This window comes from Gilliamella sp. Choc4-2 (assembly GCF_001690355.1).
Classification (GTDB): Bacteria; Pseudomonadota; Gammaproteobacteria; order Enterobacterales; family Orbaceae; genus Gilliamella; species Gilliamella apicola_A.
In genome coordinates this window covers 57672-115342 of the sequence record NZ_LZHG01000004.1, presented here as the reverse complement: position 1 = coordinate 115342, position 57671 = coordinate 57672, and the positions used below count along the sequence as shown (strand labels likewise).

Below are 57671 nucleotides of genomic sequence, written 5' to 3'. Positions count from 1 at the left end.
AGGCTTACAATGAAAACGGCCTCGTTCCTAGAGCTATACGTGCATTAAAAAAAGAAATTCCTGAAATTGGCATATTATCTGATGTCGCACTTGATCCTTATACCACTCATGGTCAAGATGGTATCATTGATAACAATGGTTATGTTGAAAATGATATATCTGTTAACGCATTGGTCAAACAAGCTTTGATGCAAGCTCATGCCGGTGTTGATATTATAGCTCCGAGTGATATGATGGATGGACGTATTGGTGCGATTCGCGATGAACTTGAAGCACAAGGATTTTATAATACCCAAATTATGTCTTATTCTGCTAAGTATGCCTCAAGTTTTTATGGTCCATTCCGTGATGCAGTTGGTTCAGCAAAAAATATTGGAAATGGCAATAAAAAAACTTACCAACTTGATCCTGCAAACAGTAACGAAGCTTTACAAGAAATTTATCAAGATATTACTGAAGGCGCTGATATGGTAATGGTTAAACCAGGAATGCCTTATCTAGACATAGTACGTAGGGTAAAAGAGACATTTGCTGTACCAACCTTTGCTTATCAGGTCTCTGGAGAATATGCAATGTTAACATCTGCAATACAAAATGGTTGGTTAGACGAAGAATCGGCAATTATGGAATCACTACTTTGTTTCAAGCGAGCAGGTGCCGACGGAATCTTAACCTATTTTGCAAAACAAGTAGCTCAATGGCTAAATAACTAATAATCAAGATGAGAATATAAATAAAATCGACATACTCACATAAATGTCGTTTTTATTTATTAGCTTTTGATTGATAAACAAATGAGTTAATAAAAATGTTAAGTTAACATTGCCCCTAATTCGCAAAATTAATTCCCTCCAAATACGTATTATTTCCCCTTCATAATAATTTATAAAAAAAATAATCTTCAAATTAAAAAAGGTTAATGCTTATGATAATACAATTGGACGCTAGTAATCTGCTTGATGTGAGATGATTAAAAAAACAAAATTTCCAAACGCGGGTTGTTTGATGTAAACGTTATTAATAATATGCATAAATTAAATATAAAACGTTTCACTATCATAAATAAGCATAAAATATCTAACAGCTGACAATAACGCTAACAAATATAATTAATCACCGCCAAACTCGTCATATTCTCGGCAAAGTATAATCGTATCCTCAATCAGACGCCGAGCTATAGTACCATAATGAGGAATTTTAGGTAACGCTGTGTAATGATACCAATTGGCTTCAATTAATTCGACTGGATCTACTTCAATTTCACCACTATCATAATCTGCCAAATAAGCCATCATTAGAGAATTAGGAAATGGCCAAGGTTGTGAGCCAATATAACGAATATTTTTAATTTTAATTTTTGATTCTTCAAAGACTTCTCGTTCAACAGCGGCTTCCACTGTTTCACCGACCTCGATAAAACCAGCTAAAACGGTGTATAAGTTTTCTTTATTGTGTTTGACATGCTTTGCCAATAAAATTTTATTTTTATGCCGAATCGACACAATAATTGACGGCGATATCTGTGGATAATAACGTTGATGACAGTTATCACACAAACAACACCATTCCGTCTTGCTAAGATGCATTTTTTTACCACAGTAACCGCAAAATTTATGCGATCGATAAAACTCTGATAATTGTATAGCCCTCCCTGCCATATTAAACAATGATTGATCTGCACCATCAAGCAATGGACGTATGGAACACATTTCGTTTTCCATTTCTCGGCAAATCAACCAAGCAGTTTGCCCATTCCATTCGCCTATTGGTTGAGCAAGTTGATCAGCAAAACCAAATTCACTAGCAAATCCAACTGGAACCTCACCATTAGGTAACCATAATCGTCCGTTTTGGCTAACAAACCAATAGCCTTTTTCATTGCCACTTAAATTAAATTGTTGTTGTAAATTCATATTTATTAAAACCCAATAGAAAAAACAAAAGGAGGTTTTTTACTCCTCCTTTTTAATAAAATTATTTCTTTTTCTTCTCATGAAGCCCTTTTTTTTCAAGCTCCCAGTAAATAATACGTTGCTGGGCAATTGTGAATAAGTTACTTACAATATAGTATAAAACTAATCCTGAAGGGAACCATAAAAAGAATACAGTGAAAATTAATGGCATATAAGTCATTAATTTCTGTTGCAACGGATCAGTAACAGGGGTCGGTGACATCTTCTGAATTAAGAACATGGTACCACCCATTAATAAAGGTAAAATATAATAAGGATCTTGTGCTGATAAGTCATGAATCCAAAGAGCAAATGGCGCATGACGTAATTCAACTGTATTCCCTAGCATATAGAATAATGATAAGAAAATTGGCATTTGAATAAGTAGTGGTAAACAACCGCCTAATGGATTCACTTTTTCTTGCTTATAAAGCGCCATGGTTTCCATACTCATTTTTTGTCTATCATCACCATAACGCTCTTTTAAGGCTTGCAAACGAGGTTGCAATATCTTCATTTTAGCCATTGAACGATATTGAGCACGTGTTAAAGGAAATAAAATACCACGAACAATAAATGTGATAACAATAATTGCAAAGCCCCAGTTACCTATAAAACTATGGATAAATTTCAATAAATAAAATAGTGGTTGAGATAAGAACCATAGCCATCCATAATCAACTATCAAATCAAGATGATTAGCCGTTTCTTTTAATTGGCTTTGAATTTCTGGTCCTAACCATAATTTTGCGCCAATAGTTTGTGTACTACCAGCAGGAATAACAGTTGACTCACCTTTAAAACCGATTGTTGCTTGCGAATTTTTAGCGGTCGCTCGAGAATAAAATAAATTATCTTGATTCTGTGCAGGAACCCATGCTGAAGCAAAATAGTGTTGCAACATTGCAATCCAACCAGTTTGGGTATTAACTGATAAAGCTTTATCCTTAATATCATCAAAACTATATTTACTATAATTTGTACTAGAACTTGAATAAGCTGTACCACGGAAGGCGCTCAATCCTAATCCGCCTCCTCCTTCTGTCACTGCATCATGAGGTAATTCAATTGTCTGTTTTAATTGCCCATACATAGACACTTCAACGGGAACTTGTCTTTGATTATTAATTGTATACTGAACATCAATTGCATAACTACCACGATGTAGCACGTAATATTTAGTATAATCTACGCCATTAACTTGATAGGTTAATGGTACCCGTAATTCATCTTGTCCATCAGCTAACACATACTCTGTCTGCTGAGCTTGATATACTGGACGTTTTGCACCTTGAATGGCATTATCTGGACCATCTTTTCCAGTTAATCCACTTTCCGCAATATATACAAAATCAGGTCGAGAAGTCAAAAGTTGGAAAGGCGTACCAGAGTGAAGTATTTGCTCATATTTCAACAATTGAGCAGCCTGTACATCACCCCCATAGGTATTAATGATCAGTGATAATACATCCGATTTTACAGTAATTGTTTTACCAAGAGCCTCACCATTAGGTGTATCATCTTCATTCACTTGTGATAATTGGTTCGCCATTGGCACTTTAGGGGCATGGTCTTCTTCCCACGCTTTCCAAATAAAAAATGATAAAAAAAGTAAAGCAATAACTAAAATATTACGTTGAGATGCCATTAGTGTTTTTCTCTTTTGTTTTTAGTATTAGGAGGAACAGGATCTTCTCCTCCTTCATGTAAAGGGTGACATTTTAATACACGTTTGACCGTTAGCCAACCTCCTTTTATTAACCCAAAGCGTCTTAGTGCAATTATTGAATATTGGGAACAACTCGGAGTAAAACGACATTTTGGACCAAATAAGGGGCTAATAACACGTTGGTAAGCTCGAACAAAAAAAATAAAAATATTAACTATCAATGCATTAAACGCAAAAACATGCTGTTTGATAATCAATATAATTTTATTTAAACTCCGTGTTTGGCGATGATTCGTTGGCATAACTTATCTAATGTTACAACTAGTTGTTGATTTTCTAAGTTTATAACCGGTGCTTTAGCCATCAAAATAAAATCAATACTGGGTAATTGATGTTGTCGATGTCGAAAATATTCTTTTGCCAGGCGTTTGATACGATTACGTTCATGTGCTCGCTTAACCTGTTTTTTAGCTATAGCAAAACCCAAACGGGGATACGTCAAATTATTTTTACGAGCAACCAAGGTAAGAAAAGGAGACCCAGCGCGAATGGGATCTTCAAAGACACGATTAAAATCAAAGGGAGTCAACAATCGCAACTCCCGAGGAAAAGTGAGTTTAATCACTCAACTTTAAATCAGCTAGCAACAGTCAAACGAGCACGGCCTTTAGCACGGCGGCGAGCAAGAACCTGACGACCGTTTTTAGTAGCCATACGAGCGCGAAAACCGTGAGTTCTATTACGTTTTAATACTGATGGTTGAAATGTGCGTTTCATGACGATTTATATCCAAATCTAATTTATCAACAAGTTGCAGAGTATAGACTCCACAGCATTAATTAAAGAGGTCAGAATTATAGAAGCTATTTTATTTTTCGTCAATCAGATTTTATGCATGAAATGATGAGAAAATATTTTAAAACTCAACTATGGCACAATAAAATAAAAAACATAATACATCGCCTATCAAAAGCAAATAAAAGTATCATGTTAGGGCATTAAAATTACAAATCATCAATGACAGATAATGACAATTTTACAAATATTGAAATTATATTCTGAACAAAACGTAGCAACACAATTAATAACCATAAAAAGCTATCATCAAATTAATCACAGAATCCTAACACACGCTTACTCTTTTCCCCACCAATTTCACGTGCTAATTTGGGTACTAAATAACCAGAAACTTGCTCGGATAGTTGTTTCATTATCTGTCTAGCCTTTCGATCATCTATCATAAAATGAGCAGCTCCTTGTACTTTATCCAATAAATGTATGTAATAAGGCAAAATACCAACATTAAACAATTTATTACTCAAATTAGCTAATGTATCAGCACTATCATTAATATTTTTTAATAAAACGCTTTGATTGAGCACGGTAACATTATGTTGTTTTAATAATGAAACAGCCTTAGCAATAGTATCATCAATTTCATTTGGGTGATTAATATGCGTAACAACTAAAATTTGTAATCGACTTTTTGCAAACAATTGGCATAGTTTACATGTAATACGTGATGGTATAACAACAGCTAAACGAGTATGAATACGTAACCGTTTAATGTGGGGAATCTTTTCTAATGCTGTTATTAAAAAAGCGATTTCATCATCTTTTGCCATTAAGGGATCCCCTCCTGAAAGGATAATTTCATTAAGTTCCGAGTGATTGGCAATGTATTCAAGCGCAGCATTAAGATTTTTCTTATTCCCTTGATTTTCATGATAAGGGAAATGCCTTCTAAAACAATAACGACAATTAATCGCACAAGCTGTTTTTGTTATTAGTAAGGCTCGATTATGATATTTGTGTAGTAATCCAGGAATAGCATTATCCTGCTCATGCAAAGGATCATTACTATAGCCGTTAACATAAATCATTTCATGATCATGACAAAGGACTTGCAATAAAAGGGGATCATTATAATCCTTCTTCTTCATTCGCTGTATAAAGGTCATGGGAACACGCAGTGGAAATTGTTTTTTCGCCTGTAACATCGAAATAGTTATTGAACTAGGATCTAGCTCTAAATAAGAGTACAGTTTATTAATATCGGTTACAACATTTGCAAGATCAAAAATCCAGTCATCTTTATTTGGTAGTTCTACTTTTTGCTGTATAATGTGGCTCATTTTTTGTAATCCAGAATGATAATTGGAGCTTTTATGGCATCTTATAGTACTAATGAGTTTAAAGCCGGCCTTAAAATAATGCAAGATGGCGAGCCATGTGTAATTGTTGAAAATGAATTTTATAAACCTGGTAAAGGGCAAGCTATTAACCGTGTGAAAATTAAAAAATTACTTTCAGGTAAAACAGTTGATAAAACTTTTAAATCAGGGGAATCAGTTGAAGCCGCTGATGTTGTCGATATGAATTTAACTTATCTATATACAGACGGCGAATTTTGGCACTTCATGAATAATGAGACGTTTGAACAACTTTCTGCTGATACTAAAGCTGTTGGCGACAATGCTAAATGGTTAGTCGATCAAGCTGAATGTATTTTAACACTTTGGAATGGTCAACCGATTGCAGTTACGCCACCAAACTTTGTTGAGCTCGAAGTGATTGAAACTGATCCAGGTTTAAAAGGTGATACTGCCGGAACAGGTGGTAAACCAGCAACTTTATCAACTGGGGCGGTAGTTCGTGTACCATTATTTATACAAATTGGTGAAATACTTAAAGTTGATACGCGTTCAGGTGAATATGTTTCGCGAGTTAAATAAACATTAGTTAATATAATTATTTCTATACTTGAATGATATAGAAATAAAAAGAGAGGATAATATAACCTCTCTTTTTATTTAAAGATTGAAGATAATCTTTAATTTAAACTCATAAATTAATCAGCTGAGCTTATTATCATCAGAAACAAATAAACAATTAGTTACAAAAATTTTATAACTTCATAATTCTAAATCACTTTGCACCAAAATAATCTAATTGTCGCCATGATTCATAAACCACAACTGCAACTGAATTAGATAAATTCATACTGCGACTGCTCGCTAACATCGGGATACGAATTTTTTTATCTTGCGGTAAAATATCAAGAATTGATGCAGGTAAGCCTCGGGTTTCGGGTCCAAACATCAAAAAATCATTTTCTTTATATTTTACATCGCTATGTGACTTTTGCCCTTTAGTTGTTAAAGCATAAACTTGCGTAACTAAATTAATTTGATTCGAGTTTAAAAAATGATTGAGATTTTTATAACGTTTAACATTGACGAACTCTTGATAATCAAGTCCTGCTCGCCTTAGTTTTTTATCATCCCAGAAAAAACCCATTGGCTCAATAATATGTAGATTAAAACCAGTATTAGCACAAAGGCGAATAATATTACCGGTATTTGCTGGGATCTCAGGTTCAAATAAAACGATATTTAACGCAGCATTTGACACAATTATATCTCTTTAAAAGTTAATATTTATGAATTGGCAATACTATCACAATTCTAAGTCCACCAAGATGACTTTTCTCAGCTTTAACCGTACCATTATCACGAGTGATCGCATTAGATACAATGGCTAGCCCTAAGCCTGTTCCTCCTGTTTCGCGATCTCGAGCCTCACTTGTACGGTAAAAAGGTCGAAAAATTTGCTCTAACTCATTATCAGCAACCCCTACACCATCATCATCAATAGTGATAGTAATGTGTTGTTGCTGAGCAACAAAATTCAACACAATTTCATGATTTGAATAGCGAAAGGCATTACGTATAACATTTTCAAGAGCACTGCATAAAGCGACAGGATAACATAAAATAGTATGATTTGTTGGTGGATTAATAACCAAGAATTTTTTACCAATTTGTTCCGCTTCGAAAGAGGCATTTTCAAGTACTTGTCTAAATAACACATTCATTGTGTTAAATTCACGAATTTCATTATTGTCATATTGTTGTCTTGCTAAAGACAACAAATCGCCAATCATCGCATCAAGTTTTAATGCTTCATTATTAATACGGGAAACTTCATTGCTTTCTCCTTGCTTACGACGCAATAAAGATGCAGCTAATTGTAAGCGAGTTAAGGGTGTACGTAATTCATGAGAAATATCAGAAAATAAATGTTGCTGTAACTCCTGCATCCTTTTAAGCTCTCTTAACATATGATTAAAACTTGCACCTGTAGCTTTATACTCAGTAGATCCTATTTTTTCAAGTTCTGGCCACTCTCGTAAATTTCCTTTTGCAACTTGATCAGCAGCCTGCTTTAAGCCACGAGCAGGTTTTGCAATACTCCAAGACAGCCAAAGTAAAAAAGGCGAGCTTGCTAACATAGTTAAAATTAATAGCAAGAAAGGATGATCAAAAATTAAATTAACAAATTGAGATTGGATATCTGAAGCAGGCTGCAATACGTATAATTGGTAATTAGCACCCGCATAATTAATTAGGAATGGACCTATAACCTCTTGTGAATCATAGATTTTCTTAGCTGGATCATCAACATTATGTGACTTTTCACTAAAGTTCCTAATACGATCTATATTTTTAGTATCAGCGGTAATAATTTGTCCATTTGGTGTAACAATAAATAAAAACTGACCTGGTTTTTGGTGGTTATCCATCAAAACAATAAAACGCATCCACCAACGAAAACTATTTTTCGGTATATTAGTTAGCTCTTTTTCGAGCTGATTAGCAAGCATATTGCCAATCTCTTTCTCTTTATTTGCCAAATAAGTTAAATTTCGAGAATCGAGATTTGGCAATAGCGTAATCAGCATCAAAAAAAAAGCTATAGTAAGAAAGAAAATAGTGAAAATTCTGATAGTTAACCGATCAAAAATCCACATAATTTCCTTCCTTATTTAAAATAATATCCTAATTATGTAAAAGCTCATCACTTTGGTCTACAACAAAAAGGTAGCCTTTAGAGCGTAAAGTTTTAATCCACGGCAAACCATCACTACGTGGAGGAAGCTTTTTACGCAAATTAGATACATGAACATCAATTGAACGAGCTAATGGAATAAACTCTTTACCTAAAACTGTTTCGCTCAAGGTATCTCGAGAAATTATCTTCCCTGCATTTTCAAGTAATTTTAACAATATTTGAAATTCAGTTCCGGTTAATTCAATATACTTATCATCGAAAGAAACAGATTGTTGTTTACGATTAACAGTAAGTTTATCAATAGTATATTGAATAGATTTTTCCCCAAAGCCTCCGACTAAATTATCCCAGCGCTTTCGACGTAAAAGAGCGTTGATTCTGGCAACAAGTTCCCTGTCATTAAATGGTTTTAAAATATAATCATCTGCACCAAGCTCTAGCCCAATAATCTTATCAAATTCATTATCTTTAGCGGTTAAAAAAATAACAGGTACAGTGTATTTATTTCTAAGCTGAGATAACACACTGAGCCCATTCATTTCAGGCATCATAATATCAAGTAAAATAAGATCAATAGTACTGTCAAACTTTTCTAAAGCTTGCACTCCATTGTTTGCTGTTACAACTTCAAATCCTTCTATTTCTAATAATTCACATAATAACGAGGCTATTTCTGGATCATCATCAACTACAAGTAATTTGTTCATTACAACCCTCTTAATCCTATTAATTCATTACATTATTTTATTATTTATCCTATTTTGATGAAACTTAATATTCTCCATTAACTTTATTATATATGTAAACGGTAACAACAATATACAAAATTATTGTCTATTTTGGATTTTAAATACGTTAACATTAGAAAAACCTTGATCAATTAAGTAAAGTGCTTGTAATTTGCTCATCACACCACGATCACAATAAAGTAAATACTGCTTAGATTGATCTAAATCAGCAAACTTCGTTGCTAATTTGTAAAATGGAATTAATTTAATTTCGACATCATTTAATACAAGTGGTTGTTCTTCTTGTTCTTCATAGGAACGAATATCAATAATAATATGTTCAGGATTAATTGATGTAACCGTTTTCAATTGAGTAATAACTGTATTAGCTTGTTTAGCAATTTCACGAATATCAATATTTTCGGCTTCTTCAACGGCCTTATCTAAAATCGAGAAATCAAAATTCTGCTCTTCCGCTTCAATTTTCTCTTTAACGGCCTTAACAGTAGGGCTTTTTGATATTACCCCACAAAACTCAGGCATTGTTTTAGCAATGTCTTCTGTGCCAATTTGGCGAGCAAGCTTAATAATGGTTTCTTTATCGTGAGTAATAAGTGGACGTAAAACCAATGTATCACTAACATTATCAATTAAACGCAAATTTGTTAGCGTTTGGCTTGATACTTGCCCCAATGCCTCACCAGTTACAAGCGCTTCAACTTTATAGCGCTGAGCCACTTTAGATGCTGCACGAATCATCATACGTTTTAAAATAACGCCCATTTGGCCATCATCAACTTTTTCTAATATCTCTCCGACAACATTAGAAAAATCAATAGAGATAAAACGAACTTTATGTGAACTTCCAAACTGCTCCCATAAATAGTGAGCCATTTGTTTAACACCGATTTCGTGTGTTTTTCCGCCAAGATTAAAAAAGCAATAATGTACCCTTGAGCCACGCCTAATAAACATATAACTTGATACACCAGAATCGAAGCCACCAGAAATAAGCGAAATAACATCTTCTTGAGTACCTGTAGGAAAACCACCAATACCGGCGTATCGACCTTTCACAAGCAACAATTTATCTTTATCAACTTCTAAATTAACAGTTATATCAGGTTGCGTTAATTTAACTTTGGCTGAAGCAACAAATTGATTAAGTCCGCCACCCACATAGCGCTCAACATCAATGGAAGAGAATGGATGTTGCCCACGGCGTTTAACTCGCACGCAAAATGTTTTATTTTCAATCAAAGGTGCATAATAATCTAATGTTTTTTCATAAATGTCATGGAGATCAACAAACGTTAACTCATCAACAATGAGGATATGGTGAATACCTGGAATACGCATTAATAGATTTAATATTTGATTTTCACTATTGCCAACTTTCGGACGGACTTCTATAAAATCCCAATGACGGACGACTGCAACGTTCTCAATATGGTGCTTTAAAATATTACGAATATTGCTTGTTAATATCTTAATAAATCGCAAACGAACTGAGTCACTTTTAATGGTAATTTCGGGAAAAAGCTTAACTATAAATTTCATAAAACTAAGGCGTACTAACTATATAAAAATGGCAATATTATACTTATTTTTCCTCAAAAACACACAATTGATTACGATAAATACAGAAAATAGCAAAATATACTTGCTTGTTGGCCACTCTTTCGCTAATATTTCGCATCTATAAAATTTTGTTGTATAACACATAAAAATTGACAGGTTGAAATGTACGGACTTTTAATTGCAGGTTATTTGATTATTGCCCTTGTGATAATTATTTTAGTATTGATCCAGCGCGGAAAAGGTGCTGATATGGGTTCATCGTTTGGTGCTGGTGCATCAGCAACATTATTTGGCTCATCTGGAAGTGGTAACTTTTTAACTCATGCAACAGCTATTTTAGGGGTACTATTTTTTGTTATAAGCATCGTATTATCAAATATGGGGAATTCAAGTAAAAATAGCGAATTCCATAATATCGAAGCGAATGAAAGTGCACCGGTAGCAACACAACAAAATACAGATGAACAAAAAGCTCCGATCACACAACAACCAACAAGTAAAAATCCAACATCAGATATTCCTGAATAAAAACAGTGCCGTGGTGGTGAAATTGGTAGACACGCTATCTTGAGGGGGTAGTGCTCTAAGGGCGTGCGGGTTCAAGTCCCGCCCACGGCACCAAATCAATAAACAGCAACATTCTTTTAAACCCTATAAAGCACATCAAATCCAGTAATAACAAGCCTTAAAGTCTATTTTATTGCCCATTAAGTATCAGTAAGGTACATTTACAACCAAAATTTTTAGGACTATATTAAGGACTATGCAAACATATTAAAATAATTTGATAGTCCCATAAGAGAAAAGTATGCCTAAAAAAGTAACCCCAATGACGGATACACAAATAAAGAATGCCAAGCCACAAAGTAAAGATTATCCTATTTATGATGGAAATGGTTTGCTTTTACTTATTAAGTCAACGGGAGCAAAAATATGGCAATTCAGATATTACCGCCCTATAACTAATAATAGGACTACTGTAAGCTTCGGAAGTTATCCAGAAGTTTCGCTACAGCAGGCACGAAAACAACGAGATGAAGCGCGCGAATTAATTAAGCAAGGTGTAGATCCACAACATCACAAAGCGGAACAAGAACAACGTAAGCAAGAAGCTTGTAATAATACCTTTTACGCTATGGCTGAGAAATGGTTCAAATTCAAAACAGAACAAGGTTTAGAAGAACAAACGCTCAAAAAGGCTTGGCGTTCATTAGAAAATCATGTTTTCCCTTATATAAAAGATATTCCAATAAACCAAGTAACAGCTATCAAAGCGATTAACGCATTACAGCCATTAAATAACAATAATAAATACGAAACAGTAAAAAGAGTTTGCCGGCGAATTAATGAAATAATGTATTATGCTGTCAATATGGGAATTATCGATAATAACCCTCTAGCCAAAATCACCGACGTATTTAATAGCCCGAAAGTAAAAAATCAGCCAACTATTCCCCCTACTGAGTTACCGCAGTTCATGCAAGCTTTAGCTATGGCAAAGATTGAATTACAAACCAGATGCGTGATTGAATGGCAGTTATTAACATTAACGCGACCAAGTGAAGCCGTTGGGGCTAAGTGGGAAGAAATTAATCTAGATAAAAAATTATGGAGTATTCCTGCCGAACGCATGAAAATGGATAGACCACACAATATACCTTTATCACCGCAGGCAATAAAAATACTTGAGATAATGAAATCTATTAATCATAAAAGTGAGTTTGTTTTCCCAACAGCAAGACCGCCTTATAACAAGCCAATGAGTAGCCAAACCGCTAACATGGCAATAAAGCGCATGGGATACAAAGATAAGTTAGTTGCGCATGGATTAAGAGCTTTAGCTAGTACCGCTTTAAACGAACAAGGCTTTAATTATGATGTCATTGAAAGCGCGTTATCGCATGTAGATAAAAACGCAGTAAGGCGAGCCTACAACAAAGCAGAATATGAACATCAAAAGCGTATTATGCTTGACTGGTGGGGTGACTTTGTCGAGCAAGCAAGCCAAGGAAATGTCTCACTATCAGGTAACCGCAATTTAAAGCTAGTTAATCATTAACCATATCGCGCTATTCATACCATGCCCCATATTTGGGTTACAAACTTCAATTATCCATAATAACCACTCCTCATATCTGAGGGGTGGTTTTTCAAATGTCACCCTTTACTTACCCAGTCATTAGGCTGTTTTTATGCTTACCTCCCCATAATCTTAAACTTTTAATATAAAGTGTTCACTAGTATTCACTACTGTTCACTACTATACACATTATTAAAATAATCTTGAACCTGTAATTAACTAATTGAAATATAAATATATTTAAATAGCGTTATTTTTTTATTAAAATAAAATAATTATTAATCATAATGTTAAGCTAGGATGATTTTAAGGTTGATCCAGGGCTATTATTAGAGGAAAAGAATAAATGCTCTATTGTGATTTCCACCATACAGGTATTACATTTGCAATCTGCTAAAAAGCCAGCAGGTTTATTAAATTGAATTACTCAACCATAGCTATTTATGGTTACCCATTTAGTAATAGCAGTCAAAAAAATTATTTCAATTCGCGGTTTTGCATAAAAAGGAGGGTAGGCGGTTTAGAGCGTATAAGGTCGTAGGAATTTACTCCCCCCTCCTCTTGGTTGGTTTAGTGAATTTTTGGACACGTTAGAAAGCAATCTAATAATTCGCCTTATTGGATTATAATAGCCTTATTATTAGTAAGTTAGGTGGTAATATGGCAGGGCGAAAATCAAAGATAAAGGACATGTTAAAACTAGGGCAAGCGTATTTACATAAACAGGGCTATATCAAAAATGGCGAAATCATTCCCTCTATGGCTGGACTGGCTTTATATGCTAACTGTTCAAGGTCAAGTTTATATAATTATGCGAGTTCAAACGAAGAATTTAAGGATCTGTTAGAACTTATCAAAGCGCGCCAAGAAGTGGAGTTAATTAATAAAGGCTTAAAAGGCGAGTTTAACGCGAGTATTGCTAAATTGATGCTTGCTAATCATGGTTATTCTGAAAAGCAGACATTAGATCATCAATCTATGGGTAGTAGCATTATAGTCAAATCTAAACCAATGCGCATAGAACTAGTATCGCCACCATCAAAGGGTTTAACCGCCGACAAGCAAAGAGCATAAAAATGTTTTACGAGTAATTAGAGGCTTGTTATCCGCTCAATTTTTAGACTCTCAAATTGAGCCGCTTCCTATAGAATTTAAATATCCGAAAATCCATTTAATATATAATTACTAGTACTTATATAGGTATCCAACAAGTATCCAGTGAAAAGGTATTTAATAAATGGATACCAATTTAATCATAAAAGGCAGTTAACAAGTTAGCGCACTCCAAGAACGTACTTAATAGATACGTACTAACAATAGTTATATATCTTTGGTTTAGCTAATGTGAAACCTGATGAATTGGTACGCACTAAAGAGGTACGCACGGAAAATATACTTAACGAACAGCAACTAATAGCAGAAGATAAAGATGATCCAAATTTGGATGATAAAATAAGACAAGCAGTTATCTTCATAATAAAGACAGCTATAATTGTATCTTTAGCATTTTGATTTAAAACAAGCTAATTAATCTGTATTGAAAATATTTACTGGCGTAACGCTAATAAATATATTGATAAGCTAATGCCTAGATAGGTTAAACGGTAACATTTTTATTATTATGAAAGAGGAATTGTAATGTACCCATGCACAGATCATTATTTACATTGTTTACCCGAAAATACATTATTTGCTAAGTATGACAGGAAGAATAATTTCTTAGGTTTTTTTATTAAAGGAAAAAATACGGATCATCAATATTTTTGGATGACGGAAGTTATTAACCCACTAAAAAACCATGAAGATTGGCATTTCCAAAATATCATAAATAAAGGGTATATTTCACCTGAGTGGGATATTGAAAGTAAATACTATAGTGATGTTGATTCATATATTTATTTGGTTTTTGAAAGTGATGAGATTGAATATTTAATTCATAAATTAACAAAATGCTTACATGTAGCACAAAAGCCAAAAAATATAAATTATAAATACAAAGATAATATTTAAAATTAGTGTTAAATGCTCTTATTTATTTGAGGTGTCAAAAGGAATTAGTCGCAAGCGGTTTGATAGGGAACAGGCTAAATTAACTCATATTGAAAGTATTTACTGGCATAATGTTAGTGATTATATTGATAGATTAATGCCTAGATTGGTTAAGAAATGATTAGAATGAATGTTTTTTATGTGTGCGCAAAAAAATTTAATTAGTTGCGTTCATTTATGTTCAGTTATATATTGTTAATTCCATTGACATCTAAAACAAACTGAAATATTATCCGTCCCCATTTTTTATACTAATTAGGTATCGTAAATTGTTCATTGTGAGAATGATCATGAATGAAAGAAACTATAAAGATTTACCTTTAGATAGAACTAATTTGAGGCAAAGTATTACTAATTATCTTCAGGATAATAGATTTAATTTGCATAAAGATGAAGAAGATAATTCTAAATGGCGCTTAGAGTTTTATCATCCAAATCAAGAAGTTTGTTTAATAACTATTTTCTTTAATAAGGACGGAACTTCGACAATTCAATATTCACAAGGGAAGAACCAAGCGGAGGGTAAGAAGTTAGCGGATTATCTGTTTGATACCATTAATCCAGATGAATTTATGACGGTTAATATGTCGCTAAAAAATATACCGGAAGATGAATTTATTTCTGTTATTAATGAGTTGGATTCTGAATATGAAGATATAAATATTAGCAAGGAAGAAAAAAATAAGATTAAATTATTTAATGTTACTTCTAGCACTTATAATGACGCTATTAAGTTAACTTACCACCAAAATAGAACTTTACAAATACAAGGTAAGCCGCTAACTTGTTATAAAAGATTGATTTATTATATATCTGATTTGTTAAATCTTTCAGGAATCGAATCTGTATTAATGAAGTCTGACTCCTCGCGGGCGGAAGTGTTAAATTTAGGAATGGCTGAGTTTCATTTAAAAAGTCAGTTAGGTGAGGATATTTTTGAGCAATTTAATCACAGTATAAAGTCGTTGTTATTATCTAGTTTTTGTGTCAAATTTACATCACCCAAGCTTCCTGATTATTGTATGTTACTTTATCCCGAATTCAGAGCATTAGAAGGAATGTTAAAGCAGAAATTGCTTGAGTATGAGCTCATTGCAAGTCAGTGTGAGGGTATTGATTCTTTTGGAGGATTCTTTGTTAAAAAAACGCCAAATGAGAGTTTCTCCATAAAACAAGAATATCAACAAAAAATACCATGTAAGGATATGCAAAAGAGACTATGTGATGCTTTTGAGTTTTTTAACAAACATAGAAATAGATTATTCCATATGAATGAATATGTTGATTCAAGTAGAATGATAAGTGATATAAACGAAATGAATAGAATTAGTAATATTATATACTCGCACTTAAAGAACTTAATATAAATGTTTGATATAAATTATTCATTATTAAATAGCAATGACATCATTGTTATTACAGCACTTAACCATGAATCACCTTTAGATAATTTAAAGGATGTGGTTGCTCGTCTAAAAGAATGTAAAATCAAAAATAAACCAATTTTAGTTATTTTTGATTTGTTGTGTTCTAATGGTAATGAATGGAATAGATTCGTTTCTCTACGATTTGATGGCACAAAATTTATGCACCAATCTTTTAATGTGTTATCTAATGATGATGTGATGCCTAATATTATTGACACTCAGCAATCGTATTTCACTCAACACCCTGAAATTATTAAATCCTCAGTTTTGAATTAGTCGCTTCATATTGGTTTCAAATACCCCAAAACCCATTCCATGTATATAAACACAGTGCTATAATGTACCTAACTGTATATTAATGTATTATTTGCGTCTAGGCTGATCCCCGAATATTCGCAACCCTAGCGAACTGGCGCAAATATCTATTAGGGCGTGAGGGGCGTATGGTTAAAACATGCAAAAAGACAGGTTTATTTAAAGCAGAATCTCATGATCTAAAATGGTTTAAATTAGAACGTTATGATTTTATTTCTTCGATAACAATAGAACAGTTATTAAGAGAATTTGAAACTCGTCTATTTTGTTATGATTTATATGATAATGAAGAATATGCAGAGTCAACCATTTACTCTGCATTATATAGTGATCCATACATACATAGAAATGATAATGATAATTCTTTGGATAATAAAAATTCTTATACATCTTCCTCTAAAGTAATGCCATATCCTGATGATTGTAGCCTAGTTCCATTAAACTTACATGGTTTAGTAAAATTAGTTCAACTTTTTTTTGATGAGAAAATTTTAACCTTGAATAATAATAAATTCCATTATGGTAAGCATGGAACTTTTACCCAGATATCAAAAATGACTCAAGGTGACGATATTTCTGTTTTTCCTTTAATTATTGGATGTAATATAAAAACGTATTCTGATGAAGAAATATTAAAAAGTATGGAAAAATTTTTACCAATATGGCGAAAGTCATTACAAATAGAAGAACCCAAAATACCAAAAGTCAATATTGGCATTCAATCACTGAAAAAAATCGTATCTTACCGAGCATTACCTATAATAGATATTCTTTTATGGTGTAGTATTAACTCATATTCTATCAGTGACACTTTGTTATCATTTTTGGTTTTTAAAGATGAATTAAAAGATAGTTATGTAATTAAAGATACTATAAAACCATTCGCAGAGAATCTCTTTACGGATGAATATTTACGATTATATAAATTATTTGTTGAAAAAAACGAACATTTAAAAAATATTACAACATCTGTTCTGCTAGATATGTAATTATTAGTAGAGAGTTTTGTATCTTGTAAAATTCTCAGAAAAATAAAATAACTGTTTTTCCATACAGCACTCCTTGTCTTTTTGATATAGTTACCTTGTTTTATAAACTTTTAGATGAGGTAACGAATGACCAATCAAATCCTATCCAAAAAAGAAGTAAAAGCCTTACTACATTTCAAATCTGACACTAGCCTTTATACACTAGAACAGAAAGATGAAACCTTTCCCCAAAAAATCAGAATTGGCTTGCGCCGTGTTGGCTATCGAGCTGATGAGATTTACTCTTGGCTTGAATCTCGCAGAGTAGAACGTCGCGAGGTAGCATAATGGTGATAAAACAAAACCCTCTATATCGCGAAATAATCGAGGGCTTGCATTGGAATCTTGACGCTTCCAATCATAGCCAATCTAATTATAAAAAGCTACCTAAAAAGCCAAGAGCTTACCTATTAATTGCGTGTACTGGTGACAATGGTATTACAGAAAATGAGATATTGCGCACCTGTAGGCTTTCTAGCGGTAGAAATTACTGTTCAGAACTAGAAAGAAAGTTAGGTATCACATTAAAGCGCATGGATGAACCTAATACCGACGGAATAGGCTCACATTATCGCTATTACCTAGCCAATAGGGAAGATGCTCAAAAGGTAGTTAATCTGATTCTTAGTTATGAAAATAGCTTATTAACTGAATCAGATATCAGCCAAATTTTAGCACTTTACCCAAGCAAAGCAGCTTAATTAATTGATTTTATAGCAAAGCTCATTTTTGAGCTGACGGTATCCCTTTGCCTAAATTTAGCTAAACGGGGAATTTTCGGACACGTTAGGAGATAAAAAATGACAGATTTTAATAATTTAGTGCCAGTAACAGAAACACAATTAAACGGTAAATTACAGCAAACAGTTAGCGCAAAACAATTACATCTTTTTCTTGGTGTTGGTCGAGACTTTTCTAATTGGATAAAAGGAAGAATTGAGCAATACGGCTTTACTTTAAATGATGATTTTTTCATCTTTGATTCCCCCATTTTGGTGAATCAAAGTGCAAATAATGAGCAGTACTTCCCCAATGGGGGGATATCCCTCCCTAATGAATTAACGCCAAATTTGGCGAAAAATACCCGACGCGGTAGACCAGAAAAAGATTACATTCTCACAATCGGAACCGCTAAAGAATTGGCGATGATTGAAAACAACGAGAAAGGACGAGCAATAAGAAAGTACTTTATACGTTGTGAAGAACACCTTAAAGAAATCGCGCCAGCAATCCAAAAGAAAGCGCTTAAGCGGTTAAAAGCACGTTTAGAAGTCGCAGATTATAGCCGTCCTATGTGTGACGCTTTAACTATACAGCGATTATCCCTAGGCAAGGAGACCAAGCCACATCACTATACTAATGAATTTGATATGATTAATCGTATTGTACTTGGTATGACAGCAAAGGCTTACCGAAAAGCTCATAATCTCACGGGTGATATTCGCGACCATATCACCGAAGAACAACTTAATCACTTAGCTTACCTTGAGAAATCCAATATCACGTTAATAGATATGGGTTGGAATTATGAAAAACGAAAAGCAGAACTCATCAAGCTATCACAAAGCTACATGATTCGGTTATTGGGTAAGGTGGCTTAATTATGATGACTACACACCCATTTAACGCCCTAGCAATAGGGCAATATACCCAAGCCCTAAATAATCGCTTAAATTGCTATTTTGATGGGATTAATGCCATCCAAAAGGTGAAATCATTTTTCTTGGTTGGCAATAATTCTAGTTTTCAGTCAAAAAAGCCTATTTCAGTGGAAACCAAAACGGAAGCCAGTGTAAAAGTACGCACTAAGTACGCAGTGAAAACCGTTTTTTTAATGCGTACTAATCATTGCATGGGGTTGAATTTCAAAAGTATGTTTCTTGAGTCCATAAAAAGGAGAATGGGAAAACAAAAACCACCAATCAGTGGCATTAAGTTAAAAGATTATTTCTTATCTAATTTAGCTAGTTTTTCGCGACAAGTAGCAATAACCCAAGCGGAAAAGTTAGTATTTTCTTTCTTGGACTGTTCGTCTATTTGTTCTATTAAATCATGGGGGAAGCGGATTGCTTTTCTATCCGATTTATTATTTTTGTTACCTGTAGCCATTTTTATACCTAAAAGATGCTTATTAGTGTGCAGACACTATACACGATCGCTAAATAATAAAAAAGACTTGACGTGTGCCTACACTATAAAATATAGTGAGCACACACCTAATAAATTTATTAGGTTAAAAAAACAATCCCCTGATGTGCTCGCAACACTATCAAGGGATCTAACCACAAACATTAAACGGAGTAATGCTATGGCTAATAGTAATGATACCCTACGCCCTAAAAATGGGCAACCTGACCTATCTAATTTAATTTCTGTTTTAAATCTCTATCAAGCAGATATTCCAACATACCATTTATTACAAGCTGAGAATCACTTTGAAGAACTACAGCAATCTATTCTATATGGAATAGGTGCGATTGGTAACCTGATGTTTTGGGCTAGTGAAAGTGAGAGTTATTCCGAGCAGAACCTTAAAAGTGATATGCGCGATATTGGCTATTTACTAGCACAATTAAGGGATGTCGCTTGTTTCGCTTCAAATCAAATTAACCTACTTGATGCTACGCAAAACCATAAGGGAGGTAAATAGTATGTTGAAAACGAATCATCAAGAAAAGGGTAATCGTGAAACCAAACTATTTAAATTCTATGACCTATCAATGGCTCAAGTAGTCCAAATAACGGCAACAACCGAACGCCAAGCACGCAAGAGCCTAGGCAAATCATCCCTTATCTTTATTGCCAGAATTCGCTTATATCCAGTCATTGAAAGAGCAAGAAACTTTGGAGGTTACAGCCATGAGTAATGATCAGTTAATTTGTAATGTTGAGTCTAAACTTATTCAAGTTCAGAGCATGGCTAAAATCGCTTTGGATAACACTAATTATAAGTGCGCAGGATATGACGAGCCTTTTATCGAACAAGCCGATATGAGTAATTTACTGTGGGTTATCGTTGATTTAGTAGAGCAAGCTTTTGATGAGTTACAAGAGTATGGGTTAATGGAGGAGAAAAACAATGGCTAATATCTCACTAGACGCAATAAATACTATCAATACAAAATTAGGTCAAGCAGAGGCTATCACAATGCTTTTAATGATTGAATATAATTCAAATACGGCTATTAGCGATAAGTTACGATCCTCTGCCCTTGATGCTGTATCAGACTTAATTAACGATTCTAAAAAGCTATTTAGAAGTGAAACCGAGCGCAAGGAGGCAAAGAATGAAAGAGTTTGATTTTGTCCATAACAATGACGGCACTATTACCGCATTAAGGCTTAAAAATGGCAAATATGTAGCACTATTTTCTTTTGGCAAGGATGAAATCCCTGACTTGCTTGCTGATGTCACCAAACGATTACCGCCCGAAGTTAGGCGATACATGACACAAATTAAGGGGGTAAATCATGGATAATCAGCAAGAAGTAACAGCAATTCATCACAGTATCGTTGATTCTACCATGGCGATTATAGCAGGTTTATTTTTAATTGAGCAGATTAATAAAAACGGTGCCAAGGTGTTTATTCATGAGGGTATCAAGATTGATATTGATAAAGATTTAATTGTGTTAGGGCTAAAAATGAATCTTAAAGATAGCTTAATTGAAGACTTTGGCGAAAGTGATGGCTTAAATCGTACCTATGGACTATTAAAAAAGATGTACGCCGAAAGTGATAATAAACCTATGGCACTAACACAATTCGGGCAAGAAATGTTTGCATCGTTATTTATTGATTTAGCCGAAGATATTAAATCTGAATCTAGCTCGACAATTCATTAAGGGGGGATGTAATGAAAATCAATGAAATTACAGCCCAAGCCGTAGGTAAATGGGATTATATCTTTCAATCATTAGGTATTGAGGTGGGTAATGGCAAGCATTGCCCCTGCCCTGTCTGTGGGGGTAAGGATAGATTTAGATTTGATAACCAAAATGGCAGAGGTACTTACATCTGTAACCAGTGCGGTAGTGGTGACGGCTTAGAGCTTATCAAAAACTATTATCACTGTGAGGCTAAAGAAGCATCAAACAAAGTAGCGGAATGTTTAAACCTGAATGTTGGTCAAAACCACAATAACATACCAGATAATCCCGTATGTAAAACTGAAAATAATTCCATATCCAAAAAAGTGGAATATTTGCTATCTAAAGCAACATTAGGGCAATCTCAATACCTGACCAAGAAAGGGTTAACCTTTGATTTACCCTTGTTAGATAACGGGCGCATTTTTGTGCCCATGCTGAATCTTTATAATGAATACACAGGCGGTCAATTTATTGAACTAGACGGCAGTAAACACTTAATGAGAGGCTCAAATAAGAAAAGTGCTTTTATATTAGTGCGCTCAGTTTTGAGCAGACCTACCGAGGTGTACGCAAATTTGCTCGCACATAATGAAATTATTATCTGCGAGGGATTAGCGACTGGAATATCAATAACGGAATTCCGCCATCAATCTATGGTTATATCAGCAATGGACGCAGGCAATCTTATTCATGTAGCTAAGTCTATTCGTGAACTAAATCCGACCGCTAAAATCATTATTGCAGGTGATAACGATATTGGCCAAAGCCCAAATACGGGCTTAGCTAAAGCAATAGAAGCAGCTCAAGCGGTAAATGGTTATTACTCCATTCCTGATACAGATTATAAATGTGATTGGGATGATTATAGGCAACAATTTGGGAGTGATAACGCTTTGACTCATTTTAATAAAAACCTCATAAAACCAGAGTTACCCACCGTGACAAAACTTAACATGCAAACCGAGTTATCAAGTATGAACCTATCGCAAATGGCATCAAGCCAACGCGCCGAGCTACTCAATCAATATTATGATAATAACCTTGCAATTAATCTTACTACCGATGAAATCTATTACTATCAAGATAACGCATGGCAACCCATCAGCGATAAAATGCTAATGCGAACCTTAGCCGATTTATTTACTCAATCAGGCGAGCCATTTAACCCATTAAGAATTAGCTCAGCGGTTGAATCGCTCAGATTGTCCCTACCGATAATGGGAACACCTCAGAAAGATTTAATCTGCTTTAAAAATGGTGTATATGAGCTAAAAAGCCAAACCTTTAGACCTCACAATAAGCAAGATTGGCTATTAGTCAGTAATGATATTGATTACTACCCTGCCAAGGAAAAGGAATCTTTCGATACTCACGCGCCCAACTTCGCTAAATGGCTAAAAAGAGCATCAAGCAATCAAGATAAGGCTAAAAATATCTTAGCTGCGCTATATATGATATTGGCTAATCGCCATGACTGGCAATTATTCTTAGAGGTTACAGGCGCAGGCGGTAGCGGTAAAAGTGTTTTTGCTGAGATTGCGACGATGTTATCAGGTAAAAACAATACTGTAATAGGCACTATGGACGCATTAGAAAAGGCAAGGGACAGAGCCTTAATCGTGGGTTACTCATTAGTCATACTACCCGACCAACCGCGTTATATGGGCAGTGGCGCAGGATTAAAAGCAATTACTGGCGGTGATGAAGTCGCAATAGACCCAAAACACAAGCAACCCTATTCTTGTAAAATCCCTGCGGTAGTCTTGGTTATCAATAACGAGGCAATGAGATTTAACGAGCGTAACGGCGGTATATCACGGCGTAGGGGTATCTTTCACTTTGGCGAGGTCATCCCTGAAAAAGAGCGAGATTTAAACTTGGTTAGCAAAATAGAGCAAGAGCTCCCCTCAATTGTGAGGTTGCTATTAAATGAGTTTACCAGTCCAGCAGAAGCTAAAGAAAGACTACACCAGCAACAACAATCAGACGAAGCGACGGCGATTAAACGCGAATCTGACCACTTGGTAGATTTTTGTAGTTATCTTGATGTGCTGGATCATCCCAATGGTATGCTTATGGGTAATTTAGGCATAATACCATTTAACCCTAAAAAATATTTATATCATGCTTATATTGAGTATGTGCGAAATACAGGGCTTAATAATCCATTGTCCTTGAGTGGGTTCGGTTTATCATTAAATTACGCCATAAAAGAAAATAGAAAGGCGTACATTAAAAAACGAACTAATATAGGGGTAAAAACTAATTTAGAAATAAACCCAGATATGTGTAAAGATTGGCTACCTAAAGCCGAAGATTTTATAAGATAACCTGTAATAGTATTTATTTATCAGTAAAACTAAATTTTTTATTAAATGTAATATTTACTTTATGGTCATTAAATAATATCATTTAACTCAATTTTAAAAAATTGAGTTAAACATGAGAATATCACACGCTAAATCATTCGATGAAATTATGAAGGTCATTAATCCTTCTGATTTAATTAATGTTATGGGTAAATTCAAGGAAACTGATGCAAAAGGTCGGTATCTCCATTGGAATGACTTTAAATATAAAAAAAATGATGAAAATATTAATATTGATTTAGCATGGGCTGCGACTAAAATGTCTAGACTCCAATCAAATAAAAAAATTAACATAGGGGGATATCAGTTTAGTTTTTGTGTTCCTGATTCTTTACAAAGAGATCTCCACACAATAGATAAAAAATCCAGTGGTTATATAGGGATGAATAATCCTGAGTCGATGGATGGGGTTAATAATAAATATTTAGTTCATTCTTTAATTATGGAAGAAGCTATTTCATCGGCTCAACTTGAAGGAGCCTCAACAACAAGAAGAATAGCAAAAGAAATGCTTGAATTAGATAGAAAGCCAAAAAACAAAGCTGAAATTATGATCGTGAATAATTATTCATTGATGAAAAAAGCATTGGAAATGAAAAATGAAAGTTTATCTATTGATTTAATTCTGAGTTTTCATCAAATAGCAACAGAGGGAGCGATAGAAAATAATGCTGTCTGTGGTGAGTTTAGACAAACAGATGATATTTATGTTAGAAACCATCTACAGGAAGTTGTTTACACTCCACCTAAAGCAGACAAACTTAATGATTTGATGAACGATTTATGTAATTTTGTTAATACTCCTCATGATTGTGAATCAGGAGAATTTTTTATACATCCTGTAATCAAAGCAATATTGTTACATTTTTTTATTGGCTTTATTCATCCTTTCGGAGATGGAAACGGAAGAACTGCAAGAGCTTTATTTTATTGGTTTATGATGAAGTCTGGCTATTGGTTATTTGAATATACATCAATAAGTAAATTAATTAAAAAAGCACCAATAAAATATGCAAAAGCTTATTTATATGTAGAAGATGATGGATTAGATACTACTTATTTTCTATACCACCAAATCGATATTATTATACGGTCGATTGACGAATTAAATATTTATCTACGAAGAAAGCAACAAGAATTATCGGACTTCTTAACTAGAATTCAAAATTCTAAAAAAGCATCAGAGTTAAATTTTAGACAAATTGATATTCTTAAAAAAGCAGCTAAAGAACCGGGTAGGCAATTTATTGCAAAATCAATAAGTATTGAATACAGTGTATCTGAAAATACAGCAAGATCGGATTTAAAAGTGCTAGAAAATAAAGGACTATTATTGCTTATTGGAAACAGTAGAGTTAGAACATATATTTCACCATCTAACTTGTTGGATAACTTATTAGATAACTAATATCGTTATTATAATTATGAGCCGCTATTATTTAGCGGTTTTTTATTGAGTGAATACATAAAGTGTATACTTGTGAATAGTAAACATTCAAGTATACACCGCTCAAACCCTTTTAGAATAAGGCTTCAATCAGGTAGTGAACACCGTAAACACTTTTTTATAAAATTTTATTTTTATGGGGAGAGGTATAAAAATCTAAACCATAATTAATGGACACCGCTCACCTAGATAAATTTTTACACCGTCAAAATTCTAAAACCAATTTTTAACCTTTCAATTTGGCAAGATTAAAATACCTAATATTGGGGGTCAGTTTTTATTTTGGGGGTACAAATGGGGGTACAGCAAATAGAAGAAACAAACACAATGCTTTATGAAAAATGATTTAAACAGTGCTTTTCAAGTCCCGCCCACGCACCAAATCAATAAACAGCAACATTCTTTTAAACCCTACAAAGTATATCAAATCCAACAGTAACAAGTCTTGAAGGCTATGCTATCATCCTGAAAGTATCAATGAAGTACACTTATAACAAAAGTTTTAAAATTGCAATTAGATATACTGGTAGCATATAACTAAAGGTCGAAGGAAGCCTCAACACAATTGATGCAACGGCTAGTTTTATAATGGAGAATAGAGATTAATTCTTTTTTGGTCAGAGAAGAACACTAGGTTCATTTTTGTTTACTAAAAGTCTAAAAAACGTGAAATCTAACCTAACTTAAAAACTGCTTTAATTTCGGATATTTTTAACATTAAAAGTAAATTTCATGCACACACACGAAATTCACTTTATTTAAAACCATAACTTTCGCTTTTAGCAAACTTTATCTTACTCAATAAAAACCATGTTAAATAATTCCATTATCACTACTGCTTTTATTATTGTTTTGCGAACATGAAACAGCAGAAACAGTAGCTTTTTGAGGTTTCCCAATTACTATCAACTGGTTACTTTTAGAATTATAGGCATTTTCAATAGCTAAAGACAAGCATAGCCAATATGAACAAAGCCCTGCATAACCAATAGAGCCTTCAACATTCAACATATTCTTTGGTTTAAACTCAATTTGATTAAAGTAATTGGCAATATTAATTTTTAACTCTGAAGATACACCGTTATACCATACGCTATCATAACTTGCATTATTGACATTACCCCATAACAAAGCATTATCAATAGTTTGGCTTAACGACGAAGTTTGTTCACTTCGGTGTACTTTTACTAATATAGAGTCATCCTCTAACAAGGCGCCAATATCGGTATTTTCACCGGCTAAAAAAAGCCATGATGCAAATTCGCCTTCATTTTTAGTCGGGATATCGAACAGGTGTAGATTGAAGATTAGAAGTAAATCATTATAATATTCTTCATTATCTAGCCATGACTCTATAAATGTGTTTGAATCGCTTGGCTTTTCAAATACAAAACTAGCTGGGTGAGGAATAATTGTTCCTATTGTTTCATTCCATAATGTTTGTAATTTATCTATTTCGACACTTTTACCAATTTCCATAAATAAACGCACATGAATATTTTCATGAGCTAAAAGGGTGGAAAATTTATTTTTGAGTTCTTTTTTCCACTGATTAAATAAAAATGTTAAGTAACCATTAACGTTATTGATATCTATTTCGCTATTTAAAAATAAAGAAGTATGGGGAACAACAGTCGAGCATGTAGGATGGTGTTTTGAAGTCATTAAAAAACGATTATCTATCAAAGCAGCGGCATTTCCGATTGTTCCTTTTTCTGTGATAAGCGAATACCCTAAAACCGATAAACCTCTTTGCCCATCATTTATCATCTCCTCTTTGCGCTGTTCTCGATATAAATTCCATTCATTATTATAAATTTTGCGATAACTATAAGCATAAAAACGGTACAAAAAAAGCCCACCCCAAATAAGCACAGGGAAAACAAAAGCTCCCGATAAAAATAGAGCATTTGGGATACGATAAAAAAAACTGGCAACTACTGTAATGATAGTGCCAATAAATATAAACACAATCAACAAAAGCGCCCATAATCTTAAATTTAACTTTTTAGCTTCGGGCATTGGCTTTGGCAGTGATGTTAAATCTATAGACATTAGCTTTTTCCTACTTCTAATAGTGATAAGATTAAAGAGCTCCTACAAACGCTTTTATGACCATTTAAAGCTATTGATACGGTAATAACTTTCCCACCATGAACTGTTGAATTAGCAAAACAAATCACCGCTTTTAAATTACTCATTTTTATTTCCTTTATTATTTTCTTGCTTATGAACGTATTTTAGTCTATTTTACAAAAAATTTAACTTTTATCACATCAACATATTGATTTACTATACTTTTTCATACTCGGCATCTATTTGTTGATACTCTTCAAGCGAGCTAGCTTTGGATTTTTTGTCGATTTCTTCTGGCCACTTGACTTTGATTGGCCATGTGAATTCTTCTTCTGGCATAAATTCGGCATCCAAATTATTATCCGAAAATGCCATATAGCTATTTATCCACATCCATTCGTTATAACCTAAACTGGTACTGCCCGCCAACAGAAAGTGGTCAATCACTTTAGTGGTATTAGGCTCGCATACCACACATTCTAGACGATAGCTTCTAACCATTCCGCCACTAGCAATAGGAACTGATACTGAGGTCATACATCCTTGGATATCTGCCCAATTAAACTCTTTAACGGTTATCTCTTTAGCTCTAAAGGGCGAGCGAGTAAAGGTAGCCCATGAGCCACAATATAACAGAAAATGGTCATAAACATAAACCTTACCTGTTTTACGGTTAAAGCGAACAGGACAATCTTCAGGACAGAATAAAAAAGTAAGAAAAAATTGAATAAATATTTGACTGCACATTAAAAACACAAAAAATAAAAAAATAAATAGTGCTTTATAGGTATCAAAATAAAATATAGCAAAAAGTACAGCAACTAATCCAGAATTTGCTATCAATACACATATAAAGAAAAGAATAATAACAATCAATCTAATTAATAAGCTTCCCATCCCTGTGAAGCGCCGAGAAAGCTCACAATAATCATCATTCGCATAACGTAATTTTTTATTATTACTTAAATGTGATTTTGTTGTATATATTCCTTTATGCAAATCCTCGCGCCATGCGGAAACTTGCGGTTGGTACTTTGATGGCATTATTTATTCCCTAACTTTTTATATTCGGCATCTATTTGTTGATACTCTTCAAGCGAGCTGGCCTTGGATTTTTTGTCGATTTCTTCTGGCCAGTTGACTTTGATGGGCCATGTAAACGCATCTTCTGGCATCAACTCCCCATCCAAATTATTATCCGAAAACGCCATATAGCTATTTATCCACATCCATTCGTAATAGTTTAAACTGCTATAGGCTGCTAGTAGAAAGTGGTCAATCACTTTAGTGGTATTAGGCTCGCATACCACACATTCTAGACGGTAGCTTCTAACCATTCCGCCACTAGCAAGAGGAACTGATACTGAGGTCATACAACCTTGAATATCTGCCCAATTAAACTCTTTAACCGTTATCTCTTTAGCTCTAAAGGGTGAACGAGTAAAAGTAGCCCATGATCCTAGATATAAGATGAAATGTTCATAAAGATAAATTTTCCCTGTTTTACGATTTAAGCGTATTGGGCAATCTTCTGGCATGAATAAAGTTGTTAGAAAAATTTGAAGTACAACAAAGCTAATAAAAATAAAAATAATTCCCAAAAAAATAAATAAAATATCTATCCCCCTTAACTGCATGATATTAATATCATAAAAACTTACAAATACTCCAAATATTGTAAGTAGTAGCGAAAAAAACGATATAAAAATTAGAAAGGAACGGAGAATTACACCGATTCCGTTTGGGCGTCTTGAAAACTCACAATAATCATCATTCGCATAACGTAGTTTTTTATTATTGCTTAAATGTAATTGCGTTGTATATATTCCTTTATGCAAATCCTCGCGCCATGCGGAAACTTGCGGTTGGTACTTTGATGGCATTATTTATTTCCTAACTTTTTATATTCGGCATCTATTTGTTGATACTCTTCAAGCGAGCTAGCTTTGGATTTTTTGTCGATTTCTTCTGGCCACTTGACTTTGATTGGCCAAGTAAAGTCTTCTTCTGGCATAAATTCGGCATCCAAATTATTATCAGAAAAAGCCATATAGCTATTTATCCACATCCATTCGTCATAACCTAAACTGCTATCGGCTGCCAACAGAAAATGGTCAATCACTTTAGTGGTATTAGGCTCACATACCACACATTCTAGACGGTAGCTTCTAACCATTCCGCCACTAGCAAGAGGAACTGATACTGAGGTCATACACCCCTGAATATCTGCCCAATTAAACTCCTTAATCGTAATTTCTTTTACTTTTAAAGGTGAGCGAGTAAAAGTTGCCCACGACCCAAAATATAAAAGAAAATGGTCATAAATATAAACTTTACCTGTTTTACGATTTAATCGTATTGGGCAATCTTCAGGAGCAAAAATAACACTCAAAAACATCTGAAAGAAAAAATAAATCAAAAACAAACCTATAAAACAGCACATTAACAACAACATTTCATGTTTAGTTCCCCTCAAAATACTTGGTAAAGTTAAATAGAGTGCAAATATTAAAAATAAAATAACTATTGATGAAAAAAAAATAGTCACCAAACGAAAAAAAAATCTCATTACTGTAAAACTTCTTGAAAATTCACAATAATCATCATTAGCATAACGTAGTTTTTTATTATTACTTAAATGTGATTTTGTTGTATATATTCCTTTATGCAAATCCTCGCGCCATGCGGAAACTTGCGGTTGGTACTTTGATGGCATTATTTATTTCCTAGCTTTTTATATTCGGCATCTATTTGTTGATATTCTTCAAGCGAGCTGGCCTTGGATTTTTTGTCGATTTCTTCTGGCCAGTTGACTTTGATGGGCCATGTAAACTCATCTTCTGGCATCAACTCCCCATCCAAATTATTATCAGAAAACGCCATATAGCTATTTATCCACATCCATTCATCATAGGTTAGGCAATTATGAGTAGACAGAATAAAGTGATCGGTTACTTTGGTGGTATTAGGTTTGCATACCACACATTCAATACGGTAAGTTCTGACTATACCACCACTGGCAATCGGTGCCGAAACTGAACTCATTACCCCTTGAATATCTGCCCAATCAAATTCTTTAACGGTTATCTCTTTGGCTCTAAAGGGTGAACGAGTAAAGGTAGACCATGCTCCAAAATATAATAAAAAATGGTCATAAATATAAACCTTACCTGTTTTTCGGTTTAAACGTATGGGGCAATCCTCGGGGGCATATAGCAGATAGAAAAAAAGCTGAATTAAAATATAAGCAACATAAATAAATACAATACAACTTGGTATAAGTATAAGTTTATTTCTTATTTCATCCTCAACTATACCTGGCGTTACCATATACAATACAAATAAAATCATAACCATAGTTAAAAAAAGACAAATCATTGTAATTAAACGACCAATTTTCCCCCATCCTGTAGTTCGTCTTGAAAATTCACAATAATCATCATTAGCATAACGTAATTTTTTATTATTACTTAAAGGCAATTGCGTTGTATAAACCCCTTTGTATAAATCTTCGCGCCAACATGAGACTTGCGGTTGGTATTTGGATGGCATTATTTATTTCCTAGCTTTTTATATTCGGCATCTATTTGTTGATACTCTTCAAGCGAGCTAGCTTTGGATTTTTTGTCGATTTCTTCTGGCCAATTGACTTTGATTGGCCATGTGAATTCTTCTTCTGGCATAAATTCGGCATCCAAATTATTATCCGAAAACGCCATATAGCTATTTATCCACATCCATTCGTAATAGTTTAAACTGCTATAGGCTGCTAGTAGAAAGTGGTCAATCACTTTAGTGGTATTAGGCTCGCATACCACACATTCTAGACGATAGCTTCTAACCATTCCGCCACTAGCAAGAGGAACTGATACTGAGGTCATACAACCTTGAATATCTGCCCAATTAAACTCTTTAACACTGATCTCTTTGGCTCTAAAGGGCGAGCGAGTAAACGTTCTTAATGAACCAAAATATAATAGGAAATGGTCATAAATATAAACCTTACCTGTTTTTCTATTTAAACGAATGGGACAATCTTCAGGAGCAAAACAAATATTCAAAAACATCTGAAGAAAAAGTTGAAATGACAATATTATTAAAAAAGTGCAAAGTATAAATATAGACCTACCTTCATTTAGTTTAGTAATAATATAAATAATAAATAATATTCCTAATATTATAGATACAACAAATATTAAAGAGAAGATTACTGTTATGCAACGAAGAAAATATTGCATAACAGGTAATCTTCTTGAAAATTCACAATAATCATCATTAGCATAACGTAGTTTTTTATTATTACTTAAATGTGATTTTGTTGTATATATTCCTTTATGCAAATCCTCGCGCCATGCGGAAACTTGCGGCTGGTATTTGGATGGCATGATTACGTTCTCCTTTTTTAATTGATAATATGTTCTACACGTAGTGGCGATTTGGCGTCTTTACCTTGCCAGTAATGTAATATGCCAATCACTTTTTTCGCTTTTACCCTTAATTCGGCAACTTTTTGGTCTATCGCCACTGTATCATTTATATTTGATTCGATAGGATAATCTTTAGAATCAACCCAGCGCACTAAGTCATGATTACATTGATTGGGTGATACCGTAACATGTAAATGTTTATCGTCTTTACCTTTTACAATTAGGACCTTAGCCGATTGCCCTTCAGAATCAGTTAGATAGACCATACAGACATAGCGGCTTTGCGCATCAAAATTGGGCAGTTTAATATGTACACGCAGTCCACCGGCATAAATTAATGCGGCGTTTTCATCAGAATCATTACGAATATCGTCAAAAAAGAACTCCATATCATAAGATTGATAATTTAAAGCTAAATAGATGCCTGAAAGATAAGCAAAATAGTCATTTAACGCCGCACTGGTGCCAACTGCGGTGAGTGGGTAAGGTTGCCCTTTTTCTGGATGTTTATGGTTACCAAAATAGCAACGGTTAAACCAAATTTCCATGGGCGACCAACGATCGGCTTCTAAGCCTATATACACTAAAATTACGCCAATAACGGCAATAGCTATAGCTAAAAGCGCTACTGGTAAAGTTATAGCAGCTATTGCACCATACAAACCTATACCTCCAGATATAGTAGTTAACATACCACCAGTAAAAACTAATCCACCATCAAACACATCACCATTTTTCACATAACCAACCCCTTTATAAATATCCATGACCCCGTCCAATATCGTAATAAGCGCTAGCGTTGATCCAGTGACTTTCAGAAATTTCTCACAACCTGGTATCATAGTGGTAAAAATATTTATTTTAGGCAATGCACCAACTAGATTAATGGTGTGAGCCATTACTTCGACCGACATTAACGACATAATTACACAAGTCTTGGCCATATCATTAAGAATTTCCTCTTTCACATCTTGCCGCATTTCACGCCCTTCAGCCTCGAGTACTTTCCTATTTTGATTGTACAGGTGGCCTTGTAAAAATATCATTAACCCATTCATAAAAACCCCTTTTGAGGCATCAAACGCGATTCGTCGTTTGGCTTGTGCTATTGTTTTTTCAAGGTCAGCTAAGGTTAGCTCGCCACTAAATTGGTGAGCGTGTTTAATTTCAGCGCCTAATACCTTTTGGGTTTTAGCAAGGGCGGTTTCTTTTAAATTACCACCTTTTTTCAACTCATCAATCATGTTATTCATTGAGGCTATATCATCAGCTATTACCATAAACTCCATTTGAACCGTTTTTTCGAGCTGTTTTTTAGTCAGTTGGCTTTCAAATTGCCAGCGCTTATCGGTATCTGATACTTTTGATAACTTATACAGCTTGGAATTTTTATCAATACTCACCGTTGATACATCTGAATGCTCCATCAAAATTTCATAAACTTTGGGTAAGTTTTTAATTTTCACCGGTAAACTTATACGCCTATGCTCAACGCCCGAAAAAACTTTAAGCTGTTCTATGCTATGGTCTTTCATTAAAACGTCGTTAATTAACTTGGCGTTCTTTGGTGGATTTGCAATACCTGCTGCCATCCAATTCATTAATACTTCCATTTTATCAACAAATAAGGTTGTATTTTTTTTATCAATTGGCAAATTCAAAATATCGTTAATTTTGCCCACTAATTCATTGAGAGTTGTTACTTTCGTTTTGTGGTTTGCTGCATCTTGATTTTTCTCCATTTCAACAATCCGTTGTTTTAGTAACCCTTCATACAGGTTATTATCCTGACCTTTTAATAGATAAAAATAGATGGAGTTTTCGTCTCGTAATAGGCTGTCCCATAAGCCAAACTGTTCGGGTAGCTTCGCCATTTGGATATTACCTTGTAATATGGCGGTAACATCTTCAAAATAGCCTAAGTGGTCTTTAGAGTAGTCGTTTTCTTGTTCACGCTTCCAAAATTCCACTTGGTTATAATCGGTCAGTTCAACTGGTGCATAAAGCGATGGTTTGTCTTTGGAGCCAAAAAGCCATGTGACATAAATTAAATAATCGATTGATATTTTGCGGATATCTTTAACAATTTCGTCAAATAGTTGTTTTTCTTCTTGGCGAAATGCATCGAGTTTACCCTTATCTAGCCGTGCAGACAGTTTTGCCCATTCTTTATCAAATTTAGATTGTACAGCACCTTCTTTTGTTAATGAAAAACGATGTACCTCCACATAGTTGTTATAAGGAATTTGAGATCGATTTTTTTGTTTTAATAATACTGTTTTTTCTTCATCAGTTAAGGCAACTTCTTTCCAACCTTCTGATTTTAATTTGTTAATACTATTTATATAATCAGCCATCTCTTGTTGTTCGTACCGTCCTTGCCTCCAATGTGGTTCATAAACATCCTTATATTGTGTTTCATTATATTTACCGTCTTTTTCATTTTCTTGCTCTATTTGATTCGCAAAATAGTTCTTTAATCCTTTTTTATAAGCGTCAATACAAGACACTATTCTACGTTTATAGGCTCGATTAGTGGAAAAATATTCATGATAATATTTGGGGGTATTTGTATTGGGTTTTAAAGGAATTGTCAGCGCTTGTGATGCATCATTTTGGTTGTCATCAATATTTAGATTTAAAATGTTTTTAAAATAATCTTTCGCATAAGGGAATAGATTTTCTGCTTTATCGGGCGAGGTTAACCAGTTGCTTGTCGGGGTAAAATCCGCTATTTTTTCGTTATATGCATCGGTTAATTTTTTCTCTATTTCCCGTTCGTGCTCTAAAAAGGCATTATTGATGGGGTCAAAGTTCCGCAATCGTTGAGCATTAAGCTCTTCAGCTATACCGAAGGTGTCTTCTAACACTATGCAGCCGATTTTACATTGATATGTTTGTTCCAGTTTTTCTGATACGTCTTTTATGGCGGCTAAATCTCTTTTATGCGAGTAGTCATAAAATTCATGGGCACTTGGAAAACGTACATTAAAATCTTTTTTCTCAAATAAAAACTCAGGTAAATAAGGTGCTTTATTTTCGTCGAGTAAATCGTTGAAAGCAAAGCTACGCCCGTCGGTTAATGAGCTCGGATCTTTACGGGTGCTGTCGTTAATGGTTACTTTAGTGAAACGCTTTAAATCTGCTTCAGGCGAGCGGTAATAATCTTCTACTTTTTTTGACCAAGCCCGACGGCTGTAAGCTATCCATACTGTGGCATTTAATACATCGATATTGGCAAAAATGGCTGGTATATTGTGATTCATTTTGGTGCATTGTTTGGCTAAGTCTTCAATTTCGTATTTTTTCATATAGTAAATGGAACGATGCCTTAATGCGCCTTCTGATGTTACTTCATAACCCAGTAATTTCCTTTCACCGTCTTTTTCCATTAATACATAAACATAACCTTTACGTAACATCCTTAATGCATATTTATGTTGCGTTAACTCGCCTGCTGGTCGCCTATCGGTTAATTTAGGAACACCTTGCGACCAATCTTTGCTGCTGTCAACCCGTGGATTTATTACCGATTGGCGAACTAAAAAAAACGGCATACCATTACGTTGACACGTGCCACACCCACTGTTTGACATGGCTGAGGTGTTTTTTGCTTCTTCATAAATACGGCTATCAAATTTTTTCATTCGGTATTCCTTACATTATTCTGCAATTTCGAGCTTACTTAGATGATTTGCTAATGTGCCTGGCTCTTCTTTTGCTTTTTCAATTGGGGCTTTTAGTTGGTTTTGAATGGATAAATTGGGATAATTCATTAACGTTAGCGCTAAAGAGAATTTATCATAAGTATCTTCTAACCCTGCTGTTTTTGCTTCATAGTAATATTCAGCTAATTGTAATATGTCATTATCTTGAATGTTTTTATTTTGCTTTTGACATATGTTTTTCCAAGCAGTTGTCAACTGATACAGTTTGGCAGATTCTTTCAGGTAAAATTTAACTTCTTCTGTAACCCAAATTTCGTATGGCTCCGGGGTATGATCCAACGACTGAATAACCTGTAAGCGATTGGTAAATGAGGTGAAACAGTAGGTGCTACAACAATTTAATAAACTAGGTAACCAATCTGAACAAATTTTGTTACCTTCTAACATTAAATACATTTTAAATGGTTCGTAAAAAGGAACAAAATGGGTATGAGTGAATTTTGTTAATTTTAATCCTATATCAATCAGTTGTTCACTTAACGTTTTAGGATTGTTTTTGCTAACGATACATGCCGAAATATAGCGCCTTTGTAGTGAGCCATCATCTTGCAGTTCATTACTAATATGATGTAATAATTTTTCGTTTATAGGTTCGTTAGGTTTTGCAATAACAATTAATTTAGGGCAATGTTCTAAATCGTGCGCAAGATTCGTTCTTGGTACCACTTGGATTGCTTCTTTTCCTAAATTTTCTTGCAAGCTTTGAATAGATAATACATGAAAATAACTTAGCGAAACTAGATTATCAATTAATAAATATCGGTACTGTTTACGTGCACTTTCATTATCTAATAAGTTGAACAACTTTTTTTCCATTGTTTTTATCCTTAAAAATTTTTATATTTATCTTATTAGAATTATTGGTTATAGGTTATGTATTTTCCCATTTTTATAAAAATAATCAAGTGGTTCTGTAGTAAACTTGGGAATTTTAGGTGTTAATGCATTGAATTCCATATAACATCTTTCCGTTTTTAAAATTATTATCATACCTTTAATTCATTACTATCTTGTGGCATATACAAGAAAATAGGGGCGCTTCCTTCTATATTTCTTTTTTCTCCTTTATTATTTTTTACTTTCTATTTGTCTATTTTTTAAGTTATTCTATTAAACATGCTATAAATCTTTTTAGATTTATAGCTTTTCTACTAGCCTTTAGTCACTGGCTATATTACTTATCTAAATTACTAAGCTAACTTATGGAATATGTTATGAAAAAATTAATATCAGTATTATTCTTATGTAGTTTGTATTGTAGTAATAGTTACGCCGATGAAAGTCGACATAGTTTCCTAAAACAAGCTGAAGCAAAAAGTGATAGCAAATTTACCGAGTATAAAGCTAAATTAGGTGATGATACTTTTTTATCATTCTTTGTTGATAGTCAAGAGCAAAAAGCCGTTCCCGTTTTATTTATAGGTGGCCAAAAATACCAACCTTTAAGTATCAAATACTGTATGAAAGATTCAGATGAATGTTGGCGTCAAATCATCTATCACAATTCACTTTCTCATATTACTTATAACTTTGATAAACCTGAAAATAGAAAAGATTTGCTAAAATTAAAAATTGAATATATCGATAATAATCAGCTAGCTGAAACGGATTTTTTCCAAGCCCCCCTAACTGGTTCACTACCTGATGGTGATGACGACTATGACCCTTATATTCTTTGGCAATCTGATTTAAGCAGTTATTAATTACGACCAATAATAAGTGGATAGCAAAATGGAGTTAATATAATTTTGAGCTAAAAGGTTTTTACTTAGGCTTTTATCTTGTTAATTATTTTAGCTTACTTTTCTTGTTGGTAATCTGATAGTGTTGTTTCTTAAATCTTAATAAGACTAATTATCAGAGTCAGATAAAACATTTTCGCCGATTAATGCCGGCGAAAATGTTTAGTAAGTTGAAACAATAATAAGTTAAGCAAAGCCTTTTAAGCCAACCACATGTACGTGCTCTTGGTTATTGATGACTTTACGTACTAGTTTATATGTTGTGCCTTTTTCTGGGCTGATGTTTTCTGGAGCTGCAATGATTAGTTGCATTTCTAATCGTTCACAAAGCTCAAACAGTGTTGCAATGGACTTGGCATCCAATCGAGCCGCTTCGTCTAAGAATAGTAGACGACACGGAGAGATATCTTTATTACGCAAACGCTTAGATTCTTCTTCCCAACTTTGAATCACCATAAGTAAGATAGACATCCCCGTACCAATTGCCTCACCCGTCGATAATGCACCGCTTTCAGCACGTAACCAACCATCTGCACCTCGATTCACTTCAACATCCATTTCTAGGTAGTTGCGATAATCGAGTAATTCTTCACCAATATTTTGAGCCGTTCGTTGCCCCATATCAATATGTGGATTTAAACGTTGATAGAGTTTAGCCAAGGCTTCTGAGAAGGTAATACGATTATTACTAAATAGATCTTGATGTTCATTTTGCTCATCGGCAAGTGCTGCCAAAAGTGTTGAATGAGCTTCGCGAACATTAACATTTAAGCGCACGCCATTAACTTGACCAAATGCTACTGCTTGTAATCCTTGGTTAAGCATACGAATACGATTTTGTTCACGCTGTATGGTTTTACGAATAATATTAGATACACTCTTCGAGCTAATTGCCAGTTGCTGTTCACGTGAAGTCAATTCTTCTGTTAATCGTGATAATTCAATTTCCATCTGTTCAATGGCTTCAATTGGATCGTCAGTTTTAACAATATCTTGGCGAATTCGTTCACGCAAATGGGCATAAACAGCAATATAAAATTGGATTTTACGTTCTGGGCGTTTTGGATCTTCTGATAGTCTTAATACATCCCGTAAATGTTCATTGTCATTAACAGCCAAGCGTAACGAACCTAACGCTTTATCTGACATAGAACGTAGTTCATCAGCACTTAAGTAGGCAAGTTCTCGGCGATGTAACCGACGTTCAACACTATTTTCTTTTACTAAACGTAATACTAAACACCAACCTGATTTAGCTTGTACTACCTGTTCGCGTAGTTGTTTATAATCTCGCAGTGTTTGAGTTAGCCGTTTTTGTAGTTGTGTCATTTCGCTTTCGCACATAATGAGTTGCTTTTCAAGCGATGTGCAATGCTGACGATTGTTATTTAATTTTTGATGGATTTCATCACGCCTTAATCGTGCACGTTCTTCAGTGTTCGCATCGGCTTTAACACCAATTTGTTCAATTTCTTTATGGAGTTCATTTAACATGTCACGTTTGGTTTCAAAAGCACTTTTTAATGAAGCCAGCGTTTGATTGTATTGATTATACTTATCTTGATACTGCTGCATTTGTCTACGTGCTTCTGTTCTTTGTGCTTCAACCACTTCCAATCGGTCACGCAATTTTTCGTTCAAATCAGTATTTTCATTTAGCATTCCAGCCGAGTCTTCATAACTAAAGTGGGCTCGACGTTGCATTACTTCCGTTAAGGCAAAAACTTGTTGGCGGATGGTTTGTTGCTGTGCTTTAACCGTATTGTATTGTTCACGTAATGCTTCGTTCTGCTCTGGATCACTTTGTAAAACAGCCAAAATTGGTTCAAGTTCTGAAACGGTATTGCAATTACGGTTAACATATTGCGCAGATTCTTGTGCTTGTGCAACTTGTTCACGTAAATCGTCAACTCTATCAGCCAGATCATCATCAGCTAATAAATGCATTTGTGCAACCAAGCGATTTACGGTTGCTAATTGTTCTTTGCAGTTAGTCACTTGTTGCTGATTTTGTTTATCAATACTTTCTTGAGATGATAATTGGCGTTCAAGTTCGGTGCGTCTTGCCGTTAATTTTTGCGCTTCAGCTTCAGGGTCGATATCAAAAGCCACCGCTAAATGTTGACCGATAAATTGCCCAACATTTTGTTCAATACGTTGTAATTTTTGTAAATCAAATGAGATAGTTGCATAACGCTCATGTAATTCATCACGTTCGTGAGATAATTTTTCAAGGTGAATCTCACGAGCAGCACGACCAAATAGTGGTACTTTAGGAAAACTTGAAAATCGCCATTGACGATCGCCCGTTTTGACAAGTACCGCTTTATTCATCTCTTCACAATCAAAAACACTATCATCAAATGATGCAGGATCACCTTCAATAAAATAGATATCTTCTGGGTAATCTTCATCACTTGTAGTAAGACTTTCTAATTGCTGTTTAACTAATGATAAATCTGGCACCACAATGGCTTGTCTTGAAGGACCATATAATGCAGAAAAGTAAGGTGCATCATCAATTGTTACATCTTCATAAATTTCCGAGAGTAATACCCCATTAAATCGCTCTGCTAACAAAGACAAGCGACCATCATCAACACCGCTAGGTTGATTTAGTTGCTCAATTTGAACATCTAATTGATTTCGTCTAAAGCTAATTTGATCCCGTTCAGTAACAAGTTGGCGTTCTTGTTCAAGCAGTTGTTGCATGTGTTGCGTAACTGCTTGACTATGACTAAACACTTGACCAGTTTGTTCTTGCAATGAAATTAATGTATCTTGAGCTTTTAACCATAACGGTGCTTTTTGTCGATATTCAGTAAGCTTCGATTGAATTTGTTCAAGCTCTTGTCTAAATTCAATACGCTTTTCACTTGATTCGTTAGCTCGTTCGGCACTTTCGTCTAATTGCAATTCTAGCTCTTGTTTTAATTCATCTAATTGATCGTAATTAACTTGGCGATCAATATGCTTACAAAATTGTGTTAATAATGATTCAGCTTCTTTTTGTTCAAAGAGTCGTTGTTCTAGTTCATCAAGTTGTAGTTGTAAATGTTCGGCCTGCTGAGCTTGATAACATTGTGAAGGCCACTGTCTTAGTGCTTCTTTGGCTGCAGCAAACGCTTCACTGCGAACCACATCACCCACTAATTTCACCACTAGTTGATAAGCTCTATCAAATTGATTAATCGCTGCATCAGATACACTTAATTTTTGTTCAAGCTCAAGAACTTGTTCGGTGATTTCTTTTTGTTTTTCATCAAAAAACGTAAAGTGTTCTTCGATATTGCTAATATCTAGTTTTGGTAATTGACATAGCAACTGAGCATTTTTTAGTGCCTGTAAAGCCTGTTGGTATTGAATTGCTCGTGTTTGTTGAACATCCAGTGCTTGTTGGTAATCAGCTAATTGAGTCTTGATTTCGTCAACTTCTTGCTCGGTTTGTTCTACTTGATCACGATAGGTTTGATACTGTTCATTCGCTTCAAGCACCACTTCGTTTTGTTCTTCAAGCTTTAAGTTTAAATCATCTAAATCAGATTGGTAGCGGTCGATCTTTTCTTGTTGGCGTAGCGCTGTTTGCGTAAGATTTAGGTGATCGTTGGCTGCTTGTAAATCGGTTTCTAAATCGCTTTGCGCATCTTGATGTTCTTTAAGTTCTTTCGCCATTTCAATTTGGCGGTATTGATTGCTAATAAGTAGATCTTGCGTTTTAAACATATCGCGACGTAAGCCAAGCACAGATTCTATATGAATTCGGCGCTCGTTAGCATGGCGCATATAATCAGACGCTACATAATTAGTTGATTCAGTAATTAAGTGTTTAAATAAGTCACGATCCGATTGAGTTACTCGAATCGCTTCTAATGTCATGCGGTTTTCACGAAGTGCAGCTTCCATATCTTGGAAAGCTTTGCGCACTCCACTGTTTTCTGGTAATAAATAATCACGTAGTGATCGGGTAATTGCGCTTGAAATCCCGCCATAAAGTGAAGCTTCAATCAAGCGATAGTATTTACTACGATCAGATGATGAGCGCAGGCGCTTAGGCAATACACCAAAATCAAACATAACCGAATGGTAGTCAGTTATGGAGTTAAATTGTTTGAAGATAACACCTTCTATAGATTCAATTTTTTCTTTTAACTCTGGTAGCGATAAAATCCTAGCCTGTTTATCATTTAATCTTTCTGTTACCAATTCTGTTGGGCTGATACCAACAGCTAAACCTTGCAGTAGAAATGGTTTGATATCGACTTTTTTGTCCCGCCCTGCCACTTGTTGTAAACGTACACCACAAATTATGCGCTGATTACGAGAATTGATTACATCGAGCATAGAGTAACAAACACCCGGTTTTAATTTACCATGTAAACCTTTATCACGTGAACCTGATGTTGCCCCTGCTTCGGTTGTGTTTCTAAAGTGTAATAAAGTTAAATCTGGAATTAATGCTGTAACAAATGCCGCCATAGTGGTTGATTTACCCGCTCCATTACCGCCCGATAGCGTTGTCACTAATTGGTCAAGCTCAAAAGTTCGCGCAAAAAAACCATTCCAGTTTATCAAAGTTAATGAGTGAAATTTACCGTGTCCAATCATGATTATTCAGTCTCCTCATTAACATCTTCATCTTGTTTTTGTTCTTCATTATTATCATCTAAAATAAGTGATGATTCGATTTTGATTGCTTCGCCATCTCGGATTAAGCGTAGTTGCGCTTCTTGTGCATCATCACTACTGCGCACATCGGCACCAAAACGGAAAATAGTCTCGTTGATGCGAAAGCGGCTACTGTCATTGCCTACAATAAAAAATATCATTCCTAATCGACGCAAGCGGTTTAATGCCGTTTTTACTTTATCAAACAGTTTTTGACGATCTAAATCTGAACCTGTTGAACGCTGGTTCACTAATTTAAGTAATTTTCCTTCGTCCGCGAGTGAAACCAACTCATCAAACAGTTCTTGTAAGGTAAAGACACCTTCATGTGCAAGCCGTTCAGGGCTTAAATATAAGTAACAAAGCACTTTGCCAACAAGCATATCAAGTTCCGATAAGACCGAACGTGGAATCAATGTTGTTGAACGAGGACGAAGATAGAAAAATCCTTCTGGCGCACGAATTAGCTCCACATTGTAACGTTGGTAGAATTGTTCAAGCTCAAGCTGAAAATCCATTAAAAAAGCATGATGATCAAGTTCATCAATGCCAATATGACGCCCTGAGCGTAATAAACTATCAAGCTCAGGGAAAATAGGATTAGCAATCGCTTGTGCCAATTTAACTGGCATATATTTATCGATAGAGGTCTGTGAACTTGTCGCAACGCGTTCCATAACGTCACCTAGATGATGAGTGTTTTGTTCAGTTTTTAAATCTTTAGTATCTGTTGATGACATGTGCTTGTACCTTAGCTCCATAATCGTTAATAGGTTTCCATTCGGCAGGGATACCGAGCAAATCATTTTCAGCAATACCTAGACGAATAGCTTGATCGATAAATAGTCTTGCAATATCAAAATGTTGTTGTCTAGGGAACTGCTTTAGATAGCTATGAATAGCAGTACTCATATCAAGCGGTTTATTTTCTTGTTTAAAGACCAATAAGTTTTGTTCTATATGTGTAATAATATGCTCTTGAATCTCGTCAACCATTTCAAATTCAAGTTCAGGTGGTAATTCACCAGTTACTTCTGCTTCGTGTAATGCTAGCTCTTCATCACGCATATCAAGCAGACGGTTCGCATTTGCATAAGTGAGTGACCATGGTAAATCAAAATAACCTTGAATGGATTTGCGCAATCGCTGTGAAAAGACTCGATTTTTATCTAAATCAATAGCAGTACGAATAAATTTGTGAACGTGCCTGTCATATCCTATCCATAAATCTATTGCTTTTTGTCCCCAGCCAATAATGCGATCAAGTTTACCTTGCAGGTCAATAACTACGTTGTTGATTTTATCTAGATTAGGGTTATCTAATGTTGCATCTTGTATTAGAAGTAAGCTTGCTTGTAACTTATCACCAGCGGCAGCTAAAGTATCTTGCAGTTCACGAAGTGTTTGTGATGTTTCTGTCAGTAATCCTTCACAACTGCTAATTGCCGCTTGCCAATCTTGACTTAATAATGCAGAGATGTTTTGTTTAACATCGGCTTGTTGTTCATCCATCACTCGTTGAGTGATATCAATACTGTCAAAAATTTCAGCAACTGAATATTTTAACGGAGCAAAGACATTTCGGTGCCAATGCAAATCATCACCACCTTCAAGGGCTGCATCTGCGGCACGTTTTAACTCTTGTGCAACAATAGAAAGTTGGAGAGATAAACGTAAGGTAGAAAATTCTCGTTGGCGGATATAATAATCACTAATGCCAATTCCTAACGGGGTTAAACGATAAATTGAGAAACCGTCAGTCATTTCACTTGCAAAACGTGTGATTAGGCGTTGGCGTACTAAATCATTAATAGCATTATTGCCGCGAACCGCTATCGTGTCTTCACTCTGTTCAAAAATCTGCGAAACATGCCTAAATGCATCGATTAATTCAGATTCAGTCATTTCGCCATCAAAACGCTCGCTATTTAATACAGCAATAGCCAATAAAAAAGCTAACCTTTCCACAGGTAAAGCAATCGAAAAGTCATTCTTTTTTGCCCAAGAGACCAGTTCTGGCACTGATTGGGAAAAATCAATCATAGCGGTTCCTTAATTAAAGATACTTAATTACAAAAAGCACTTTAAAAATAATATGATAAATACAATATAGAGTTATATGACAAAATTTTACTTATTATATAACAATTTGTAGTACTTAAAAATAGCCAAACTTAAGATTTATTATGAAATGACTTAATATAAAAAGTAATTTTAATCGCATTTATTTATTATTTTTATTAGTCTAAATAGATGATGGCTAATAAATTCATAACCAATTAATATTTAAAATTATTTTTAATGTATTTTAATTGCTGTATCAGTAATTGTTAACATTATTTATCACTTGAACAATAATGATCATCGTTTTTATTTAAAGAAAAATAGCTATGCGTAAATTATTAATTTTGGTGTTATCATTCTCCATTATTTGCTTAATACCATAATCTGTTTCTGCTCACGGGATTTAAATTGTAAATTGCCTTGTTCAAAAACAAATTATTTTGGAAGAAAACTTTTAAGTCGTGGTTACGAACCTATGCTGTAAAAACAACTGAGCATCTTTACCTAGCGCTAAAGTAGCGCATGGAAATTATGTAACAGTTGAACCGCCACCAAAACATCTATAATAACAATTAGTATTAACCGCTAAATTTAAAAAATTTTAGATTAAATGGGTTAGGTTTTGCCCGATACGTAGTATTTTTTATAATTCAGCATGAGTCGGCCGCGGTATAAAGAAACTTGAGATTAATGCCAATACAGTAATAATCAATCCTACAAACATTCCATTAAAGTAACCTAGCATTGAATGAGCGTTGAGCATTTGAATGGCAGGCAATAATGCAAAACTTAATCCGGCACCCAAATTAAATGCTCCAGCATTCATACCTGGTAAAAAACCTAAATTTTCTTTTGGTGACAAAATAACACCAAGACCATTAAGAATAATATTGACCATTCCTGCATAAAATATACCTAAAGCAATTACTCCAGATGCTAAAATAATTAAGGAGTTAATACCATAAAACATAATCACTAAGATACTAATGATACAACCCAATAACCCAAATTGAAGCACATTGTTATAACCTAAAGTTGGGGCTAACCGACCTGCAAAAGGGCCAACTAGCCATCCAATTAAAGCATAAGGTGTTAATAAGATTAGTGATGCTAAATCGGGATCCAATCCAAACCCTATTTCATTGTTTTGTGCAATTGACATGACTAAACCATTAACTATCGCAAAAATACCTGTCATAATAAGAATTGTTGTGAGCAATAAAGACCAAGTTTCACGCCTTTTTAGATGGATCGTTGTGACTAATGGATGTAAAACGCTTTTTTCAGTATACCAAAACAAGATAAAACAAATAGTAGCAAATACGCTTAATCCTATAATTTTAAAGTAATTAGCACTAGCAACGTTTCCTGCCTCATTAAGTGCAAATAAAAGAGCTGCAATAGCTGAGACTAACAATATCACACCAAGCCAATCCATTTTAGTATCAACCGAAGGTTTTGATTCAGGAGCAAAACGAAAAACTAAATAAGTGGAAATTGCTGCAACAATCGCTATTACCCAAAATACAGCTCTAAAACCCAAATGCGTTGCTATTATACCGCCAGCAATAGCATCGATACCTGCAATACCACCATTTACTGCAGTTATGATTCCCATCAACATGCCATATTGTTTTACATCTTTTACTGCATAATTTAGCATTAACAAACAAAGCGGAACTACTGGCCCTGAGATACCTTGAATAATTCGTGCGACACATAACACTTCAATATTAGGGGCAATTGCAGCCAATACTGTACCTAATGTCATAACTGAAAGCATTACCATTAATACTTTTTTTCGACCTTTTATGTCGCTTAGTCTTGGTAAAAATAATGAGAATAATGCCGCTGCCGTAAAAAATGCCGTTTGCGATAAGCCAACTTCAGCGTCATTGGTACCTAAATCTTTAGCTATAGTGACCAATACTGGGCTTAACATGCTTGCATTAAGTTGAAATGCGATACAAGCCGCAAGCAATGTAAACATCAAAGTTAAGATGCTATTTTTTTTCTGGCTTTGTTTTGCCATATTTTTACCTCGTTAGTGCTTTTGAAATATTAGCGATTAAACTCAAAAACCAGAATTACCAAGTATTGCTGTTAGTCACTTTTAATTTACTTTTAAATAAATAATATAAAAAAATGTTACAAATATACTTATTGTTAAGATTCCGCTGAATTTAATATCGATCAGAATATTTTTCATCAAGTTAACATTATTTATGTCTTGTTTTTTAACTTACTCATATCGATGAGTCTACTTTGATACAAAGCTTAGGCTCATGCATAACTTTAGTAGTTAAATGGGAATAAGCAGAGTCAATCCAATTAGTTTGAAGGCAAAAATAGAAGAAAAACTTAATTTTTGACCAATCTAAGTTAGTTTTGTGGTCACTTGAGTTTATTTTCCCCATAATGACGTAATCACAATGATTGCAAGGTAAATATTTTAATTTTTATTTAAAGATTTAAAATCCAATTATTATTAAAAATAATAATAAGTTTTCGATAATAAAAATTAAATTCTCTATTAGTACTGAAGCTATTTTATGCTAGAATCGAATGACATTAACAATTTATCTTTAACATAAGGACGTAACGAAATGCATATCGGTATACCTAAAGAACGGTTAACCAATGAAGCTAGAGTTGCAGCAACTCCCCAAACTGTTGGACAACTGTTAAAACTTGGCTTTACAGTCTCTGTAGAACAAGGGGCAGGACATGCGGCTCATTTTGAAGACCAAGCTTTTATTGATGCTGGAGCCATAATTCAAAATACACAAGATATTTGGCAAAATGATTTAATTCTGAAGTTTCATGCACCAACCGATGATGAAATTTCTTTAATGAAAGAGGGAGCAACCCTCATCAGTTATATTTATCCAGCTCAACATAAAGAGCTATTAGAAAAACTCGCCACTAAAAATATCAATGTAATGGCAATGGACTGTGTACCACGTATTTCACGCGCACAATCTTTAGATGCATTGAGTTCAATGTCTAATATTGCTGGTTATCGTTCAGTTATTGAAGCTGCAAATCAATTTGGTCGATTCTTTACAGGTCAAGTTACCGCTGCAGGTAAAGTGCCTCCCGCTAAAATATTAGTTATTGGGGCAGGTGTTGCAGGTCTTGCAGCCATTGGCGCAGCGGTGAGTTTAGGGGCAATTGTTCGTGCTTTTGATACTCGCCCTGAAGTTGCCGAACAAATTAATAGTATGGGTGCCGACTTTTTAGAATTAGATTTCGAAGAGGAAGCAGGTTCTGGTGATGGTTACGCTAAACAAATGTCTGCTGCCTTTATTGAGGCTGAAATGGCCCTTTTTGCTGAGCAAGCCAAAGATGTTGATATTATTATTACAACTGCGCTTATTCCAGGCAAACCTGCACCAAAACTTATTTCGAAAGAAATGGTTGAGTCAATGAAACCCGGCAGTGTTATTGTTGATTTAGCTGCATTAACTGGTGGTAACTGTGAGTTAACTAAACCGGGCGAAGTTTTCGAAACAAATAACAACGTAAAAATTGTTGGTTATACTGATTTAGCTAATCGTATGCCAGCTCAAGCATCACAACTTTATGGTACAAATATTGTTAACCTACTAAAACTGCTTGCTAAAGAAAAAGACGGTAATATTGATATCAATTTTGATGATGTTGTAATTCGTGGTGTAACTGTGGTTAAAGATAAGGAAATTACTTGGCCAGCTCCTCCAATCCAAGTATCAGCACAACCGCAGAAAAAAGAAGCAATACCTGCTGTTGCTAAACCAGAACCCAAAGTAATGGAACCCCATAAAAAATATGGGCTTTTAGCACTAGCGATCATTGTTTACTTTTGGCTTGCTAACTCTGTTCCTGAAAGCTTTCTAGGACACTTTACCGTATTTGCACTATCTTGTGTTGTTGGTTACTACGTAGTATGGAATGTAACGCATTCTTTACATACGCCACTAATGTCGGTAACAAATGCAATTTCTGGGATTATATTAGTCGGTGCAATATTACAAGTCGGCGATGATAATGGCTTAACTACGGCAATTGCCTTTGTTGCTATTTTGATTGCTAGTATCAATATTTTTGGTGGGTTCTTTGTTACTCAAAGAATGCTGAAAATGTTTCAACGCGGCAAGTAAAGGAGAGTATAAATTATGAGTAATGGAATCATTCAAGCAGCCTATGTTATTGCTGCATTACTTTTTATCTTTAGCTTACGAGGTCTTTCTAACCAAGAATCTGCAAAATCTGGTAATATTTACGGTATGATTGGTATGGCAATCGCACTTATTGCAGCAATTGCAAGTATTAAAGGTGGATTACACTGGATAGTGATAGCCATGATAATTGGTGCATCTATTGGCTTATATCTTGCGAAAAAAGTTGAGATGACTCAAATGCCAGAACTTGTTGCACTACTTCATAGTTTTGTCGGTATGGCAGCAGTTCTTGTTGGTTTAAACAGCTTTTTAGACCCTCACATTCAAAATTTTCAAGGTGGAGAGTTAACTGTACATTTAGTAGAGATTTTTGTCGGTGTTTTTATCGGTGCAGTAACCTTCTCTGGTTCTGTTGTTGCATTTGGTAAATTAAATGGACGCATTAGCTCTAAACCTCTTTCTATTGCTAATAAACATTATTGGAATTTAGCGGCTATCGTTGTTTCTATAATATTGATGTTTACCTTTATTGAAGTAAAAAGTGGAGCAGGGGCACTAATTAGTCTGTTAATTATGGCAATAGTGGCATTTGTATTTGGTTTCCATCTTGTTGCTTCAATTGGCGGTGCTGATATGCCAGTAGTAATTTCAATGCTAAACTCTTATTCTGGTTGGGCTGCTGCAGCTGCAGGCTTTATGCTTGGTAATGATCTTTTAATTGTCACTGGTGCGTTAGTGGGTTCATCTGGTGCAATTCTTTCCTATATTATGTGTAAAGCAATGAACCGTTCATTTATTAGTGTTATTGCTGGTGGGTTCGGCAGTGATGGGAGTTCAGCTAGTTCAACAGATGAAGAACAAGGTGAATACCGCGAAATGCAACCTGTTGAAGTAGCTCAAACATTAAAAGAAGCCCGTTCAGTGATTATTGTTCCTGGTTACGGTATGGCTGTAGCACAAGCTCAAGCAGCTGTAAGCAATATTACTGAAAAACTACGTGATATGGGTATAGAAGTTCGTTTTGGTATTCACCCAGTAGCAGGACGTTTACCGGGGCATATGAATGTATTATTAGCAGAAGCGAAAGTACCATATGATATCGTGCTTGAAATGGACGAAATTAATGACGACTTTGTAGATACTGATGTTGTTTGGGTTATTGGTGCAAATGATACCGTTAATCCTGCAGCAGAAGAAGATCCAAATAGCCCTATTGCTGGCATGCCCGTTCTTGAGGTTTGGAAAGCAAAAACAGTTATCATTTCTAAGCGCTCGATGAATACTGGTTATGCAGGCGTGCAAAATCCATTATTCTTTAAAGAAAATAGCTATATGCTATTTGGTGATGCTAAAGATAGCGTTGAGAAAGTATTACAAAATCTTTAAGCAAGTATATATCATTATAAAAACTGCAGCAAATACTGCAGTTTTTTACTTAATCATATTGAATTGATTAGAAAGTAATGTATTTTTAACATTATAGATAATTATAAGATTTCTTTTTTAAATAACTCTTTATGATAAAGATAGTAAGCCCCACGCGATACCATTCGAAGTTGGAAAATAAGATCTTCAATTAATTTCTGACGCTGTACTGCGTCAAAATCAATGGCATCAGCTCCTGCATTAAACGCAATAGTTACCATTGCTGCTGCTTGTGCTTTGTTATAATGATGTGGCATGTTATTAGCGTTATCAAGATAATCAACTAATTCAACAATAAAATGTTGTATTTCTCGAGCAATAGCTGAACGAAAAGCAGAGGAAGTCCCAGCTTTTTCACGCAATAATAATAAAAAAACTTTAGGGTTTTTATCAATAAACTCAATGAAAGTTGTTACTGAGGTACGTAAAACACTTCCCCCTTTTTCAATACGTTTTCGCGCTTGGCGTAATAATTGACGAAGCGTTAAGCCACTTTCGTCAACCATAGCCAAACCTAATTCATCCATATCTCGAAAATGACGATAAAATGAAGTAGCTGCTATACCTGCTTCACGAGCGACCTCACGTAAGCTTAAACTAGCAAAACCTTGTTCGGCATTAAGCTGGTTGAAAGCCGCGTCAATTAAACTACGACGAGTCTTCTCTTTCTGTTGTGCTCGAATACCACCAGCTTTGCTATTTTTCATTTTATATTTTTAAAACTCATTATATTTTAATACAACCTAAAAAATTAATTACTTGCTTTGAGTAACCTTTCCTTTTCTGCAAATACTTTTGGTATGTGATCACGAATCGTTTTGGCTATTGTTTCATAACGAGAACGCAATGGCGAACCAGGGCGATAAATAAGTTCAATATTACGTGATGGTACAGGTTCAGTACAAGAAATATAGCAAATATTATCACGAGTACGCTCATTGGGCACAGCAAGCTCAGGAAATAAAGTAATGCCACGACCAGCTGAAATCATACTACGTAAAGTTTCAAGACTAGTCGCTTTAAACTGTTTATCTTCTTCAATACCAACTTGAAAACAATATCCCATAGCATGATCACGTAAACAATGACCATCTTCCAACATTAAAAATTTTTGTCCTTTTAAATTTGAAAGATTAATTACTCTTTGTTTCGCTAGTTCGTTATTTGCAGGAACAGCTAAGAACATTGGCTCATCGAATAAAGGCAATTCAATAAATTGCGATGTCTCTTTAACCTGAGCTACAATTGCACAATCAAGCTTACCGCTTTCAAGTTGAGCAACAATCCCCGCTGTTTGTGCCTCATGTAAATATAGTTCCAATTGAGGAAAAGATTCATGTAGAACGGTGATAACATGCGGTAATAAGTAAGGCGCAATAGTAGGAATTAGACCTATATGCATTGGCCCTGACATTTCTTCACCTTGTCGGCTAGCCATTTCTTTTAAAATTTGAATATTACGTAAAATTTCTTTAGCTTGTTCAACAAGCATCATACCAGTTTGAGTAAATAATACTTTACGACTAGTACGCTCTAATAACATTACACCAAGCTCATCTTCTAATTTTCTGATCTGTCCACTTAAGGTTGGTTGACTTACATTACAAGCATCAGCTGCTTTGCGAAAATGACAGAATTCAGCTAACGAAACAAAATATTCTAAATCTCGAATATTCATAATGCCCCCAATAAATTATCAGTTAATGGTATATACTCAAGTAATTTTGGGAAATTAATTGCAGCATTAAAATTAACGATAAAAATGTTCTTTGATACATGGTTAACGCTTTATCTCTTGGTGGAAATTATTGTTTCCCTACAATTAACTCAAAAAAAATTAAGTATTAGTTTGTATGATTTATAATCAACTTCATGATATTACATAGATATGAACGAAATTTAACATGTCATTTTGGTTAAGTGATATTACTACATTGCTGTATATAAATAAATGCTAATGTTAATAATTGTGTTTAAAAAATCCATTTGAAAATTTATCTATTACCAGTGCTATTAAACATATTTAACTTTTAATAATCTATAATACTCATTAGAAGATCCATGGAAACTTAATGATAATTAAGTTATACTCCAATGTTATATTTTGTTTCTTATCAAACATTATTTTTGGGGTGTACTATTTTTAAACAAGTTTCTCAATTTTATCGTAAGATGTTTTGTCATAAAAAACGCCAAGAGCCAAATTATGTGTCCATTTCACGTAATGAGCATAACATTTCACGTAATAATATTAATGAAAATGCATTAAAAGTTCTTTACCGATTAAACAAACACGGTTACGAATCTTATTTAGTAGGTGGTTGTATTCGAGATCTTTTATTAGGAAAAACGCCTAAAGATTTCGATATTGCGACAAATGCTACCCCAGAACAAGTTCAAAAAATCTTTCGCAACTGTCGTTTAGTTGGAAGACGATTTAGACTTGCTCATATTATGTTTGGCAAAGAAATCATCGAAGTTGCGACTTTCCGTGGCACTCTTGGCGATCAAGAAGAACAAAATAATACATTAAAACGTTCACAATCAGGTATGCTATTACGTGATAATGTTTATGGAACAATAGAGCAAGATGCGGTACGACGCGATTTTACCATGAATGCTCTTTACTATAGTATTAAAGATTTTACTTTACGTGATTATTGTGGCGGATTAAACGATATACAAAATGGAGTTATTCGATTAATTGGTGATCCTCAAACACGTTACCGAGAAGATCCCGTTAGAATGCTAAGAACAGTAAGATTTGCAGCTAAGTTGAATATGACCATTGAGCCAGCTACTGCAGAACCAATTAAAAGCTTAGCACCGTTGCTAATGAATATACCTTCCGCTCGACTGTTTGATGAGTCACTTAAATTATTACAGGCGGGTCATGGATATGCTACTTATCTCCTATTAAGAGATTATCACCTTTTTGAGCAGCTTTTTCCTATTATTGATCGCCTATTTACTAATAATAAAAATAGCCACTTAGAAAAAATTATCGAGCAAGTTTTAAAAAATACTGATTATCGCATTGCCAATAATAAGCGTGTTAATCCAGCATTTTTATTTGCAGCATTTTTTTGGTATCCAGTCGTAGAACAAACGCAATTAACCTGTATTGAAAGCGGGTTACAATTTTATGATGCTTTTTCTATGGCTATTAACGATATTTTAAGTGAACAATGTCGTGTTATTGCTATCCCCAAACGCTTAACCTCAACAATAGGGGATATATGGAGACTGCAGTTACGAATGAAGAAACGCGATGGCAAACGTGCGTTTACTATATTAGAACATCCCAAATTCCGCGCAGCTTACGATCTTCTCGAAATAAGGGCTTCTATCGAAAAAGGAGAGCTTTTAGCTTTAGCCAAATGGTGGGATGAATTTCAATATAGCTCTGTCGAAAAAAGAATAACTATGGTTAAGCAATTAAGTAAAGCAAAAAGGCGAAGAGTGAAACATTAATTTTTCGTTCGCACTTTTATAAATAACCGTTATAATGTGTTAATTATAAAAATCATAACTACTTTTAATCATTGATGAAAAAATTAACGCCTTCACTTATTGCTATAACCGTTACCTTTTCTTTGTACAACAGTGCTTGTTATGCTATAGCTTTACCTAAAGCTGCTAGCAATAATCCACAGTGCATGATCAATGTTCCTCGATTTGATCGACCTTTAATTAGTGGAGATACTAACAACATTCCTGTAAACGCCGAATCCAATCAATTTGAAGCAATTTATCCAAATATCGCTATTTATCAAGGCGATGTATCGATAATTCAAGGGAATCGTTCCATTAAAGCAAACAAAGTTACTATTGATTCTGAAGGCACTAATAATCGTGTTGTGACCTTAGAAGGGAACATTATCTATCAAGATAATTTGATTCAGATGAAAGGTAATAATGCATCAATGAATCTCAATAACAATAATACCAAAATGAAACCTAGTGAATATCATCTTGTAAACCGACTTGGACGTGGTGATGCCGATGAAATGAAACTTGAGGAAAATCGTTATGTTATTTTAAAAAACGGTAGTTTTACATCTTGCCCAATCAATGATAGCACTTGGAGTATTAAAGGCTCCACTGTTATTCATGATAATAAAGAACAATTGCTTGAGGTTTGGAATGCGATATTTCGTGTTGGTAAAATTCCTGTATTATATTCACCATATTTACAATTACCAACAGGAGATAAACGCCGTTCCGGTTTATTAATGCCAGATATAAGTTATGACAGTGTTGATGGCGTTGACTTTTCTATTCCTTTTTATTGGAATATTGCGCCAAACTATGATGCCACTTTTAAACCAAGAGCTCTTGAAAAACGAGGTCTTCAAATACAATCTGAATTTCGTTATTTAAATGAATTAGGGTTAGGTACATTAGCATTTGACTGGCTGCAACATGATAGTAAATATAATAAAGATAGAAAAAATGGGTTGAACGGAAATGATTATGATAATAATCAACATCGTTGGTTATTTTATTGGAAAAATGAAGAATTAATTAATTATCATTGGCGGCTTAAAGTAAATGCTTCGCGCGTCAGTGATAATCAATATTTGTCAGATTTAAGCTCTGAATATATACCACAAACAGCTGGATACCTTTCTCAGCTTTACCAAATTGGTTATAACGATGAAAATTGGGATATTAAATTAAGTCATTTAAACTTTCAAACTTTCCATTCAGTTGCGAAAGATAACCTTTATCAAACTCAACCACAGTTAGATATGACTTATTATAATTATGAGTTAGGACCTTTTAAATTTAAGACCTTTTCTCAAATAACACATTTTGTAAGTCCAAGTAAAAACGATCCGAAAACATGGCGGGCCCACATTGAGCCAACACTTAACTACACATTAACCAATGCTTGGTCAACATTATCAACTGAAGTGGGCTTTATGGCAACGCACTACAATCAAGATTTAAAGCAAGAATATGATAAAAATCAAGATAATAGTGATAAAATTTTAGATCGAAATGTCAATCGTTTCATACCTAAAATAGCGGTAGATGGTAAAATCATTTTTGAACGTGATACCACTCTTATTGAAGGTTATACACAAACCTTAGAACCGCGAGTAAAGTACATTTATATACCATATCGCAAACAGTCTAATATTTTAAATTATGATTCATCTTTACTACAGTCAGATTATATTGGACTATTTAGAGATAAACCTTATAGTGGATTAGATCGAATTCCTTCAACCAATAAAATATCTATAGGAGTAACTACTCGTTTTTATGACAATAATAAAGTTGAACGATTTAATTTATCTATTGGGCAAACTACTTATTTTACAAAATCAAGAACAAGTGAGAATAACACAGAATTAGATAGAAATTCCGATACTGGAAGCATAACTTGGGCAACGAACAATTTTTGGCGCATAAATGATGACATGATATTTAGAAGTGCACTTCAATATGATACTCGACTTGATACGATATCTTTGGCAAACTCCATTTTTGAATATCAACCATCTAATGATAAACTGGTACAGTTATCTTACCGTTATGCAAACCATAACTATATTGATACAGTTGATAAAAGTTCAACCTATAAAGGATATAAACAAGATATATCACAAGCTGGTATTATGGCATCTTGGCCATTAACTAATACAATTACAGCAGTAGGATCTTACTATCATGATATTAAACTAGGTCAAACAGCAGATAGTTTTATTGGACTACACTACCAAGATTGTTGCTGGGGTGTAACTGTACAATATGGTCGAAAATTAACAGACTGGGAACCTGATACACGTAGCAGCAAATATGAAAATAAATTTTCAATACATTTCGAGTTACAAGGATTAGGTCGTAATAGTGATGCCAGAGCCAAAATGCTAGATTTTGGTAAATTACCTTATGTCACCGCATTTGAGTAAATGTTGTAATAAAAAATATGATTAATAAAGTTATTACTATAATAGTTAATCTATAGCAAAAAAATGAGTTAAATAAATATGAAATTATCAAAACTAATTATTGCTTTAAACTTAAGTATCAGTATTGGTATTTTTGCACCAATATCTATTATATATGCAGCACCTCGGGTTGTTGAACAAGTGGCTGCAGTTGTCAATAATAATGTCATTTTAGAAAGTGATGTTAATGAGATGTTAAAAACTATTAAAGCAAGTTCCGATAAACGAAATTTACCAGATGATAAAATACTTAGACAACAAATCATTGATCGTTTAATTACCGAAAATTTGATACTTCAAACAGCAGCTAAAGCAAAAATAACTGTTAGCGATGATGAAGTAACAGAGGCTATATCTAGAATTGCCGCTGATAACGGTTTAAATATCAATCAGTTAAGAAGCAAACTATCAACTATGGGAATTAGCTATGGTGCTTACCGAGATCGGATACATAATGAGATGCTAATCGAGCAAACACAAATGAGTGAAGTAAAGCATCGAATTAATATTTCCGAAAAAGAAGTTGAAAATTTAGTCAAAGATATATCTCAGCAACTGACTAATAATATTGACGTAAAAATTAGTCATATACTAATTGCGATCCCAGAAAATGCATCAAAACAAAAAATAGATGAAGCAAATGATAAAGCTAGAGATATCATTAATCGAGCCCAGAAAGGAGAAAATTTTGCAAAACTAGCAACTTCATATTCTAATGACACTCTAGCTTTAAAAGGTGGAGATATGGGGTGGCGTAAACTCAATGAACTACCGACAATATTTGAGGAGCGCTTAATACGAGCCCCTAAAGGAAGCATTATTGGTCCAATTCGCTCAGGTGTCGGTTTACACATTCTAAAAGTTAATGATACACGAACTGAAAAACCTAAAGCTATCACAGTTAGAGAAATTAATGCTCGTCACATTTTAATTAAAACTAATGTACTAATAACCGATGAAGTAGCTAAACAAAAATTAAATGATATTAAAAAAGCAATAGTAAATGGTACAACAACTTTTGAAGCAGCAGCTAAAACTTATTCTGAAGATCCAGGCTCTGCAGATAATGGTGGCAACCTTGGTTGGAGCGTTCCAGAACGTTATGATACTGGCTTTAAAAACGGTTTACTCAAACTAAAAAAAGGGCAAATAAGTGAACCCGTTAAATCAGCTTATGGTTGGCATTTGATTCAATTAATAGATACAAGAAAAGTAGATAGAACTGAATTAGCAAAACAAGAGCAAGCTTATCGATTAATATTTAATCGAAAATTCGCTGAAGAAGCACAAGTTTGGATTAAAGAATTAAAAGATGATGCTTATATTAAAATTAAAGGTGATGAAAAGCATGAATAGTCGTGTTCATCAAGGGCATTTTGCCCGGAAACGTTTCGGACAAAACTTTTTACATGATGACTACATTATTAAAAATATTGTTGCGACTATACAACCTAAAGCTGATCAAGCGTTAGTTGAAATTGGTCCAGGTCTTGCTGCGTTGACCATGCCAGTAAGTGAATATGTGGATCATTTAACTGTAATTGAAATAGACCGAGATTTAGCTAGCAGATTGATTGAAAACCCATATTTAAATAATAAACTAACAGTCATTGAAAAAGATGCATTAGCTTTTGATTTTAATGAACTTTCCAAGCAACTAGGTAAACCATTAAGAGTTTTTGGTAACTTACCTTATAATATATCAACTCCTTTGATATTCCATTTATTTGAATATGCAAATATTATTATGGATATGCATTTTATGCTACAAAAAGAGGTAGTTACTCGTTTAGTTGCAGCACCAAATAGTAAAGATTATGGTAGATTGAGCGTTATGGCACAATATTATTGTCATATCATTCCTGTTTTAGAAGTGCCCCCAACATCATTTAAGCCTGCACCAAAAGTTGATTCAGCAGTGGTAAAATTAATCCCTTATAAAGAAAAACCTTATTTTGTTAAAGATATTAAAATACTTTCGCGAGTGACAACTGAAGCTTTTAATCAACGTCGTAAAACTATTCGTAACAGTTTAGGCAATATGTT

At 34.3% G+C, this 57671-nt stretch carries 53 protein-coding genes and 1 tRNA gene (2 of these 54 cut by a window edge); 29 read left to right on the top strand and 25 right to left on the bottom strand.

Annotated elements, in window-relative coordinates; translation table 11 throughout:
* Positions 1-713: the 3' portion of a porphobilinogen synthase gene (hemB, locus tag A9G34_RS00905; protein ID WP_034944324.1), read on the top strand. Its footprint begins 295 nt before the window's first position; the window shows 713 of its 1008 coding nt (coding positions 296-1008); its start codon lies off the left edge, out of view; the stop codon is at positions 711-713.
* A 396-nt stretch (positions 714-1109) separates the two neighbouring features.
* Here the strand turns inward: hemB and nudC are convergent, their stop codons facing one another.
* The 6 genes from nudC to epmB form a co-directional block, all read right to left on the bottom strand.
* Positions 1110-1913 carry an NAD(+) diphosphatase gene (gene nudC / locus A9G34_RS00900; protein ID WP_065568603.1) on the bottom strand — a complete coding sequence of 268 codons (804 nt, stop codon included), beginning with the start codon at positions 1911-1913 and terminating at the stop codon, positions 1110-1112.
* 61 nt (positions 1914-1974) lie between these two features.
* Positions 1975-3600, bottom strand: a complete 1626-nt coding sequence (gene yidC / locus A9G34_RS00895) for a membrane protein insertase YidC (RefSeq protein WP_034944342.1) — start codon at positions 3598-3600, stop codon at positions 1975-1977.
* Positions 3600-3842, bottom strand: coding sequence for a membrane protein insertion efficiency factor YidD (yidD, locus tag A9G34_RS00890; RefSeq protein WP_065568645.1), 243 nt, complete (start codon positions 3840-3842; stop codon positions 3600-3602). The genes yidC and yidD overlap by 1 nt, the downstream gene beginning before the upstream one ends.
* Before the next feature lie 47 nt (positions 3843-3889).
* On the bottom strand, positions 3890-4246 hold the full coding sequence (rnpA, locus tag A9G34_RS00885; protein WP_065568602.1) for a ribonuclease P protein component: 357 nt from the start codon (positions 4244-4246) through the stop codon (positions 3890-3892).
* Positions 4247-4257: 11 nt separating this feature from the next.
* Positions 4258-4398 carry a 50S ribosomal protein L34 gene (gene rpmH / locus A9G34_RS00880; protein WP_034944344.1) on the bottom strand — a complete coding sequence of 47 codons (141 nt, stop codon included), beginning with the start codon at positions 4396-4398 and terminating at the stop codon, positions 4258-4260.
* Between the two features lie 332 nt (positions 4399-4730).
* Positions 4731-5756 carry an EF-P beta-lysylation protein EpmB gene (gene epmB / locus A9G34_RS00875; RefSeq protein ID WP_034944345.1) on the bottom strand — a complete coding sequence of 342 codons (1026 nt, stop codon included), beginning with the start codon at positions 5754-5756 and terminating at the stop codon, positions 4731-4733.
* A 33-nt stretch (positions 5757-5789) separates the two neighbouring features.
* Here epmB and efp point away from each other — a divergent pair, with 33 nt between their 5' ends.
* Positions 5790-6356, top strand: coding sequence for an elongation factor P (efp, locus tag A9G34_RS00870; RefSeq protein WP_034944346.1), 567 nt, complete (start codon positions 5790-5792; stop codon positions 6354-6356).
* 193 nt (positions 6357-6549) lie between these two features.
* Here the strand turns inward: efp and trmL are convergent, their stop codons facing one another.
* From trmL to thiI, 4 genes are all read right to left on the bottom strand, one after another.
* Positions 6550-7035: a tRNA (uridine(34)/cytosine(34)/5-carboxymethylaminomethyluridine(34)-2'-O)-methyltransferase TrmL gene (gene trmL / locus A9G34_RS00865; RefSeq protein ID WP_065568601.1), complete on the bottom strand. Its 486-nt coding sequence runs from the start codon at positions 7033-7035 to the stop codon at positions 6550-6552.
* 19 nt (positions 7036-7054) lie between these two features.
* On the bottom strand, positions 7055-8428 hold the full coding sequence (gene cpxA / locus A9G34_RS00860) for an envelope stress sensor histidine kinase CpxA (RefSeq protein ID WP_065568644.1): 1374 nt from the start codon (positions 8426-8428) through the stop codon (positions 7055-7057).
* Between the two features lie 34 nt (positions 8429-8462).
* On the bottom strand, positions 8463-9182 hold the full coding sequence (locus A9G34_RS00855; RefSeq protein ID WP_034944350.1) for a response regulator: 720 nt from the start codon (positions 9180-9182) through the stop codon (positions 8463-8465).
* A 120-nt stretch (positions 9183-9302) separates the two neighbouring features.
* Positions 9303-10763 (bottom strand): tRNA uracil 4-sulfurtransferase ThiI, encoded by a 1461-nt coding sequence (thiI, locus tag A9G34_RS00850; RefSeq protein WP_065568600.1) that lies wholly within the window; start codon positions 10761-10763, stop codon positions 9303-9305.
* 183 nt (positions 10764-10946) lie between these two features.
* On the opposite strand from thiI, the gene secG reads away from it, so the two are divergent.
* The 20 genes from secG to A9G34_RS00755 all read left to right on the top strand — a co-directional run bounded on the left by secG (position 10947) and on the right by A9G34_RS00755 (position 25333).
* Positions 10947-11312, top strand: coding sequence for a preprotein translocase subunit SecG (gene secG, locus A9G34_RS00845; protein WP_034944360.1), 366 nt, complete (start codon positions 10947-10949; stop codon positions 11310-11312).
* Between the two features lie 7 nt (positions 11313-11319).
* A tRNA-Leu gene (locus tag A9G34_RS00840) sits at positions 11320-11405 on the top strand.
* Between the two features lie 187 nt (positions 11406-11592).
* Positions 11593-12843, top strand: coding sequence for an integrase domain-containing protein (locus A9G34_RS00835; protein ID WP_065568599.1), 1251 nt, complete (start codon positions 11593-11595; stop codon positions 12841-12843).
* Positions 12844-13524: 681 nt separating this feature from the next.
* Entirely contained in the window at positions 13525-13938 is a 414-nt protein-coding gene (locus tag A9G34_RS00830) for a terminase small subunit (protein ID WP_065568598.1), read from the top strand.
* A 270-nt stretch (positions 13939-14208) separates the two neighbouring features.
* A complete protein-coding gene (locus A9G34_RS10670; RefSeq protein ID WP_176700607.1) occupies positions 14209-14376 on the top strand; it encodes a hypothetical protein in 168 nt (55 codons plus the stop codon).
* Positions 14377-14502: 126 nt separating this feature from the next.
* Positions 14503-14874 (top strand): hypothetical protein, encoded by a 372-nt coding sequence (locus tag A9G34_RS00825; protein ID WP_065568597.1) that lies wholly within the window; start codon positions 14503-14505, stop codon positions 14872-14874.
* A 329-nt stretch (positions 14875-15203) separates the two neighbouring features.
* On the top strand, positions 15204-16280 hold the full coding sequence (locus A9G34_RS00820; RefSeq protein WP_065568596.1) for a type II toxin-antitoxin system RnlA family toxin: 1077 nt from the start codon (positions 15204-15206) through the stop codon (positions 16278-16280).
* Positions 16281-16616, top strand: coding sequence for a type II toxin-antitoxin system RnlB family antitoxin (locus A9G34_RS00815; protein WP_065568595.1), 336 nt, complete (start codon positions 16281-16283; stop codon positions 16614-16616).
* A 167-nt stretch (positions 16617-16783) separates the two neighbouring features.
* Complete coding sequence (locus tag A9G34_RS00810; RefSeq protein ID WP_065568594.1) at positions 16784-17644, top strand: DUF6387 family protein; 861 nt, start codon at positions 16784-16786, stop codon at positions 17642-17644.
* Between the two features lie 126 nt (positions 17645-17770).
* Positions 17771-17971 carry a helix-turn-helix transcriptional regulator gene (locus A9G34_RS00805; RefSeq protein ID WP_034914929.1) on the top strand — a complete coding sequence of 67 codons (201 nt, stop codon included), beginning with the start codon at positions 17771-17773 and terminating at the stop codon, positions 17969-17971.
* On the top strand, positions 17971-18384 hold the full coding sequence (locus A9G34_RS00800; RefSeq protein ID WP_081295225.1) for a hypothetical protein: 414 nt from the start codon (positions 17971-17973) through the stop codon (positions 18382-18384). The genes A9G34_RS00805 and A9G34_RS00800 overlap by 1 nt, the downstream gene beginning before the upstream one ends.
* Before the next feature lie 99 nt (positions 18385-18483).
* A complete protein-coding gene (locus A9G34_RS00795) occupies positions 18484-19284 on the top strand; it encodes an antA/AntB antirepressor family protein (protein ID WP_065568592.1) in 801 nt (266 codons plus the stop codon).
* A gap of 2 nt (positions 19285-19286) precedes the next feature.
* Complete coding sequence (locus A9G34_RS10925; RefSeq protein ID WP_065568591.1) at positions 19287-20333, top strand: hypothetical protein; 1047 nt, start codon at positions 19287-19289, stop codon at positions 20331-20333.
* Position 20334: 1 nt separating this feature from the next.
* A complete protein-coding gene (locus tag A9G34_RS00785) occupies positions 20335-20550 on the top strand; it encodes a host cell division inhibitor Icd-like protein (RefSeq protein ID WP_065568590.1) in 216 nt (71 codons plus the stop codon).
* Positions 20543-20770, top strand: coding sequence for a hypothetical protein (locus A9G34_RS00780; RefSeq protein WP_065568589.1), 228 nt, complete (start codon positions 20543-20545; stop codon positions 20768-20770). Before A9G34_RS00785 ends, A9G34_RS00780 begins: the two co-directional genes overlap by 8 nt.
* On the top strand, positions 20763-20984 hold the full coding sequence (locus A9G34_RS00775; protein WP_065568588.1) for a hypothetical protein: 222 nt from the start codon (positions 20763-20765) through the stop codon (positions 20982-20984). The genes A9G34_RS00780 and A9G34_RS00775 overlap by 8 nt, the downstream gene beginning before the upstream one ends.
* Positions 20971-21162 (top strand): hypothetical protein, encoded by a 192-nt coding sequence (locus A9G34_RS00770; protein ID WP_065568587.1) that lies wholly within the window; start codon positions 20971-20973, stop codon positions 21160-21162. Before A9G34_RS00775 ends, A9G34_RS00770 begins: the two co-directional genes overlap by 14 nt.
* Positions 21155-21529 (top strand): hypothetical protein, encoded by a 375-nt coding sequence (locus A9G34_RS00765; protein WP_065568586.1) that lies wholly within the window; start codon positions 21155-21157, stop codon positions 21527-21529. The genes A9G34_RS00770 and A9G34_RS00765 overlap by 8 nt, the downstream gene beginning before the upstream one ends.
* Positions 21530-21540: 11 nt before the next feature.
* On the top strand, positions 21541-23886 hold the full coding sequence (locus A9G34_RS00760) for a primase-helicase zinc-binding domain-containing protein (RefSeq protein ID WP_065568585.1): 2346 nt from the start codon (positions 21541-21543) through the stop codon (positions 23884-23886).
* Between the two features lie 112 nt (positions 23887-23998).
* Complete coding sequence (locus tag A9G34_RS00755; protein ID WP_065568584.1) at positions 23999-25333, top strand: Fic family protein; 1335 nt, start codon at positions 23999-24001, stop codon at positions 25331-25333.
* 852 nt (positions 25334-26185) lie between these two features.
* Here A9G34_RS00755 and A9G34_RS00750 read toward each other — a convergent pair.
* The 9 genes from A9G34_RS00750 to A9G34_RS00715 all read right to left on the bottom strand — a co-directional run bounded on the left by A9G34_RS00750 (position 26186) and on the right by A9G34_RS00715 (position 36419).
* On the bottom strand, positions 26186-27427 hold the full coding sequence (locus A9G34_RS00750; RefSeq protein WP_065568583.1) for a hypothetical protein: 1242 nt from the start codon (positions 27425-27427) through the stop codon (positions 26186-26188).
* Positions 27427-27573, bottom strand: a complete 147-nt coding sequence (locus A9G34_RS10665; RefSeq protein WP_155268310.1) for a hypothetical protein — start codon at positions 27571-27573, stop codon at positions 27427-27429. Before A9G34_RS10665 ends, A9G34_RS00750 begins: the two co-directional genes overlap by 1 nt.
* 91 nt (positions 27574-27664) lie before the next feature.
* Positions 27665-28492 carry a DUF6708 domain-containing protein gene (locus A9G34_RS00745; RefSeq protein ID WP_065568582.1) on the bottom strand — a complete coding sequence of 276 codons (828 nt, stop codon included), beginning with the start codon at positions 28490-28492 and terminating at the stop codon, positions 27665-27667.
* Positions 28492-29331, bottom strand: a complete 840-nt coding sequence (locus A9G34_RS00740; protein WP_065568581.1) for a DUF6708 domain-containing protein — start codon at positions 29329-29331, stop codon at positions 28492-28494. The genes A9G34_RS00745 and A9G34_RS00740 overlap by 1 nt, the downstream gene beginning before the upstream one ends.
* Positions 29331-30164 carry a DUF6708 domain-containing protein gene (locus A9G34_RS00735; RefSeq protein ID WP_065568580.1) on the bottom strand — a complete coding sequence of 278 codons (834 nt, stop codon included), beginning with the start codon at positions 30162-30164 and terminating at the stop codon, positions 29331-29333. The genes A9G34_RS00740 and A9G34_RS00735 overlap by 1 nt, the downstream gene beginning before the upstream one ends.
* A complete protein-coding gene (locus tag A9G34_RS00730; RefSeq protein ID WP_065568579.1) occupies positions 30164-31000 on the bottom strand; it encodes a DUF6708 domain-containing protein in 837 nt (278 codons plus the stop codon). Before A9G34_RS00730 ends, A9G34_RS00735 begins: the two co-directional genes overlap by 1 nt.
* Positions 31000-31833: a DUF6708 domain-containing protein gene (locus A9G34_RS00725; protein ID WP_065568578.1), complete on the bottom strand. Its 834-nt coding sequence runs from the start codon at positions 31831-31833 to the stop codon at positions 31000-31002. Before A9G34_RS00725 ends, A9G34_RS00730 begins: the two co-directional genes overlap by 1 nt.
* Before the next feature lie 17 nt (positions 31834-31850).
* Positions 31851-35522 (bottom strand): toxin VasX, encoded by a 3672-nt coding sequence (locus tag A9G34_RS00720; RefSeq protein WP_065568577.1) that lies wholly within the window; start codon positions 35520-35522, stop codon positions 31851-31853.
* Positions 35523-35537: 15 nt separating this feature from the next.
* A complete protein-coding gene (locus A9G34_RS00715) occupies positions 35538-36419 on the bottom strand; it encodes a hypothetical protein (protein ID WP_034944374.1) in 882 nt (293 codons plus the stop codon).
* A 398-nt stretch (positions 36420-36817) separates the two neighbouring features.
* On the opposite strand from A9G34_RS00715, the gene A9G34_RS00710 reads away from it, so the two are divergent.
* Complete coding sequence (locus tag A9G34_RS00710) at positions 36818-37306, top strand: hypothetical protein (protein ID WP_034944375.1); 489 nt, start codon at positions 36818-36820, stop codon at positions 37304-37306.
* Between the two features lie 225 nt (positions 37307-37531).
* On the opposite strand, the gene mukB is transcribed toward A9G34_RS00710, so the two are convergent.
* From mukB to uriT, 4 genes are all read right to left on the bottom strand, one after another.
* Positions 37532-41950: a chromosome partition protein MukB gene (gene mukB / locus A9G34_RS00705; RefSeq protein WP_065568576.1), complete on the bottom strand. Its 4419-nt coding sequence runs from the start codon at positions 41948-41950 to the stop codon at positions 37532-37534.
* Positions 41951-41952: 2 nt separating this feature from the next.
* Positions 41953-42687, bottom strand: coding sequence for a chromosome partition protein MukE (gene mukE / locus A9G34_RS00700; RefSeq protein ID WP_034944844.1), 735 nt, complete (start codon positions 42685-42687; stop codon positions 41953-41955).
* A gap of 43 nt (positions 42688-42730) precedes the next feature.
* The gene (gene mukF / locus A9G34_RS00695) at positions 42731-44053 is read right to left on the bottom strand and encodes a chromosome partition protein MukF (RefSeq protein WP_034944376.1); all 1323 of its coding nucleotides are present in this window, start codon (positions 44051-44053) and stop codon (positions 42731-42733) included.
* A 664-nt stretch (positions 44054-44717) separates the two neighbouring features.
* Positions 44718-46106 (bottom strand): uridine transporter UriT, encoded by a 1389-nt coding sequence (gene uriT / locus A9G34_RS00690; protein WP_034944377.1) that lies wholly within the window; start codon positions 46104-46106, stop codon positions 44718-44720.
* Positions 46107-46680: 574 nt separating this feature from the next.
* Here uriT and pntA point away from each other — a divergent pair.
* Complete coding sequence (gene pntA, locus A9G34_RS00685; RefSeq protein WP_034944378.1) at positions 46681-48216, top strand: Re/Si-specific NAD(P)(+) transhydrogenase subunit alpha; 1536 nt, start codon at positions 46681-46683, stop codon at positions 48214-48216.
* Positions 48217-48231: 15 nt separating this feature from the next.
* Positions 48232-49623: a Re/Si-specific NAD(P)(+) transhydrogenase subunit beta gene (pntB, locus tag A9G34_RS00680; RefSeq protein WP_065568575.1), complete on the top strand. Its 1392-nt coding sequence runs from the start codon at positions 48232-48234 to the stop codon at positions 49621-49623.
* Between the two features lie 101 nt (positions 49624-49724).
* Here the strand turns inward: pntB and fabR are convergent, their stop codons facing one another.
* Both fabR and oxyR read right to left on the bottom strand, forming a co-directional pair.
* Positions 49725-50369, bottom strand: a complete 645-nt coding sequence (fabR, locus tag A9G34_RS00675; RefSeq protein WP_034944381.1) for an HTH-type transcriptional repressor FabR — start codon at positions 50367-50369, stop codon at positions 49725-49727.
* A 44-nt stretch (positions 50370-50413) separates the two neighbouring features.
* Positions 50414-51340 carry a DNA-binding transcriptional regulator OxyR gene (oxyR, locus tag A9G34_RS00670; RefSeq protein WP_065568574.1) on the bottom strand — a complete coding sequence of 309 codons (927 nt, stop codon included), beginning with the start codon at positions 51338-51340 and terminating at the stop codon, positions 50414-50416.
* Between the two features lie 416 nt (positions 51341-51756).
* Between oxyR and pcnB the strand changes: the two genes are divergently transcribed.
* The 4 genes from pcnB to rsmA all read left to right on the top strand — a co-directional run.
* On the top strand, positions 51757-53136 hold the full coding sequence (gene pcnB / locus A9G34_RS00665; protein WP_051825080.1) for a polynucleotide adenylyltransferase PcnB: 1380 nt from the start codon (positions 51757-51759) through the stop codon (positions 53134-53136).
* Between the two features lie 74 nt (positions 53137-53210).
* Positions 53211-55586 carry an LPS assembly protein LptD gene (gene lptD / locus A9G34_RS00660; RefSeq protein ID WP_065568573.1) on the top strand — a complete coding sequence of 792 codons (2376 nt, stop codon included), beginning with the start codon at positions 53211-53213 and terminating at the stop codon, positions 55584-55586.
* A 78-nt stretch (positions 55587-55664) separates the two neighbouring features.
* Positions 55665-56981, top strand: a complete 1317-nt coding sequence (surA, locus tag A9G34_RS00655) for a peptidylprolyl isomerase SurA (RefSeq protein WP_065568572.1) — start codon at positions 55665-55667, stop codon at positions 56979-56981.
* Positions 56974-57671 carry the 5' portion of a 16S rRNA (adenine(1518)-N(6)/adenine(1519)-N(6))-dimethyltransferase RsmA gene (gene rsmA, locus A9G34_RS00650; protein WP_065568571.1) on the top strand. Its footprint extends 100 nt past the window's final position, so 698 of the gene's 798 nt are visible here — the first part of the coding sequence; the start codon lies at positions 56974-56976; its stop codon lies beyond the right edge, outside the window. The genes surA and rsmA overlap by 8 nt, the downstream gene beginning before the upstream one ends.

What these genes read in the sequence shown, in the direction of transcription:
- nudC (WP_065568603.1), bottom strand. Translation starts at nt 1,913, where the DNA reads ATGAATTTACAACAACAATTTAATTTAAGTGGCAATGAAAAAGGCTAT.
- yidC (WP_034944342.1), bottom strand. Translation starts at nt 3,600, where the DNA reads ATGGCATCTCAACGTAATATTTTAGTTATTGCTTTACTTTTTTTATCA.
- rpmH (WP_034944344.1), bottom strand. Translation starts at nt 4,398, where the DNA reads ATGAAACGCACATTTCAACCATCAGTATTAAAACGTAATAGAACTCAC.
- epmB (WP_034944345.1), bottom strand. Translation starts at nt 5,756, where the DNA reads ATGAGCCACATTATACAGCAAAAAGTAGAACTACCAAATAAAGATGAC.
- efp (WP_034944346.1), top strand. Translation starts at nt 5,790, where the DNA reads ATGGCATCTTATAGTACTAATGAGTTTAAAGCCGGCCTTAAAATAATG.
- A9G34_RS00855 (WP_034944350.1), bottom strand. Translation starts at nt 9,182, where the DNA reads ATGAACAAATTACTTGTAGTTGATGATGATCCAGAAATAGCCTCGTTA.
- thiI (WP_065568600.1), bottom strand. Translation starts at nt 10,763, where the DNA reads ATGAAATTTATAGTTAAGCTTTTTCCCGAAATTACCATTAAAAGTGAC.
- secG (WP_034944360.1), top strand. Translation starts at nt 10,947, where the DNA reads ATGTACGGACTTTTAATTGCAGGTTATTTGATTATTGCCCTTGTGATA.
- A9G34_RS00835 (WP_065568599.1), top strand. Translation starts at nt 11,593, where the DNA reads ATGCCTAAAAAAGTAACCCCAATGACGGATACACAAATAAAGAATGCC.
- A9G34_RS00830 (WP_065568598.1), top strand. Translation starts at nt 13,525, where the DNA reads ATGGCAGGGCGAAAATCAAAGATAAAGGACATGTTAAAACTAGGGCAA.
- A9G34_RS00825 (WP_065568597.1), top strand. Translation starts at nt 14,503, where the DNA reads ATGTACCCATGCACAGATCATTATTTACATTGTTTACCCGAAAATACA.
- A9G34_RS00820 (WP_065568596.1), top strand. Translation starts at nt 15,204, where the DNA reads ATGAATGAAAGAAACTATAAAGATTTACCTTTAGATAGAACTAATTTG.
- A9G34_RS00815 (WP_065568595.1), top strand. Translation starts at nt 16,281, where the DNA reads ATGTTTGATATAAATTATTCATTATTAAATAGCAATGACATCATTGTT.
- A9G34_RS00810 (WP_065568594.1), top strand. Translation starts at nt 16,784, where the DNA reads ATGGTTAAAACATGCAAAAAGACAGGTTTATTTAAAGCAGAATCTCAT.
- A9G34_RS00805 (WP_034914929.1), top strand. Translation starts at nt 17,771, where the DNA reads ATGACCAATCAAATCCTATCCAAAAAAGAAGTAAAAGCCTTACTACAT.
- A9G34_RS00800 (WP_081295225.1), top strand. Translation starts at nt 17,971, where the DNA reads ATGGTGATAAAACAAAACCCTCTATATCGCGAAATAATCGAGGGCTTG.
- A9G34_RS00795 (WP_065568592.1), top strand. Translation starts at nt 18,484, where the DNA reads ATGACAGATTTTAATAATTTAGTGCCAGTAACAGAAACACAATTAAAC.
- A9G34_RS10925 (WP_065568591.1), top strand. Translation starts at nt 19,287, where the DNA reads ATGATGACTACACACCCATTTAACGCCCTAGCAATAGGGCAATATACC.
- A9G34_RS00785 (WP_065568590.1), top strand. Translation starts at nt 20,335, where the DNA reads ATGTTGAAAACGAATCATCAAGAAAAGGGTAATCGTGAAACCAAACTA.
- A9G34_RS00780 (WP_065568589.1), top strand. Translation starts at nt 20,543, where the DNA reads ATGAGTAATGATCAGTTAATTTGTAATGTTGAGTCTAAACTTATTCAA.
- A9G34_RS00775 (WP_065568588.1), top strand. Translation starts at nt 20,763, where the DNA reads ATGGCTAATATCTCACTAGACGCAATAAATACTATCAATACAAAATTA.
- A9G34_RS00770 (WP_065568587.1), top strand. Translation starts at nt 20,971, where the DNA reads ATGAAAGAGTTTGATTTTGTCCATAACAATGACGGCACTATTACCGCA.
- A9G34_RS00765 (WP_065568586.1), top strand. Translation starts at nt 21,155, where the DNA reads ATGGATAATCAGCAAGAAGTAACAGCAATTCATCACAGTATCGTTGAT.
- A9G34_RS00760 (WP_065568585.1), top strand. Translation starts at nt 21,541, where the DNA reads ATGAAAATCAATGAAATTACAGCCCAAGCCGTAGGTAAATGGGATTAT.
- A9G34_RS00755 (WP_065568584.1), top strand. Translation starts at nt 23,999, where the DNA reads ATGAGAATATCACACGCTAAATCATTCGATGAAATTATGAAGGTCATT.
- A9G34_RS00750 (WP_065568583.1), bottom strand. Translation starts at nt 27,427, where the DNA reads ATGTCTATAGATTTAACATCACTGCCAAAGCCAATGCCCGAAGCTAAA.
- A9G34_RS10665 (WP_155268310.1), bottom strand. Translation starts at nt 27,573, where the DNA reads ATGAGTAATTTAAAAGCGGTGATTTGTTTTGCTAATTCAACAGTTCAT.
- A9G34_RS00745 (WP_065568582.1), bottom strand. Translation starts at nt 28,492, where the DNA reads ATGCCATCAAAGTACCAACCGCAAGTTTCCGCATGGCGCGAGGATTTG.
- A9G34_RS00740 (WP_065568581.1), bottom strand. Translation starts at nt 29,331, where the DNA reads ATGCCATCAAAGTACCAACCGCAAGTTTCCGCATGGCGCGAGGATTTG.
- A9G34_RS00735 (WP_065568580.1), bottom strand. Translation starts at nt 30,164, where the DNA reads ATGCCATCAAAGTACCAACCGCAAGTTTCCGCATGGCGCGAGGATTTG.
- A9G34_RS00730 (WP_065568579.1), bottom strand. Translation starts at nt 31,000, where the DNA reads ATGCCATCCAAATACCAACCGCAAGTCTCATGTTGGCGCGAAGATTTA.
- A9G34_RS00725 (WP_065568578.1), bottom strand. Translation starts at nt 31,833, where the DNA reads ATGCCATCCAAATACCAGCCGCAAGTTTCCGCATGGCGCGAGGATTTG.
- A9G34_RS00720 (WP_065568577.1), bottom strand. Translation starts at nt 35,522, where the DNA reads ATGAAAAAATTTGATAGCCGTATTTATGAAGAAGCAAAAAACACCTCA.
- A9G34_RS00715 (WP_034944374.1), bottom strand. Translation starts at nt 36,419, where the DNA reads ATGGAAAAAAAGTTGTTCAACTTATTAGATAATGAAAGTGCACGTAAA.
- A9G34_RS00710 (WP_034944375.1), top strand. Translation starts at nt 36,818, where the DNA reads ATGAAAAAATTAATATCAGTATTATTCTTATGTAGTTTGTATTGTAGT.
- mukB (WP_065568576.1), bottom strand. Translation starts at nt 41,950, where the DNA reads ATGATTGGACACGGTAAATTTCACTCATTAACTTTGATAAACTGGAAT.
- mukE (WP_034944844.1), bottom strand. Translation starts at nt 42,687, where the DNA reads ATGGAACGCGTTGCGACAAGTTCACAGACCTCTATCGATAAATATATG.
- mukF (WP_034944376.1), bottom strand. Translation starts at nt 44,053, where the DNA reads ATGATTGATTTTTCCCAATCAGTGCCAGAACTGGTCTCTTGGGCAAAA.
- uriT (WP_034944377.1), bottom strand. Translation starts at nt 46,106, where the DNA reads ATGGCAAAACAAAGCCAGAAAAAAAATAGCATCTTAACTTTGATGTTT.
- pntA (WP_034944378.1), top strand. Translation starts at nt 46,681, where the DNA reads ATGCATATCGGTATACCTAAAGAACGGTTAACCAATGAAGCTAGAGTT.
- pntB (WP_065568575.1), top strand. Translation starts at nt 48,232, where the DNA reads ATGAGTAATGGAATCATTCAAGCAGCCTATGTTATTGCTGCATTACTT.
- fabR (WP_034944381.1), bottom strand. Translation starts at nt 50,369, where the DNA reads ATGAAAAATAGCAAAGCTGGTGGTATTCGAGCACAACAGAAAGAGAAG.
- oxyR (WP_065568574.1), bottom strand. Translation starts at nt 51,340, where the DNA reads ATGAATATTCGAGATTTAGAATATTTTGTTTCGTTAGCTGAATTCTGT.
- pcnB (WP_051825080.1), top strand. Translation starts at nt 51,757, where the DNA reads ATGTTATATTTTGTTTCTTATCAAACATTATTTTTGGGGTGTACTATT.
- lptD (WP_065568573.1), top strand. Translation starts at nt 53,211, where the DNA reads ATGAAAAAATTAACGCCTTCACTTATTGCTATAACCGTTACCTTTTCT.
- surA (WP_065568572.1), top strand. Translation starts at nt 55,665, where the DNA reads ATGAAATTATCAAAACTAATTATTGCTTTAAACTTAAGTATCAGTATT.